Source organism: Nocardioides sp. AN3 (assembly GCF_054653495.1).
The window spans coordinates 1-57,671 of sequence record NZ_BAAIGC010000013.1 but is presented as its reverse complement, the minus strand read 5'-3'; the positions used below and the strand labels follow the sequence as shown (position 1 = coordinate 57,671).

Annotated in this window: 53 protein-coding genes (1 of these 53 running past the window's edge); 47 read left to right on the top strand and 6 right to left on the bottom strand. The window is 70.6% G+C overall.

The genetic code is table 11. The features are described from left to right. From yajC to ACYQ1K_RS15535, 6 genes are all read left to right on the top strand, one after another. A protein-coding gene (gene yajC / locus ACYQ1K_RS15560) for a preprotein translocase subunit YajC (RefSeq protein ID WP_459984025.1) crosses the window boundary here: on the top strand, positions 1-58 show its 3' end. 251 nt of this gene lie to the left of the window's left edge; only the last 58 of its 309 coding nucleotides appear in the window; its start codon lies beyond the left edge, outside the window; its stop codon occupies positions 56-58. A gap of 4 nt (positions 59-62) precedes the next feature. Next, positions 63-1,748 (top strand): protein translocase subunit SecD, encoded by a 1,686-nt coding sequence (gene secD / locus ACYQ1K_RS15555; RefSeq protein WP_459984024.1) that lies wholly within the window; start codon positions 63-65, stop codon positions 1,746-1,748. Further along, positions 1,748-3,016, top strand: a complete 1,269-nt coding sequence (gene secF, locus ACYQ1K_RS15550) for a protein translocase subunit SecF (protein ID WP_459984023.1) — start codon at positions 1,748-1,750, stop codon at positions 3,014-3,016. The genes secD and secF overlap by 1 nt, the downstream gene beginning before the upstream one ends. Continuing rightward, on the top strand, positions 3,013-3,555 hold the full coding sequence (locus tag ACYQ1K_RS15545; RefSeq protein WP_459984022.1) for an adenine phosphoribosyltransferase: 543 nt from the start codon (positions 3,013-3,015) through the stop codon (positions 3,553-3,555). Before secF ends, ACYQ1K_RS15545 begins: the two co-directional genes overlap by 4 nt. A gap of 49 nt (positions 3,556-3,604) precedes the next feature. Further along, positions 3,605-5,938 carry a RelA/SpoT family protein gene (locus tag ACYQ1K_RS15540; protein ID WP_459984021.1) on the top strand — a complete coding sequence of 778 codons (2,334 nt, stop codon included), beginning with the start codon at positions 3,605-3,607 and terminating at the stop codon, positions 5,936-5,938. A gap of 179 nt (positions 5,939-6,117) precedes the next feature. Then, positions 6,118-6,414 (top strand): GIY-YIG nuclease family protein, encoded by a 297-nt coding sequence (locus ACYQ1K_RS15535; RefSeq protein ID WP_459984020.1) that lies wholly within the window; start codon positions 6,118-6,120, stop codon positions 6,412-6,414. A gap of 135 nt (positions 6,415-6,549) precedes the next feature. Here the strand turns inward: ACYQ1K_RS15535 and ACYQ1K_RS15530 are convergent, their stop codons facing one another. Then, complete coding sequence (locus ACYQ1K_RS15530) at positions 6,550-7,776, bottom strand: DUF349 domain-containing protein (protein ID WP_459984019.1); 1,227 nt, start codon at positions 7,774-7,776, stop codon at positions 6,550-6,552. A 151-nt stretch (positions 7,777-7,927) separates the two neighbouring features. Between ACYQ1K_RS15530 and ACYQ1K_RS15525 the strand changes: the two genes are divergently transcribed. The 20 genes from ACYQ1K_RS15525 to ACYQ1K_RS15430 all read left to right on the top strand — a co-directional run bounded on the left by ACYQ1K_RS15525 (position 7,928) and on the right by ACYQ1K_RS15430 (position 29,997). Continuing rightward, positions 7,928-8,608 (top strand): MBL fold metallo-hydrolase, encoded by a 681-nt coding sequence (locus ACYQ1K_RS15525; protein ID WP_459984018.1) that lies wholly within the window; start codon positions 7,928-7,930, stop codon positions 8,606-8,608. Then, on the top strand, positions 8,605-9,909 hold the full coding sequence (gene hisS, locus ACYQ1K_RS15520; RefSeq protein ID WP_459984017.1) for a histidine--tRNA ligase: 1,305 nt from the start codon (positions 8,605-8,607) through the stop codon (positions 9,907-9,909). The genes ACYQ1K_RS15525 and hisS overlap by 4 nt, the downstream gene beginning before the upstream one ends. Continuing rightward, complete coding sequence (gene aspS / locus ACYQ1K_RS15515; protein WP_459984016.1) at positions 9,906-11,696, top strand: aspartate--tRNA ligase; 1,791 nt, start codon at positions 9,906-9,908, stop codon at positions 11,694-11,696. Before hisS ends, aspS begins: the two co-directional genes overlap by 4 nt. Positions 11,697-11,867: 171 nt before the next feature. Beyond that, the gene (locus ACYQ1K_RS15510) at positions 11,868-12,881 is read left to right on the top strand and encodes an ABC transporter permease (protein ID WP_459984015.1); all 1,014 of its coding nucleotides are present in this window, start codon (positions 11,868-11,870) and stop codon (positions 12,879-12,881) included. A gap of 73 nt (positions 12,882-12,954) precedes the next feature. Continuing rightward, positions 12,955-14,691: an ABC transporter substrate-binding protein gene (locus ACYQ1K_RS15505; protein ID WP_459984014.1), complete on the top strand. Its 1,737-nt coding sequence runs from the start codon at positions 12,955-12,957 to the stop codon at positions 14,689-14,691. A 194-nt stretch (positions 14,692-14,885) separates the two neighbouring features. Continuing rightward, positions 14,886-15,935, top strand: a complete 1,050-nt coding sequence (locus tag ACYQ1K_RS15500) for an ABC transporter permease (protein WP_459984013.1) — start codon at positions 14,886-14,888, stop codon at positions 15,933-15,935. A gap of 12 nt (positions 15,936-15,947) precedes the next feature. Next, entirely contained in the window at positions 15,948-17,063 is a 1,116-nt protein-coding gene (locus ACYQ1K_RS15495; protein WP_459984012.1) for an ABC transporter ATP-binding protein, read from the top strand. Between the two features lie 77 nt (positions 17,064-17,140). Further along, positions 17,141-18,253: an ABC transporter ATP-binding protein gene (locus ACYQ1K_RS15490; RefSeq protein ID WP_459984109.1), complete on the top strand. Its 1,113-nt coding sequence runs from the start codon at positions 17,141-17,143 to the stop codon at positions 18,251-18,253. A 131-nt stretch (positions 18,254-18,384) separates the two neighbouring features. Beyond that, positions 18,385-19,770, top strand: coding sequence for a replication-associated recombination protein A (locus ACYQ1K_RS15485; protein WP_459984011.1), 1,386 nt, complete (start codon positions 18,385-18,387; stop codon positions 19,768-19,770). Positions 19,771-19,781: 11 nt separating this feature from the next. Further along, positions 19,782-20,279: a hypothetical protein gene (locus ACYQ1K_RS15480; protein WP_459984010.1), complete on the top strand. Its 498-nt coding sequence runs from the start codon at positions 19,782-19,784 to the stop codon at positions 20,277-20,279. Further along, entirely contained in the window at positions 20,276-20,659 is a 384-nt protein-coding gene (locus tag ACYQ1K_RS15475) for a DUF6167 family protein (protein ID WP_459984009.1), read from the top strand. Before ACYQ1K_RS15480 ends, ACYQ1K_RS15475 begins: the two co-directional genes overlap by 4 nt. A gap of 35 nt (positions 20,660-20,694) precedes the next feature. Next, positions 20,695-23,379, top strand: a complete 2,685-nt coding sequence (alaS, locus tag ACYQ1K_RS15470; RefSeq protein ID WP_459984108.1) for an alanine--tRNA ligase — start codon at positions 20,695-20,697, stop codon at positions 23,377-23,379. Between the two features lie 13 nt (positions 23,380-23,392). Next, positions 23,393-23,866: a Holliday junction resolvase RuvX gene (gene ruvX / locus ACYQ1K_RS15465; protein ID WP_459984008.1), complete on the top strand. Its 474-nt coding sequence runs from the start codon at positions 23,393-23,395 to the stop codon at positions 23,864-23,866. Continuing rightward, positions 23,863-25,089, top strand: coding sequence for an endolytic transglycosylase MltG (gene mltG, locus ACYQ1K_RS15460; protein ID WP_459984007.1), 1,227 nt, complete (start codon positions 23,863-23,865; stop codon positions 25,087-25,089). Before ruvX ends, mltG begins: the two co-directional genes overlap by 4 nt. Before the next feature lie 5 nt (positions 25,090-25,094). Next, positions 25,095-25,934 carry a shikimate dehydrogenase gene (locus ACYQ1K_RS15455; protein WP_459984006.1) on the top strand — a complete coding sequence of 280 codons (840 nt, stop codon included), beginning with the start codon at positions 25,095-25,097 and terminating at the stop codon, positions 25,932-25,934. Between the two features lie 9 nt (positions 25,935-25,943). Next, a complete protein-coding gene (locus tag ACYQ1K_RS15450) occupies positions 25,944-26,672 on the top strand; it encodes an A24 family peptidase (RefSeq protein WP_459984005.1) in 729 nt (242 codons plus the stop codon). A gap of 76 nt (positions 26,673-26,748) precedes the next feature. Further along, entirely contained in the window at positions 26,749-27,927 is a 1,179-nt protein-coding gene (gene aroC, locus ACYQ1K_RS15445; RefSeq protein ID WP_459984004.1) for a chorismate synthase, read from the top strand. A gap of 32 nt (positions 27,928-27,959) precedes the next feature. Then, on the top strand, positions 27,960-28,463 hold the full coding sequence (locus tag ACYQ1K_RS15440; protein WP_459984003.1) for a shikimate kinase: 504 nt from the start codon (positions 27,960-27,962) through the stop codon (positions 28,461-28,463). Next, on the top strand, positions 28,460-29,557 hold the full coding sequence (aroB, locus tag ACYQ1K_RS15435; protein ID WP_459984002.1) for a 3-dehydroquinate synthase: 1,098 nt from the start codon (positions 28,460-28,462) through the stop codon (positions 29,555-29,557). The genes ACYQ1K_RS15440 and aroB overlap by 4 nt, the downstream gene beginning before the upstream one ends. Continuing rightward, positions 29,554-29,997, top strand: coding sequence for a type II 3-dehydroquinate dehydratase (locus ACYQ1K_RS15430; RefSeq protein WP_459984001.1), 444 nt, complete (start codon positions 29,554-29,556; stop codon positions 29,995-29,997). The genes aroB and ACYQ1K_RS15430 overlap by 4 nt, the downstream gene beginning before the upstream one ends. Positions 29,998-30,034: 37 nt before the next feature. Here ACYQ1K_RS15430 and ACYQ1K_RS15425 read toward each other — a convergent pair whose 3' ends face one another. The 5 genes from ACYQ1K_RS15425 to yczE form a co-directional block, all read right to left on the bottom strand. Then, on the bottom strand, positions 30,035-31,825 hold the full coding sequence (locus ACYQ1K_RS15425) for a hypothetical protein (protein WP_459984000.1): 1,791 nt from the start codon (positions 31,823-31,825) through the stop codon (positions 30,035-30,037). A gap of 153 nt (positions 31,826-31,978) precedes the next feature. Continuing rightward, a complete protein-coding gene (locus tag ACYQ1K_RS15420) occupies positions 31,979-32,536 on the bottom strand; it encodes an RNA polymerase sigma factor (RefSeq protein ID WP_459983999.1) in 558 nt (185 codons plus the stop codon). Next, positions 32,533-33,162 (bottom strand): hypothetical protein, encoded by a 630-nt coding sequence (locus ACYQ1K_RS15415; RefSeq protein ID WP_459983998.1) that lies wholly within the window; start codon positions 33,160-33,162, stop codon positions 32,533-32,535. Before ACYQ1K_RS15415 ends, ACYQ1K_RS15420 begins: the two co-directional genes overlap by 4 nt. A gap of 33 nt (positions 33,163-33,195) precedes the next feature. Next, positions 33,196-33,729, bottom strand: a complete 534-nt coding sequence (locus tag ACYQ1K_RS15410; RefSeq protein ID WP_459983997.1) for a hypothetical protein — start codon at positions 33,727-33,729, stop codon at positions 33,196-33,198. A 69-nt stretch (positions 33,730-33,798) separates the two neighbouring features. Continuing rightward, entirely contained in the window at positions 33,799-34,452 is a 654-nt protein-coding gene (gene yczE / locus ACYQ1K_RS15405) for a membrane protein YczE (protein ID WP_459983996.1), read from the bottom strand. 61 nt (positions 34,453-34,513) lie between these two features. Between yczE and yczR the strand changes: the two genes are divergently transcribed. The 21 genes from yczR (at position 34,514) to ACYQ1K_RS15300 (ending at position 57,556) form a co-directional block, all read left to right on the top strand. Then, positions 34,514-35,992, top strand: coding sequence for a MocR-like transcription factor YczR (gene yczR, locus ACYQ1K_RS15400; protein WP_459983995.1), 1,479 nt, complete (start codon positions 34,514-34,516; stop codon positions 35,990-35,992). 95 nt (positions 35,993-36,087) lie between these two features. After that, positions 36,088-36,654 carry an elongation factor P gene (gene efp, locus ACYQ1K_RS15395; RefSeq protein WP_459983994.1) on the top strand — a complete coding sequence of 189 codons (567 nt, stop codon included), beginning with the start codon at positions 36,088-36,090 and terminating at the stop codon, positions 36,652-36,654. 1 nt (position 36,655) lies between these two features. Then, positions 36,656-37,084: a transcription antitermination factor NusB gene (gene nusB / locus ACYQ1K_RS15390; protein ID WP_459983993.1), complete on the top strand. Its 429-nt coding sequence runs from the start codon at positions 36,656-36,658 to the stop codon at positions 37,082-37,084. Positions 37,085-37,161: 77 nt separating this feature from the next. After that, entirely contained in the window at positions 37,162-37,332 is a 171-nt protein-coding gene (locus ACYQ1K_RS15385) for a CsbD family protein (RefSeq protein WP_459983992.1), read from the top strand. A 123-nt stretch (positions 37,333-37,455) separates the two neighbouring features. Continuing rightward, the gene (locus ACYQ1K_RS15380) at positions 37,456-38,469 is read left to right on the top strand and encodes an NADPH:quinone reductase (protein ID WP_459983991.1); all 1,014 of its coding nucleotides are present in this window, start codon (positions 37,456-37,458) and stop codon (positions 38,467-38,469) included. Between the two features lie 67 nt (positions 38,470-38,536). Then, entirely contained in the window at positions 38,537-39,115 is a 579-nt protein-coding gene (pyrR, locus tag ACYQ1K_RS15375) for a bifunctional pyr operon transcriptional regulator/uracil phosphoribosyltransferase PyrR (protein ID WP_459983990.1), read from the top strand. Continuing rightward, positions 39,112-40,056, top strand: a complete 945-nt coding sequence (locus ACYQ1K_RS15370; protein WP_459983989.1) for an aspartate carbamoyltransferase catalytic subunit — start codon at positions 39,112-39,114, stop codon at positions 40,054-40,056. Before pyrR ends, ACYQ1K_RS15370 begins: the two co-directional genes overlap by 4 nt. After that, on the top strand, positions 40,053-41,324 hold the full coding sequence (locus tag ACYQ1K_RS15365) for a dihydroorotase (RefSeq protein WP_459983988.1): 1,272 nt from the start codon (positions 40,053-40,055) through the stop codon (positions 41,322-41,324). Before ACYQ1K_RS15370 ends, ACYQ1K_RS15365 begins: the two co-directional genes overlap by 4 nt. Next, the gene (locus ACYQ1K_RS15360) at positions 41,321-41,572 is read left to right on the top strand and encodes a DUF1810 family protein (protein ID WP_459983987.1); all 252 of its coding nucleotides are present in this window, start codon (positions 41,321-41,323) and stop codon (positions 41,570-41,572) included. The genes ACYQ1K_RS15365 and ACYQ1K_RS15360 overlap by 4 nt, the downstream gene beginning before the upstream one ends. A gap of 117 nt (positions 41,573-41,689) precedes the next feature. Further along, entirely contained in the window at positions 41,690-42,874 is a 1,185-nt protein-coding gene (gene carA, locus ACYQ1K_RS15355) for a glutamine-hydrolyzing carbamoyl-phosphate synthase small subunit (RefSeq protein WP_459983986.1), read from the top strand. Positions 42,875-42,879: 5 nt separating this feature from the next. Continuing rightward, positions 42,880-46,191 carry a carbamoyl-phosphate synthase large subunit gene (gene carB / locus ACYQ1K_RS15350; protein ID WP_459983985.1) on the top strand — a complete coding sequence of 1,104 codons (3,312 nt, stop codon included), beginning with the start codon at positions 42,880-42,882 and terminating at the stop codon, positions 46,189-46,191. Next, the gene (locus ACYQ1K_RS15345; RefSeq protein WP_459983984.1) at positions 46,191-47,231 is read left to right on the top strand and encodes a quinone-dependent dihydroorotate dehydrogenase; all 1,041 of its coding nucleotides are present in this window, start codon (positions 46,191-46,193) and stop codon (positions 47,229-47,231) included. The genes carB and ACYQ1K_RS15345 overlap by 1 nt, the downstream gene beginning before the upstream one ends. Beyond that, positions 47,228-48,040 carry an orotidine-5'-phosphate decarboxylase gene (pyrF, locus tag ACYQ1K_RS15340; RefSeq protein ID WP_459983983.1) on the top strand — a complete coding sequence of 271 codons (813 nt, stop codon included), beginning with the start codon at positions 47,228-47,230 and terminating at the stop codon, positions 48,038-48,040. Before ACYQ1K_RS15345 ends, pyrF begins: the two co-directional genes overlap by 4 nt. A gap of 43 nt (positions 48,041-48,083) precedes the next feature. After that, complete coding sequence (locus ACYQ1K_RS15335; RefSeq protein ID WP_459983982.1) at positions 48,084-48,527, top strand: hypothetical protein; 444 nt, start codon at positions 48,084-48,086, stop codon at positions 48,525-48,527. A 146-nt stretch (positions 48,528-48,673) separates the two neighbouring features. Beyond that, the gene (mihF, locus tag ACYQ1K_RS15330) at positions 48,674-48,994 is read left to right on the top strand and encodes an integration host factor, actinobacterial type (protein ID WP_459983981.1); all 321 of its coding nucleotides are present in this window, start codon (positions 48,674-48,676) and stop codon (positions 48,992-48,994) included. Then, positions 48,987-49,601, top strand: a complete 615-nt coding sequence (gene gmk, locus ACYQ1K_RS15325) for a guanylate kinase (RefSeq protein ID WP_459983980.1) — start codon at positions 48,987-48,989, stop codon at positions 49,599-49,601. The genes mihF and gmk overlap by 8 nt, the downstream gene beginning before the upstream one ends. Before the next feature lie 11 nt (positions 49,602-49,612). Continuing rightward, on the top strand, positions 49,613-49,945 hold the full coding sequence (rpoZ, locus tag ACYQ1K_RS15320) for a DNA-directed RNA polymerase subunit omega (RefSeq protein WP_459983979.1): 333 nt from the start codon (positions 49,613-49,615) through the stop codon (positions 49,943-49,945). A 101-nt stretch (positions 49,946-50,046) separates the two neighbouring features. Beyond that, positions 50,047-51,246 carry a bifunctional phosphopantothenoylcysteine decarboxylase/phosphopantothenate--cysteine ligase CoaBC gene (gene coaBC / locus ACYQ1K_RS15315; RefSeq protein ID WP_459984107.1) on the top strand — a complete coding sequence of 400 codons (1,200 nt, stop codon included), beginning with the start codon at positions 50,047-50,049 and terminating at the stop codon, positions 51,244-51,246. 90 nt (positions 51,247-51,336) lie between these two features. Then, a complete protein-coding gene (metK, locus tag ACYQ1K_RS15310) occupies positions 51,337-52,539 on the top strand; it encodes a methionine adenosyltransferase (RefSeq protein WP_459983978.1) in 1,203 nt (400 codons plus the stop codon). A gap of 91 nt (positions 52,540-52,630) precedes the next feature. Further along, positions 52,631-55,423 carry a M4 family metallopeptidase gene (locus tag ACYQ1K_RS15305; RefSeq protein ID WP_459983977.1) on the top strand — a complete coding sequence of 931 codons (2,793 nt, stop codon included), beginning with the start codon at positions 52,631-52,633 and terminating at the stop codon, positions 55,421-55,423. A 90-nt stretch (positions 55,424-55,513) separates the two neighbouring features. After that, positions 55,514-57,556 (top strand): primosomal protein N', encoded by a 2,043-nt coding sequence (locus tag ACYQ1K_RS15300; protein WP_459983976.1) that lies wholly within the window; start codon positions 55,514-55,516, stop codon positions 57,554-57,556. The last annotated feature ends 115 nt before the right edge of the window (positions 57,557-57,671 follow it).

The window sequence follows — 57,671 nt, the reverse complement described above, 5'->3', positions numbered from 1 at the left end:
CACCAGACCAGAGCCGGAAGACGACGACACCGAGGTCGCCGGCTCAGAGGAGAACTAAGACCATGGCACGCAAGACGCCCAGGCCAGGGCGCACCCTCGCGGTGTTCTTCGTGGCGCTGGCGATCGCCTACGGCCTCGTCGCCCTGGGCGGCAGCTGGAAGCCCGAGCTCGGCCTGGACCTGCAGGGCGGCACCCGGATCACGCTGGTGGCCGCCGGTCATCCGAGCAAGCAGAACCTGGACGAGGCGCGCAGCATCATCGACCAGCGCGTCAACGGGTCCGGCGTCGCCGAGGCGAGCGTGACGACGCAGGGCAGCAACCTGATCGTCGTCGAGATCCCCGGCAAGAACAGCGAGGACCTCGTCAACACGGTCGCGCGGCAGGCGCAGATGCGCTTCCGGCTCGTCGCCTGTGACGCCGGCTCGGCATGTGGATCGGCGAGCCCGTCGTCCGGCACGCCCGGCCTGACGTCGCCCTCGGGGGCGACGTCCCCGAGTGCCGCGGCCCCGAGCTCCGCCGCCAAGCGCGCGCCCGTCGGCTTCGCGAAGGCCGACTCGACGCCGTCGGCGAGCGCGTCCCCGAGTGCGACGCCCACCTCGTCGGCGTCCGCCTCGGCGAGCAGCTCCGCCAAGCCGAAGTCCTCCTCGTCGACCTTCAACGACGCCGTCGCCTTCATGAACAACCCGCCGGCCGACTGGACGCAGAAGTTCAACGACTACCAGTGCCCGACCACGGCGGCTGACATCAAGGACGACCCGAACCAGCCGCTGGTCACCTGCAACGCCGACGGCACCGAGAAGTTCCTGCTCTCGCCGGCGATCATCGAGGGCACCGACCTGACCGGCGCGAGCTACGGAATCCCGCAGAACGCCGTCAACTACGTCGTCACCCTCGACTTCAACGGCCACGGCCGCGGGATCTTCGCCGACGCCACCCAGAAGATCGCCGGCACGGGGCAGCGGTTCGCCATCGTCCTGGACGGACAGGTCCTCTCGGCGCCGACCGCCGAGAGCCGGATCAGCGGCAGCGCCCAGATCACCGGCGACTTCACCCAGGCCGAGGCGAAGAGCCTGGCCACGAGCCTGAAGTACGGGTCGCTGCCGATCGCGTTCGAGAAGAGCGGCACGTCCGTCGAGGTCATCGGGCCGACCCTGGCCGGCAACCAGCTGAGCGCGGGGCTGACGGCCGGCGCAATCGGTCTGGCCCTGGTGATGATCTACTGCCTCTTCTACTACCGCGGCCTGGGCATCGTGGTGTTCTCCTCGCTGTCGTTCGCCGCCGCGTGGACCTACGCGATGGTGCTGCTGCTCAGCAACACCGCCGGCTTCGTGCTGACCCTGCCCGGCATCGCGGGTCTGATCATCGCGGTGGGCATCACCGCCGACTCGTTCGTCATCTTCTTCGAGCGCATCCGTGATGAGATGCGCGAGGGGAGGTCGATGCGGGTGGCCGTCGAGACCGGGTGGGTGCGCGCCAAGCACACGCGCATCGGGGCCAGCATCGTCTCGCTGATGTCCGCCCTGATCCTCTACATCTTCGCGACCGGCGTCGTGAAGGGCTTCGGCTTCGCGCTGGGCCTCTCCACGATCATCGACCTGGCGGTCCTGTTCTGGTTCACCAAGCCGCTGGTCTCCTGGTTCGCGCGCTTCCGATTCTTCAACGCCGGCGGCAAGCTGTCCGGGCTCAGCCCCGAGACGCTGGGCACCGATGAACAACGCGCCCCTGTCGTCGTGGGAGGTAAGGCCTGATGGGCAAGTTCTCCAGGCTCGGCAACGAGCTCTACACCGGCCGTCGCTCGATCGACTTCGTCGGCAAGCGGCCACTGTGGTACTCGATCTCCGGCGGCATCGTGCTCGCCGCGCTGCTGGTCATCATCTTCAACGGCTTCAACTTCGGCGTCGAGTTCACCGGCGGCACGGAGTACCGCATCAACGGGCTCAGCTCCTCACAGGCGACCCAGAGCACGGCCGACCAGCTCCGTCAGAACATCGTCGACGCCAACATCAAGGGCGCCGCGGAGCCGACGGTGTCGACCTCGGGCAGCGACGGCCTCACGATCCAGACCGAGGAGCTCGGCGCGACCGGCAACAAGCAGATGATGGACGTCATCGAGTCCACCGTCACGATCACCGATGCGGGCCAGCAGATCTCGCCGTCCTCGATCGGCGCCAGCTGGGGCAAGGAGGTCGCCCAGCGTGCGATCCTGGGCGTCTGCGTCTTCCTCGTGCTGGTGATGCTCTTCATCGGGCTCTACTTCCGCGAGTGGAAGATGTCCTTGGCCGCCCTCGCTGCACTGTTCCACGACATCGTGATCACGATGGGCGTCTACTCGCTTTCCGGCTTCTCGGTGACTCCGTCTGCGGTGACGGGTCTGCTGGCGATCCTCGGCTTCTCCCTGTACGACACCGTCGTGGTCTTCGACAAGATCCGGGAGAACACCCGGAACCTGCGCGAGTCGCGGACGACGTACGCCGAGGCGGCCAACCTGGCCGTCAACCAGACCCTCGTCCGGTCGATCAACACCGGCATCATCGCACTCATCCCGATCGGCGCGATCCTCTACGTCAGCGCCGTGCAGCTCGGCGCCAGTTCGCTGAAGGACCTCGCGCTCGCACAGTTCGTCGGCATGGCAGCCGGCGTCTTCTCCTCGGTCTGGGTTGCCCCACGCATCCTGGTGCACCTGAAGTCGAACGAGTCCGAGGTCAAGCTCGCCGAGAAGCGGGCGAGGGCGCGGGCACGTGCGCAGGCGGACCGCTACGCATCCGTCCCGTCGTTCACCGAGGACATGCCGGTCTCCGGGGAGCCGGGCGAGGCCCGTGGGGCCCCTGAGCTGGACGACGACATCGAGCTCGACGTCGAGCCCGTCCAGTCGGGTCGACGTCCCGACACCACCGCGACCCGCCTCGGCCAGGGTCGGATCGCGCCGCCCGCGCGCGGCCCGATCCGTCCGAGCGGCGCCTCCGGACGGCAGCAGCCGACGCGTCAGTCCCGCTCGCAGCGGGGCAAGAAGTCGTGACCGCGGCCCTGACCTCGGCGCTCGCAGAGCTGATCAGGGACGTTCCGGACTACCCGTCCGCGGGCATCCTGTTCAAGGACATCACGCCGCTCCTGGCCGACCACGACACCTTCACGGCCACCGTGCAGGCGCTCGCCGACGCCGGCCGCGACGAGACCGGCGCGACGACAGTCGACAAGGTGCTCGGCATGGAGGCGCGCGGGTTCATCCTGGCCGCCCCGGTGGCGCTCGCACTCGGCGCCGGCTTCGTGCCGGTCCGCAAGGCCGGCAAGCTGCCGCGGGCGACGTACGCGGTCTCCTATGCCCTCGAGTACGGCGAGGCGACGCTCGAGATCCACACCGACGCCGTCCGGCCCGGCGAGCGCGTCCTGCTCGTCGACGACGTGCTCGCCACCGGCGGCACCGTCGCGGCCACGCGTGAGCTGGTCGAGCGCAGTGGTGGCACGGTTGCGGGAGTCGCCGTCCTGATGGAGCTCTCGGCGTTGCCCGGGCGTGACGCGGTGGGCTCGCTGCCGCTGACGTCGCTCTTGGCGGTCTGAGGCGGCCGACTCGCCCCTCGGTCCGACCCTGCACCACTAGACTGTGCCAATGACCGAGAAGCCCACCGTGGCAGCGCCCCGCGAGAGCGCGAGCCAGGCGCGCGGTGGCGGTCAGCAGCCGACGCCGCCGCCACCGCCGTCGGGGCGCAGCATGCGTGCCCGGCTCGCCCGGATGGGTCAGCGCAACACGGTCGGCAACCCCGTGCTCGAGCCGTTGTTCCGTGCGGTGCGGACCAACCACCCCAAGGCCGACCTGGCGCTCCTCGAGCGCGCCTACGCCACCGCCGAGCGGATGCATGAGGGCCAGCTGCGCAAGAGCGGCGACCCCTACATCACCCATCCGCTGGCGGTCACCACCATCCTCGCCGAGCTGGGCATGACCGAGCCCACGCTCGTCGCAGCGCTGCTCCACGACACGGTCGAGGACACGGCGTACACGCTGGAGGCGCTGACCAAGGACTTCGGCGCGGAGGTCGCGCGGCTCGTCGACGGCGTCACCAAGCTCGACAAGGTGCAGTACGGCGACTCGGCGCAGTCCGAGACGATCCGCAAGATGATCGTGGCGATGTCAAAGGACATCCGCGTCCTGGTCATCAAGCTCGCCGACCGGCTGCACAACATGCGCACGCTGCGCTACGTGCCCGTGAAGTCGCAGGAGCGCAGCGCGCGCGAGACCCTCGACATCTATGCTCCGCTGGCCCACCGGCTCGGCATGAACACGATCAAGTGGGAGCTCGAGGACCTCGCCTTCGCGACCCTGCACCCGAAGATCTACGACGAGATCGTGCGCCTCGTGGCCGAGCGCGCGCCGTCGCGCGACCAGTTCCTCGCCCAGGTGATCAGCCAGGTCGAGAACGACCTGCGCGAGGCCAAGATCAAGGCGACGGTGACCGGTCGCCCCAAGCACTACTACTCGATCTACCAGAAGATGATCGTCGGCGGGAAGGACTTCACCGACATCTACGACCTGGTCGGCATCCGGATCCTGGTGGCGGAGGACCGCGACTGCTACTCCGTCCTCGGCGTCCTGCACTCGCGCTGGAACCCCGTGCTCGGCCGGTTCAAGGACTACATCTCGCTGCCGAAGTTCAACATGTACCAGTCGCTTCACACGACCGTCATCGGCCCCCAGGGCAAGCCGGTGGAGATGCAGATCCGCACGTTCGCGATGCACCGTCGCGCGGAGTACGGCGTCGCGGCGCACTGGAAGTACAAGGAGGACGGCCGCAACGGCGTCGACACCGACCAGCAGGGCGACCTCGACGACATGGGCTGGGTCCGCCAGCTCATGGACTGGCAGTCCGAGGTCGAGGACCCGGGGGAGTTCCTGGAGTCGCTGCGGTTCGAGATGAACCGCACCGAGGTCTACGTCTTCACTCCGCGCGGCGATGTCATCGCCTTGCCCTCCGGCGCCACCCCGGTCGACTTCGCGTACGCCGTCCACACCGAGGTCGGCCACCACACCATCGGCGCTCGCGTCAACGGCCGGCTCGTGCCCCTGGAGTCGACGCTCGACAACGGCGACGTCGTGGAGGTCTTCACCTCGAAGTCGCCGACGGCCGGTCCCTCGCAGGACTGGCTGGGCTTCGTCAAGAGCAACCGCGCCCGGTCCAAGATCCGCGCCTGGTTCACCAAGGAGCGGCGCGAGGAGGCGATCGAGAAGGGCCAGGAGCAGATCGCCAAGCTCATGCGCAAGGAGGGCCTGCCCCTCAAGCGGCTGATGTCGCACGAGTCGCTGACGCTGGCCGCCCGGCACTTCAACATCGCCGACGTCGACGCGCTCTACGCGGCCGTGGGGGAGGGGAACCTCTCCGCACAGGCGGTCGTGCGTCGCGTCATCGAGGAGCACGGCGGCCGCGACGGGGCGCAGGAGGACCTGGCAGAGGCCGTCACCATCACCACCCGGCGCAACCGGCCGACGACGTCGCGCAGCGCCGACGCCGGCGTACTCGTCAAGGGCCAGCCGGACGTCTGGACGAAGCTGGCCAAGTGCTGCACCCCCGTCCCGGGCGACGCGATCATCGGCTTCGTCACCAAGGGCGGCGGGGTGTCGGTGCACCGGGCTGACTGCACGAACGCCGCCTCGCTCAAGAGTCAGCCGGAGCGCCTCCTCGACGTCGAGTGGGACTCGGGTGCGAACTCGACCTACCTGGTCAACATCCAGGTCGAGGCGCTGGACCGCTCACGGCTGCTCTCCGACATCACCATGGCGATCTCCGACTCCCACGTGAACATCCTCTCCGCCCAGCTGAGCACGACCCGCGATCGGGTCGCCAAGAGCCGCTTCACCTTCGAGATGGCCGACGCCAAGCACCTCGACCAGGTGCTCAAGTCCGTCCGCTCAGTGCCCGGCGTCTTCGACGCCTACCGCGTCACGAGCTGACGCCGCCCGTTTGGCGAGCGTATCGAGACTGGTTCGTTGGTCGAGTAGGGAGCGCCAGCGAGCGTATCGAGACTGGTTCGTTGGTCGAGTAGCGAGCGCCAGCGAGCGTATCGAGACCCACGTCGGACTCCTGTGGACGACGCGCCCGCGTCGGTCGGGCATTCGGCGACACTCAAGGCATGCCGTTCGCCTACATCCTGCTCTGCGCTGACGGGTCGTACTACGTCGGCAGCACCCGCGACCTTGAGCGACGCCTCTGGGAACATCAGTCGGGCGTGGGCGCGCGATACACGCGCACGCGGCTGCCCGTGGAACTCGTGTGGCAGGCCGAGTACGAGCACATCGGTGATGCGTTCGCCTGGGAGAAGCGGATCCAGGGCTGGTCCCGCGTGAAGCGTGAAGCGCTGATCCGCGGCGACTTCGACGCGTTACCTCAGCTTGCCAAGAAGGACTTCAGGAAGAGGCGTTCAGGGTAGGGAGCGATGCGCGTGGGTCTCGATACGCTCGCTACTCGACCAGCGACATCCGGGTGGGTCTCGATACGCTCGCTGGCGCTCGCTACTCGACCAGCGGACACACCGCTCGCTACTCGACCAAGGGGCACGCGCCGGTCAGCTGAAGTCGGCGCTGGCCCGGCGGGCCATCTCCAGGAACTGCTTGCGCGACTCCAGGTTTTCCTCCAGGGAGGAGACCTTCTTGGCGTCGCCGACGGCGCGGGCCTTGTCGAGGTCGGCCTCGACCTGCGCGATGGCGGCCTCGAGCTTGGTGATCATGTCGTCGGCGCGCGCGGACTTCTCAGGGTCCGACTTGCGCCACTGCTCGTCCTCGACCGACTTGATCTCCTGCTCGACGCGGCGCATGCGGCCCTCGAGGTCACGGATCCGGTCGCGCGGCACCTTGCCGGCGGCGTCCCAGCGGTCGGCGAGGTCACGGAAGGCGGCCTTGGCGGCGGCGAGGTCCTGGACGGGCAGGAGCGCCTCGGCCTCGACGAGCAGCTGCTCCTTGACCTCGGCGTTCGCGGCGAACTCGGCGTCGACCGCGGCGTTGGCGGCGTCACGGGCACCGAAGAACGTGTCCTGCGCGGCACGGAACCGCTTCCAGAGCGCGTCGTCGACGTCCTTGGGCGCCGGGCCAGCCGCCTTCCAGCGCTGCATGAGGTCGCGGTAGCGACCGGCGGTCGGGCCCCACTCGGTCGACTCGCTCAGCGCCTCGGCCTCGACGACGAGCTTCTCCTTGACCGCCCGGGCGCCCTCGCGCTTCTCGTTGAGCTCGGCGAAGTGCGCCTTGCGGCGACGGGTGTACGACGTCCGCGCGGTCGAGAACCGCTTCCAGAGGGCCTCGTCGCCCGCCCGGTCGATGCGGGGCAGCACCTTCCACTGCTCGAGCAGGTCGCGCAGCCGGTTGGCGCCGTTGCGCCAGTCGTTGCCCTGCGCGAGTGCCTCGGCCTCGGCGACGATGCGCTCCTTCTCGCCGCGCGCCTCCTCGGCGCGGGCGGCGCGCTCGGCCTTCCGAGCCTCACGCTGGGTCGCGATCACCGGGGTCAGCGCGTCGAGGCGAGCGCTGAGGGAGGCCAGATCGCCCACGGCATGGGCCTCGGCCACCTTCGTGCGCACGAGCTTGACGGCCTCGGTGGCCTCTTCCGGGCTCGCCTTGGCGGTGTGGACCCGACGCTCGAGCTGTTCGACCTCGAAGGCGAGCTGGTCGAAGCGGTCGGTGAAGAGGGCCAGTGCCTCTTCCGCCGACCCGTCGGGATACTGGCCGACCCAGCGTTCGCCGTCCGCGGCCGTCACGTAGACGTTCCCCTCGGCGTCGACCCGGCCCCACTCGTTGCTCGTCACTGGTGATCCCTGTCCGATCATCGTCGTCACACTGCTCCGGGCGTGCTCGTGACGAGTGCCCGGCCAGGCGCCCATCGTAGTCAGAGATCGTGCTGAGCGGCCTCGCCCCACCGATGAGGCACACGATCCGCGCCCTCGATAGGGTTGTTCGGTGTTGATCGCAGGCTTCCCCGCCGGTCCGTGGGGCACCAACTGCTACGTCGTGGCGACCGGAGCCGGCAGCGAGTGCGTCGTGATCGACCCGGGCAAGGACGCCGCGCCCGGTGTCGCCGACGTGGTCCGCGAGCACCGGCTCAAGCCGGTCGCGGTCCTCGTGACGCACGGCCACATCGACCACATGTGGAGTGTCGCGCCGGTCGCCGGGACCTATGACGCCACGGCGTGGATCCACCCGGCGGACCGTCACCTCCTCTCCGACCCGATGGCGGGCATGAGCCGGGAGTCGACGCAGATGCTGCTCGGCGGCGACTACAGCTGGGCCGAGCCCGACGACGTCCGTGAGCTCGGCGACGGCCAGGCGCTCGAGCTGGCCGGCCTGAGCTTCGTCGTCGACCACACGCCGGGCCATACCCAGGGGTCGGTCATCTTCCGCACGCCCTACACCGGCGACGACGTCTCCGAGGTCATGTTCTCCGGCGACCTGCTCTTCGCAGGCTCGATCGGGCGGACCGACCTCCCGGGCGGTGACCACCCCACGATGCTGCGCAGCCTCACGACCAAGGTGCTGCCGCTGGCCGACGACATCGTCGTGCTCCCCGGGCACGGCGAGCAGACCTCGATCGGCCGCGAGCGCGCCACCAACCCCTTCCTCCTGGACCTGATCGCCACATGACGAACGACAAGATCGCCGCCCCGAAGGGTGTGCCCGAGTATCTCCCGCCCGTCTCCGCCTCCTGGCTCGCCATCAAGGACACCCTCGCCAAGCAGGCCGCGCTCGCCGGCTACGGCTACATCGAGCTCCCGGTGTTCGAGGAGACCAGCCTCTACGTGCGAGGCGTGGGGGAGTCCACCGACGTCGTCTCCAAGGAGATGTACACCTTCACCGACCGCGGCGGCCGCTCGCTCACGCTGCGCCCCGAGGGGACGGCCGGGGTCATCCGCTCGGTGATCGAGCACAGCCTCGACCGCGGCCAGCTGCCGGTGAAGCTCTGGTACGCCGGCCCCTTCTTCCGCGCCGAGCGCCCCCAGCACGGTCGCTACCGCCAGCTGCAGCAGTTCGGCGTCGAGGCGATCGGCTCCGACGACCCGGCACTCGACGCCGAGGTCATCCGCATCGCCGATGACGGCTACCGCGAGCTGGGCCTCACCGGCTACCGCCTGGAGATCACCAGCCTCGGCTGCGCCGACTGCCGGCCGGCGTACCGCGAGAAGCTCGTCGCCTTCCTCGACGGCCTCGACCTCGACGAGCCGACCCGCGAGCGCGCGAGGATCAACCCGCTGCGCGTCCTCGACGACAAGCGCCCGGAGGTGATCGAGCAGCTGGCCGACGCGCCGCTGATGATCGACCACCTCGACGAGGCGTGCGCGGAGCACTTCGCGGCCGTCCGGGCGCTGCTCGACGCCAACGGCACGGCGTACGTCGTCAACCCGCGGATGGTGCGCGGCCTCGACTACTACACGCGCACCACGTTCGAGTTCGTCCACGACGGCCTCGGCGCGCAGTCCGGCATCGGCGGCGGGGGCCGGTACGACGGCCTGATGGCCGAGCTCGGCGGTCAGGAGCTGTCCGGGATCGGCTTCGGCCTGGGCCTGGACCGCATCCTGCTGGCGTGCCAGGCCGAGGGGCTCACGCCTGGCCCCACGACCGCCCTCGACGTGTACGTCGTCCCGCTCGGGGCCGCTCGCCAGACGGCCGCGCTCCTCGTCGCCGAGCTGCGGCGCGCGGGTCTGCGCACCGACCAGGGCTTCGGCGAGCGCGGGCTGAAGGGCGCCATGAAGGCGGCCGACCGGTCCGGCGCACCGCTCGTCGTCGTGCTCGGTGAGCGCGACCTCGAGGCGGGCGTCGCGCAGGTGAAGTCCATGGACACCGGCGACCAGGTCCCGGTTCCCTTGGGTGAGCTCGCGACATACCTGAGCAACGTGGCGGTCTCGACAGGCTCGACCAACGAAACGAAGAAGGAGCAACACCAGTGATCCGCACACACGATGCCGGCGCTCTGCGCGCCGAGCAGGTCGGGCAGACCGTCACCCTGGCAGGGTGGGTGGCCCGCCGGCGCGATCACGGGGGCGTGACCTTCATCGACCTGCGCGACGCCAGCGGCGTGGTCCAGGTCGTCATCCGCGACGAGGAGTCGGCGCACTCGCTGCGCAACGAGTTCTGTCTGAGGGTCGTCGGCGAGGTCGTCGCCCGCTCCGAGGGCAACGTCAACCCGCACCTGGCCACCGGTGAGGTCGAGGTCGTCGTCAGCGAGCTGGAGGTGCTCAACCCGTCGGCGCCCCTGCCGTTCCCCATCGATGAGGCTGCCTCACACGGGGGTGAGGTCGGCGAGGAGGCCCGCCTCAAGTACCGCTACCTCGACCTGCGCCGCAGCGGCCCGGCTGAGGCGATCCGCTTGCGCAGCAAGGTCAACAAGGCCGCGCGCGACGCCCTCGACGCCCACGGCTTCGTCGAGGTGGAGACGCCAACGCTGACGCGCAGCACCCCCGAGGGCGCCCGCGACTTCCTGGTGCCGGCGCGTCTGCACCCCGGCAGCTGGTATGCCCTGCCGCAGAGCCCCCAGCTGTTCAAGCAGCTGCTCATGGTCGGCGGTCTCGAGCGCTACTACCAGATCGCGCGGTGCTACCGCGACGAGGACTTCCGCGCCGACCGGCAGCCCGAGTTCACCCAGCTCGACATCGAGATGAGCTTCGTGGACCAGGAGGACGTCATCGCGCTGATGGAGGACGTCCTGGCGGCCATGTGGGCGACGATCGGGCAGGAGATCCCGCGCCCGCTCCCGCGGATGACCTATGCCGACGCCATGCGGCGCTACGGCTCGGACAAGCCGGACCTGCGGATGGGCCTGCAGCTCGTCGAGCTCACCGACTACTTCAAGGACACGACGTTCCGCGTCTTCCAGGCCGAGTACGTCGGCGCGGTCGTCATGCCCGGGGGAGCGAGCCAGCCCCGCAAGCAGCTCGACGCCTGGCAGGACTGGGCCAAGCAGCGCGGCGCGCGCGGGCTGGCCTACGTGCTGGTGGGCGAGGACGGGACCCTCGGCGGCCCGGTGGCCAAGAACCTCTCCGAGGCGGAGCAGGCGGGCCTGGCCGAGCACGCCGGCGCGAAGCCGGGCGACTGCATCTTCTTCGCCGCCGGGGCCACCAAGTCGAGCCGGGCGCTCCTCGGGGCCGCGCGCCTCGAGATCGGTCGCCGCTGCGGCCTCATCGACGAGGACGCGTTCGCCTTCACCTGGGTCGTCGACGCCCCGATGTTCGAGCCCGCCGCCGAGGCGGTCGCGAGCGGTGACGTCGCCGTCGGCGCCGGCGCCTGGACGGCCGTGCACCACGCGTTCACGGGGCCCAAGCCTGAGTTCCTCGGCACCTTCGACACCGACCCCGGCAGCGCGCTGGCCTACGCCTACGACATCGTCTGCAACGGCAGCGAGCTCGGCGGTGGGTCGATCCGTATCCACCGCGAGGACGTGCAGAAGCGCGTCTTCAACGTGATGGGGATCAGCGACGAGGAGGCGCAGGAGAAGTTCGGCTTCCTGTTGGAGGCGTTCAAGTACGGCGCCCCGCCGCACGGCGGCATCGCGCTCGGGCTCGACCGCGTCGTCGCGATGCTCGCCCGGGTGGACTCCATCCGGGAGGTGATCGCCTTCCCGAAGTCCGGTGGCGGATACGACCCGCTCACCGCTGCCCCTGCGCCGATCACGCCCCAGCAGCGCAAGGAGGCCGGTGTGGACGCCGTTCCGGCGGAGGATCTCCCCGTCGACGCCTGATCCGCCGTACGTGTGGCGAACCCATCTTGACCAGATCGTTACGCGTCAGTGATCGAAGACACGCTGCTACGCGCCTAGAGTCACCAGCGGCGCCACACCACGGGCGCCCGACGGGTGCGGCCCGGAAGAAGGCTGCGCTACCTCCGTCGTGAAGAACGGACACGAGGTGACATGACCACCACGCCGGTGAGCAACCTGGAGAGCGAGCACCTGCCCGATCCGACCGGTCATGTCGACCTGTCGACGACGGCGACGATCGCGGGCAAGTCCCCGACCAGGCTGGCGTACGAGCGGTTCCGCAAGGACAAGCTGTCCATGGTGTCGTTCTTCATCGTGGCGCTCTACGTGCTGGCGGCCATCTCGGCGCCCATCCTCGTCAAGCTCGGCGTGCTGGACCCGACCAGCTTCCACCAGGACCTGCTCAACCCGTTCACGCTGCCGAAGGGCAAGTTCGGCGGCATGAGCTGGGACCACCCGTTCGGCGTCGAGCCCGGCACCGGTCGCGACGTGCTCTCCCGCGTGTGGCTCGGCACGACGCTGTCCCTCACGCTCTCGCTCATCGCCAGCGCCCTGGCGATGCTGATCGGCACCACGCTGGGCATCATCGCGGGCTTCACCGGTGGCTGGCTCGACGGCGCCATCGGCCGGTTCATCGACCTGACGCTGTCGTTCCCGCAGACCCTGATGCTGCTGGCCCTGTCGGCGCCGATGTATGCGTTCATCACGCAGAGCCTGCACGTGCCGTCCGGCGACTGGGGCTGGTCGACGTACGTCGTGGTCTTCCTCGCCCTCTTCGGCTGGCCGACGATCGCCCGCCTCATCCGCGGCCAGGTCCTCTCGGTCCGCGAGCGTGACTTCATCGACGCCGCCAAGCTCTTCGGGGCGTCGCGCCGCCGGATGTACTTCAAGGAGATCCTGCCCAACCTGTGGGCTCCGCTGCTGGTGAGCTTCACGCTGACGCTCCCGGCCTACATCTCCGCGGAGGCGGCGCTCAGCTACCTCGGCGTCAGCATCAAGCCGCCCACCCCGACACTCGGCAACGTGCTGCGGGACTCGTTGAACTACGCCCAGTTCGACTTCGTCTACTTCTTCGCTCCCGCCTTCGCCATCGCGCTCATCGTCGTCTCCTTCAACCTGTTCGGAGACGGCCTGCGCGACGCGCTCGACCCGAAGACCAACCGCTAGTCCCAGTCTTCGACGGCAGGGCGCCGTCGAATGTGCCGCCGCACCAGGCGCGTCACACATCCAAGGAGAAGCAATGGCCAACAATCGAAAGCGGCTGCTTGCGGCGGCTGCGGCGACTGCCATGGCGCTCGCCCTCGCCGCGTGCGGTGGCGGCAGCGACGGCGGGAGCAAGAACAGCTCGTCGTCGTCGAGTGGAAGCGGCAAGGCGGGCGGCACGCTCACCTACTACTTCGCGACGCCGCTCGGTCACACCGACCCGCAGCGAACCTATGTCGGTGTTGACATCATCAACTTCACCCGCACCATCTACCGGCAGCTGGTCACCTATCCCGTCTCCACCGACCCGAAGAAGGGTCTGACCCCGGTTCCCGACCTGGCCACCGACACCGGTCGGGCCTCCGACGGCTCGAAGACCTGGCAGTTCACGCTCAAGGACGGCGTGAAGTGGCAGGACGGCAAGCCGATCACGTGTGAGGACCTCAAGTACGGCGCGTCGCGGGTCTTCGCCAACGACGTGCTCACCGGTGGCCCGAGCTACCTGTTGGCCTACCTCGACATCCCCACCGCCCCTGACGGCTCCCCGACCTACAAGGGCCCGTACACCAAGGCCGGCCAGGCCGACTTCGACAAGGCGGTCACCTGCGACGGCAAGACGATCACCTACCACTTCAAGGAGCCGTGGCCGGACTTCCCGTACGCCATCGCCTCGCTCCACATGATGGACCCCTACCGGCAGGACCAGGACAAGGGCAACGCGTCCAACTTCTCCATCTTCTCCAACGGCCCGTACATGCTGCAGGGGACCTGGGACGAGAACAAGGGCGGGACACTGGTTCGCAACCCGAACTACGACCCGAGCACGGACTCCAAGGAGATCCGCCAGGCGCTCCCGGACAAGATCGTGATGGACATCGGCAAGACTCCGGAGACCATCGCCGACCTGCTGATCCAGGACAGCCCGGAGGCCCAGGCCGCGATCACCCGCAACCGCATCCAGCCGCAGTACATCGCGCAGGCCTCCGGCCTCGGTGACCGCTACGAGAACGTCAACACCCCGTACGTCGACTACCTGGTCCCGAACGTCAAGCGTCTCTCGCTCCCGGTCCGCCAGGCCCTGGCCGAGTCGACCGACATCAACGGCTGGATCACCGCCGGTGGTGGCGAGAAGTTCTACAAGCCGGCCGACTCGATCGTCTCCCCGACGGTCCCCGGCTACCAGGCGCTCGACCAGTTCAAGAACATGGGCGCGGGCGACCCGGCGAAGGCCAAGGCGACGCTGCAGGCGGCGGGCGTGAAGATGCCCTACCCGATCACCTTCACCTTCGACGGCTCCTCGCAGACCGGCCAGAAGCAGGCGGCCGCGCTGAAGGAGACCTGGGACAAGGCGGGCTTCAACGTCACGCTCAACCCGCTCGTCGACGCCTACTACCCGACCATCCAGGACCCGAACTCGAAGTCGGACATCACCTGGGCCGGTTGGGGTGCTGACTGGCCGTCGGCCATCACGGTCACGCCGCCGCTGTTCGACAGCCGGGTCAACCTGACGAAGAGCTCGAACAACTCCGACTACGGCAACTACAAGAGCGATGCGTTCAACAAGCTCGTCGACCAGGCGCGCTCGTCCGCGTCGCTTCAGGACCAGACGAAGTACCTGCAGCAGGCCGACGAGGTCCTGGGCAAGGACTACGCCTACATCCCGCTCGAGCAGTCGCTCTTCAACTGGGTGCACGGCTCGAAGATCACCGGCTTCGAGGTGACGCCTTCGTCGAACGGCTACCCGGACCTGGGTGCGATCGGCGTCAAGCAGTGAGGCCGACGGCACCAGCCGTCCTCACTCCATAGCAGTACCCGGCGGGGGCCGTCTCGGCCCCCGCCCGACCCGGCCGGGTGGACGTACTGGCGTCCACCCGGCCTTGGGTGAGAGCCTGATCGCGTGGCAGTGGCACGCGGCCAGGCACCTGCCCATCCAGAATCAGACGATCTCGACCTCGAGGTGATCCACCCATGCTGGCCTACGTCATCCGCCGAATCTTCATCGGCGTGATCATGCTCCTGGCGATGAGCCTGGTGACGTTCGTGCTCTTCTTCGCCTCGCCCGTCGACCCCGCGCAGTTCGCCTGTGGCAAGAACTGCTCCCCTTCGCAGCGTGAGCAGGCCCGCAAGGCCCTGGGCTACCCGCCCCGCAACGCCGGGGTGTGGGAGAGCAACGTCAAGGGCCCGTTCAAGCTCTGGACCGACTTCACCAAGGGCCTCGTGGCGGGCCGCGACTTCCCGGCCGACGAGAAGATGCGCGAGGCGGCTCCCTCGCAGGTCGTGCACTGCTCCGCCCCGTGTCTCGGCTATTCGCACTACAGCTCCAAGACCGTCAACTCGATGGTCGAGCAGGCGCTCCCCATCACGTTCTCGATCGCACTCGCGGCGGTCATCCTCTGGATCTTCTTCGGTGTCCTCATCGGCGTGCTCGCCGCGGTCACCCAGGGATCCTTCATAGACCGCGGCATCGTCGGGCTGTCGCTGTTCGCCTACGCGTTCCCGTCGTTCTTCATCGGCACGTTCCTGCTGCGCTACATCGCCATCAAGTTCGGCTGGGTCTCGGTGCCGTCGTACACGCCGATCGCCGACGGCGGGCCGGGCAAGTGGGCGGCGAACCTCATGCTGCCGGCGATCACGCTCGCGCTGCTCTACATGGCCAGCTACGTGCGTATGACCCGTGCGTTCGTGCTCGAGTCGCTGACCGAGGACTACGTGCGCACCGCCAAGGCCAAGGGCGTGTCCCAACGCGTCGTGCTCTTCAAGCACGCGCTGCGCGCCGCGCTCACGCCGCTGGTGACCATGGCCGGCCTCGACTTCGCCAGCGTGCTCGGCGGCGCGATCATCACCGAGACGATCTTCAACTTCAACGGCCTCGGGAAGCTCGCCGTCTCGGCCAACACGAACTACGACCTGCCGGTGCTGATCGGCATCGTCCTGGTGGCCGGCGCGTTCGTGATCCTCGCCAACATCATCGTCGACATCCTCTACGCCTTCATCGACCCGCGCGTCCGGATCGGTTAGGAGAGTCAGCACTTGAGCACTGTGAGCTCTGCCAAGAGCACCCCCTACCTGTCCGTGAGGGACCTGAAGGTCCACTTCCCGACGGCGGACGGCATCGTCAAGGCGACCGACGGGCTGTCCTTCGACCTCGAGAAGGGCAAGACGCTCGGCATCGTCGGCGAGTCGGGCTCCGGCAAGTCGGTCTCGAGCTCGACGATCCTCGGCCTGCACCGCGGCACGCGCGCCCAGATCAGCGGCCAGATCCTCCTCGACGGCGTCGACCTGCTGCAGATCTCCGACGAGGAGATGCGCCGCCGGCGCGGCCTGGACGTCTCGATGATCTTCCAGGACCCTCTCTCGGCGATGCACCCCTACTACACGGTGGGCAACCAGCTGATGGAGGCCTTCCGGGTCCACAACGACGCGTCGAAGAAGGCGGCCCGCACCCGGGCCATCGAGATGCTCGACCGCGTCGGCATCCCGCAGCCCGACCGCCGCGTGGACGACTATCCGCACCAGTTCTCGGGCGGCATGCGGCAGCGCGCCATGATCGCGATGGGCCTCATCAACAACCCTGGCCTGCTGATCGCCGACGAGCCGACGACGGCCCTCGACGTGACCGTCCAGGCCCAGATCCTCGACCTGCTGCAGGACCTGCAGCGCGAGTTCGACTCGGCGATCATCATCATCACCCACGACCTCGGCGTCGTGGCGGAGATGGCCGACGACGTCCTGGTCATGTACGCCGGGAAGGCGGTCGAGTACGGCTCGACGAAGGAGATCCTGGTCCGGCCGGAGATGCCCTACACCTGGGGTCTGCTCTCGAGTGTCCCCGACGTCACCGCGGACACCTCGGCGAAGCTGATCCCCATCCCGGGCAACCCGCCGAGCCTGCTGAACCCGCCGTCGGGCTGTGCCTTCCACCCGCGCTGCCCGCACGTGGACAAGGTGCCGGGCGACCTGTGCCGCACCGTCCAGCCCGATCTCGTGCCCGGCCGCCAGGGCCTCGGCCACCTCAAGCGGTGCCACCTCGCCGACCCGGACGCCGTCTACGCCACCGAGGTGCTGCCGGAGTTCGACCCGGGACTCGCCGAGGAGCTGGCCGACGAGCTGGCGCTGGGGCCTCATGACCAGAAGGACACGCAGTGACTGCCGAGCTGACCTCTCAGGGCGCCACCGAGGCGCCGGCCGACGCGAAGCCGATCCTTCGCGTCGAGGACCTGAAGATGTACTTCCCGGTGAAGAGCTCCGGTCTGCTGCGCAAGACGATCGGCCACGTCCAGGCGGTGGACGGCGTCTCGTTCCAGGTGAACGCCGGCGCGTCGCTCGGCCTCGTCGGTGAGTCCGGGTGCGGCAAGTCGACGACCGGCCGGCTGATCACCCGTCTCTACCAGCCCACGGGCGGCACGATCGACTTCGACGGCCGTGACATCGCGAAGCTGTCCGACAGGGACCTGCACCCGCTCCGGCGCGACATCCAGATGATCTTCCAGGACCCCTACACGTCGCTGAACCCGCGGCACACGGTCGGGTCGATCATCGGGGCGCCGCTGGCGATCCACAAGGTCGTGCCGAGAGACAAGATCCTGCCGCGCGTTCAGGAGCTGCTCGAGATCGTCGGCCTCAACCCCGAGCACTACAACCGCTACCCGCACGAGTTCTCCGGCGGACAGCGCCAGCGCATCGGCATCGCGCGCGCCCTGACGCTGCAGCCGAAGCTGCTCGTCGCCGACGAGCCGGTCTCGGCGCTCGACGTGTCGATCCAGGCGCAGGTCATCAACCTGCTGCAGGACCTGCAGCGCGAGTTCAACATCGCGTTCCTGTTCATCGCCCACGACCTCGCCGTCGTGCGGCACTTCTGTCCCGAGATCGCGGTGATGTATCTCGGCAAGATCGTCGAGATCGCCGACCGCGACACCCTCTACAGCCGGCCGCACCACCCCTACACGCAGGCGCTCCTCTCCGCCGTGCCCGACGTCAAGCAGGCCCAGGTCGGCGGACGCCGCGACCGGATCCGGCTCGAGGGCGACGTGCCGTCGCCGATCAACCCGCCATCGGGCTGCCGGTTCCGCACGCGCTGCCCGATCGCTGCCGACATCTGTGCCCGCGTCGAGCCGCCGCTGCTCCAGGTCGGCCCGACCCACAAGGTCGCCTGCCACTTCCCGGGTGAGGTGGGCAAGCACCCGGAGAAGCCGATCACGCCCCGCCTCCTCGGCGTCGACGACACCGGCACGCCGGACCCCGCTGCGGGTCCCGCCACCGAGCTGCCGACCGGGCCCGGCTATGGGGACACCTGGTTCGACCTCCAGAACAACACGATGGGAAAGGCGACGCCATAGCACGCACCTCCCTGCGTTGGCGGCGCTCGACGACCGCTCCGCTCCCAAGGTCGCCTTCGCGCCGCCGCCTTGCGATGCACGCGCTCTGGCGCCGCCTGGGTACGCGGGCACGCGTCGCCTAGGGTTTGAGCGTGAGTGAGGGCCTGTTCGAGCTCGGCGGGGCGCCGACCGGGGGATCGCTGAGCTCGGCCGACCACGCGTCCGCGCCGCTCGCGGTCCGGATGCGGCCGCGGTCGCTGGACGAGCTGGTGGGCCAGGCGCAGCTGCGGGCGCCGGGCAGCCCGCTGCGGCAGCTCATCGAGGGCGATCGGTCGCTCTCCCTACTGCTGTGGGGACCGCCGGGCACCGGCAAGACGACGATCGCCGCGATCGTGAGCCGACAGACCGACCGCCGCTTCGTCGAGATCTCGGCGGTCTCGGCCGGCGTCAAGGAAGTCCGCGCGGCCATCGACAGCGCCCGAGCCGAGCTGGTGTCGACCGGCAAGGAGACGGTGCTCTTCGTCGACGAGGTGCACCGTTTCAGCAAGGCCCAGCAGGACGCGCTGCTGCCCGGCGTGGAGAACCGGTGGGTCACGCTGGTCGCCGCGACGACCGAGAACCCGTACTTCTCCGTCATCTCGCCGCTCCTCTCCCGCAGCCTGCTGCTCAAGCTCGAGTCGCTGACCGAGGATGACATCCGGGGCGTGCTGGAGCGGGCCCTGGCCGACGAGCGTGGGCTGGCGGGCGCCTACGCGATCGCCGAGGACGCGCTCGAGCACCTGGTCCGCCTGGCCGGTGGCGACGCCCGCCGGTCCTTGACCTACCTCGAGGCGGCGGCCGGTGCCGCGTCGTCGCGGGGGAGCAGCCAGATCGACCTGGCGACCGCGGAGACGGCCGTCGACACTGCTGCGGTGCGCTACGACCGCGACGGCGACCAGCACTACGACGTCATCAGCGCCTTCATCAAGTCGGTGCGAGGCTCGGACGCCGACGCGGCGCTGCACTACCTGGCTCGGATGATGGAGGCGGGCGAGGACCCCCGCTTCATCGCGCGCCGACTGATGATCCTCGCCAGCGAGGACATCGGCCTGGCCGACCCCACCGCGTTGACGACCGCGGTCGCCGCCGCCCAGACGGTGCAGCTCATCGGCATGCCGGAGGCGCAGCTCACGCTCGCGCACGCGACCATCGCGCTCGCCGTCGCCCCGAAGTCGAATGCGGTCACCACCGCGATCGGCGCCGCGCTCGCCGACGTGCGTGCCGGAAGGATCGGGCAGGTGCCCGCTCACCTGCGCGACGCGCACTACGGGGGCGCCAAGTTGCTGGGTCACGGTGCGGCCTACGTCTACGCACACGACGAGCCCTTCGGCATCGCCGAGCAGCAGTATCTGCCCGACGTCCTCGCCGAGGCCGCCTACTACCAGCCGAAGGAGATCGGCGCCGAGAGCGCCATCAAGGAGCGTTGGGAGCGGGTCCGGGCGATCGTCCGGGGTGCCGCGGCAGGAACGCGCAGGAAGCAGACGAAGGGCCCGCGATAGGGTCAGTCCTCATGACGGTGTCGACGATCCTGCTGGCCTGCGTGGCCGCGATCGCCGCTGCCGTCGCCGTCGTGGCGCTCGTCGGTCTGCGGCGCACCCGCCGCGACGCGGCGCGTGAGGCGGCCCTTCTGCGCGAGCGGCTCGAGGCCGTGGAGTCGCGCTTGCCGGCGCCGACGCCGGCGGCTCCTGCGCGCCACGAGCCCGAGTACGTCATCACGCGGCTCGGCGAGGCCGAGCCGGTCGGGTCGGGGACCGCGCCCGTGCCCGTCCCCCTGACGGCCCCGGCCTTCGCGGATGCGGTGCTGCGCGAGACGGTCGTCCAGACGGCCTCGCTCGTCCAGGGCGTACGTCGTGCGCTGGCCCTCGAGACCCGCAACCGGATCCGCTTCGAGATGCGCCGCGAGCTCAAGCGCTCCCGCCGGGCGCGTCGCGACGAGGTGAAGGAGGCGCTGCGCCAGTACCGCGCGCGGCACCGCGCCGAGACGAGCGAGAGCGAGGGTGCGGCGTGAGGCGCGGCCTCTGGTTCCTCGCGGGCGCCGGCGTCGGGGTCTATGCGATGGTGCGCGGCCGCCGCGCCGCCGAGGCGCTGACCTCCGACGGGCTGCACGACCGATGGCAGGCCCTCGGCCTAGGGGCGCGGATGTTCCGCGACGAGGTGGCGACCGGCAAGGCCGAGGCCGAGGCCTCGCTGCGGCAGCGGTTGCGGACGAGGGGTCTCGATACGCCCTCGCTCGTTCCTCGGCAGGGCTCCTCGACCGACGAGGTGGAGGGTCTCGATACGCCCTCGCTCGTTCCTCGCGAGGGCTACTCGACCAACGAGGTGACGGCTCGCGAGGGCTCCTCGACCAACGAAGACAACGATCCCGAGAAGCAGGAAGGCCCTCAGTGAGCACAGTGTCCGACGGTGGCCGGCCCGACACCTGGCTGAGCACGGCGGAGATCCGGCGGCGGTTCACCCACCACTTTGCCGACAACCCGAGCCTGCCCCACACCGTCGTGCCGTCGGCGTCGCTGCTCCTCGACGACCCCAACCTGCTGTTCGTGAATGCGGGGATGGTGCCCTTCAAGCCCTACTTCCTCGGCCAGGAGGCGCCCCCGTTCCCGCGGGCGACCAGCGTGCAGAAGTGCATCCGCACTCCCGACATCGAGGACGTCGGCAAGACGACGCGGCACGGCACCTTCTTCGAGATGTGCGGCAACTTCTCGTTCGGCGACTACTTCAAGGACGGCGCGATCACACTCGCGTGGGAGCTGGTGACCAAGCCGCTCGCCGACGGTGGGTTCGGGTTCGACGAGGCGGTGCTCTACCCGTCGGTCCTCGACGGGGACGAGGAGGCCGTGGGGATCTGGAGGCGCGTGACCGGCCTGCCGGACGACCGCATCGTGCGGCTGCCCCCGAAGGAGAACTACTGGTCGATGGGCGTGCCCGGGCCGGGGGGCCCGTGCTCGGAGATCCTCATCGACCGCGGCCCGGCGTACGGCGCCGACCGCGACTGGGACGCGGGTGACCGCTACCTGGAGTTCTGGAACCTCGTCTTCATGCAGGACGAGCTCTCCGCGGTCCGGTCGAAGAGCGACTTCGACATCGCCGGTCAGCTGCCGAAGAAGAACATCGACACCGGCATGGGCCTGGAGCGGGTGGCCTACCTGCTCCAGGGCCGCCACAACATGTATGAGACCGACGTGATGTTCCCGGTCATCGAGAAGGCGATGGAGCTCACCGGGCGCCGCTACGGCGCCGACCACGGGGACGACGTCCGCTTCCGCGTGGTCGCCGACCACGTCCGCTCGTCGCTCATGCTCATCAACGACGGCGTCACGCCGGGCAACGAGGGTCGCGGCTACGTGCTGCGTCGGCTGATGAGGCGCGCGATCCGGTCCATGCGGCTGCTCGGCTGCGAGGACCGGGTCCTGCCCGAGCTGCTGCCGGTCTCTCGCGACAAGATGGGCGAGACCTACACCGACCTGCACCAGAACTGGGAGCGCATCTCCACGGTCGCCTTCGCGGAGGAGGACGCCTTCCGGCAGACGCTGAAGGCCGGCAGCCAGATCTTCGATCTCGCCGCGACCGAGGTGAAGAAGGCCGGCGGCACCGTGCTCGACGGTGCCCGGGCGTTCCAGCTGCACGACACCTATGGGTTCCCGATCGACCTCACCCTGGAGATGGCGGCCGAGCAGGGCCTCGCGGTCGACGAGGACGGGTTCCGCCGGCTCATGGGTGAGCAGCGCCAGCGCGCGAAGGACGACGCTCGGGCGAAGAAGAGCGCTCACCGTGACGCTGCCGCCTACCGCGAGATCGCGGACTCGATCGGGCGGGCGGTCGACTTCACCGGCTACGAGACGACCGCGGACGAAGGGGTCGTGCGCGGACTCGTCGGTGCCGACGGGGTCGTCGCGAGCGCGCGCGAAGGCGACGAGATCGAGCTGGTCCTGGACCGGACGCCGTTCTATGCCGAGGGCGGCGGCCAGCTGGCGGACACCGGGCTCATCGAGCTCGCCAACGGTGCCCGTCTCGAGGTGCTCGACGTCCAGCAGCCGATCAGCGGCCTGATCGCCCACCGGGCGCGCGTGGTCGCCGGCGAGGTCGTGCCGGGTGTGGGCGCTCACGCGGTGGTGGACCTGGGTCGCCGCCTCGCGATCAGCCGGGCGCACACCGCCACCCACATGGTGCACAAGGCCTTCCGGGAGGCGCTCGGCGAGACCGCCACCCAGGCCGGCTCGGAGAACGCGCCCGGCCGCTTCCGGTTCGACTTCTCCGCGACGGGCGCGGTGCCCGCGTCGGTGATGACGGACGTGGAGGCCACGGTCAACGCCGTCATCCTCGACGACCTCGCCGTGCACGCGGAGTACATGTCGCAGCACGAGGCCGTCGCCTCGGGAGCGATGGCCCTCTTCGGCGAGAAGTACGGCGACGTCGTCCGCGTCGTCTCGGTCGGCGACTGGGCCCGTGAGCTCTGCGGCGGCACGCACACGGCGTCCAGCGGCAAGCTCGGGGTCATCAAGCTGCTCGGCGAGTCGTCGATCGGCTCCGGCGTTCGTCGCGTCGAGGCTCTGGTCGGCACCGATGCCTACCAGTTCCTCGCCCGTGAGCACGTGCTCGTCGCCCAGCTCTCCGAGGCCCTCAAGGCTCGTCCGGAGGAGCTGCCCGAGCGCGTCAGCGACCTGGTGGAGCGGCTGCGCTCGGCGGAGAAGGAGATCGAGCGGGTCAAGATGGCGCAGCTGCTCGCGAGCGCGGGATCGATCGCCGACGCGGCGGTCGACGTCGACGGTGTCGCCGTCGTCGCCGCCCGTGCCGCTGGTGCGGCCGGGGGCGACGTCCGCACGCTGGCGACCGATGTGCGCGCGCGTCTCGGCCAGACGTCCGGGGAGAGCCGGCCCGCCGTCGTCGTCCTCATCGGCGACGGCGACGGCAAGGTCTCGGTCGTGACCGCCACCAACGAGGCGGCACGGGCCCGTGGGCTCTCGGCCAACGCGCTGCTGCGCGAGCTCGCACCTGTCGTCGGGGGGAAGGGCGGCGGCAAGGACGACCTGGCGCAGGGCGGCGGCAGCGACTCCTCGCGGATCGACGAGGCCCTCGGGCTCGTGCTGGGCCTGGTGGCGAAGGCCTGATGCGGCGGCGGCGATGAGGACGGGCGTCAGGCTGGGGATCGATCCCGGCGACGCCCGCATCGGCGTCGCCCGCAGCGACCCGACCGGCTTCCTGGCCACCCCGCTCGAGACGGTGCGCCGGGGGCGGGGCGACGTCGCGCGGATCGCCTCCATCGCGGCCGAGATCGCGGCCGAGTCGCTCCTCCTCGAGGTGGTCGTGGGACTGCCCCGATCCCTCAAGGGCGGGGAGAACCCGGCCACCGTCAAAGTCCGTGCGTTCGCCGGCACACTGGCGACTCGGCTCGCGCCCACCCCGGTGCGCCTGGTCGACGAGCGGCTCACGACGGTTTCGGCGGAGGCTATGCTCCGCGACCGGGGCCGCAAGGGCCAGGACCGGCGGTCGGTCGTCGACCAGGCCGCAGCGGTCCTGATCCTGCAGCACGCGTTGGACACCGAACGCGCCGCGGGACAGGCGCCTGGAGAGATCGTCGAGGTCACGACACCATGAGCGAGCACGACGAGCACGGGCACGTGCCGGGGCTCGGCGACACCGCCGAGCGGCCCGCGGTGTACGCCGACGAGCCGGCGGCCCGTCACGACGTTCCTCCGCGCGGCGGAGCCCGGCGCGCCGAGCGCCGGCGCAGCCGACTGCCGGGCTGCCTCGCGGGGCTCGTCGCCCTCGCCGTGATCGTCGCGCTGCTGTGGGTGGGCTTCTCCTTCGTCAAGGACAAGATCGACGGGCTCGGCGGCAGCAAGGGGGGCGACTACTCCGGCCAGACGGCCCACGACCAGGTCACCGTCGAGGTCAAGCCGGGCGACAGCGCCGCGGCGATCGGGCGCACCCTCAAGGCTGCAGGCGTGGTGAAGTCGGTGGACGCGTTCATCTCTGCCGCCAACGCGAACCCCCAGGCCTCCGGCATCCAGGTCGGCTACTACACGCTCAAGAAGCAGATGAGCGCGGACGACGCACTCGCGGTGCTCGTCGACCCCTCCAACATCGTCAAGACGACCGTCACCGTGCCCGAGGGCCTCCGCGTCGTCGACGTCGTCGACGTCCTGGCCAAGAGAACAGGCTTCAAGAAGAGCGAGTTCCAAGCGGCGCTCAAGGACCCGTCGATCGGCCTGCCGGCCTATGCCAAGGGCAACCCCGAGGGCTACCTGTTCCCCGCCACCTACGCCTTCGGGCCGAAGGACAAGCCGGTCGACATGATCACGAAGATGGTCGCGCGGTGGAAGCAGGCTGCGGCAGAGAACCACCTCGAGGACCAGGCGGCCGCCCTCGGCTACACGCCCGAGCAGATGATGACCATCGCCTCGCTGGTGCAGGCCGAGGGCCGCGGCTCGGACATGCCGAAGATCGCGAGAGTGATCTACAACCGACTCGAGGGCCCGGGCAGCAAGCAGGGCACCAACGGTCTGCTCCAGATCGACGCGACGGTCAACTACGCCCTGGGTCGCAAGGGCATCGCGACCGTGACGACCGACGAGACCCACACCGACTCGCCGTACAACACCTATGTCCACCCCGGCCTTCCGCCGGCACCGATCGAGGCCCCCGGCGACGCGGCGATCCAGGCGGCCACGCATCCGGCGAAGGGCGACTGGTACTACTACGTCACGGTCAACCTCAAGACGGGGGAGACGAAGTTCGCGAAGACCTATGACGAGTTCCTGACCTACCGCCAGGAGCTCAAGGACTACTGCGCGAACGAGTCGGCCGGCGCCTGCTGACGACGATGCGATGTGCCGTCCTGGGCGACCCCGTCGCCCACTCGCTCTCACCCGTCCTGCACGCCGCGGGCTACGCCGAGGTCGGGCTCGAGGACTGGTCCTACGACGCCGTACGGGTGCCGAGCGGATCACTCGCCGGGTTCGCCTCCGACCTGGACCTGACCTGGCGGGGCCTCTCGGTCACCGCGCCGCTCAAGCGCGAGGCGCTCGCCTACGCCGCCACGGTGACCGCCCGCGCCCGGCTCGCCGGTGGCGTGAACACGCTGGTGCGGTCCGAGGCCGGATGGGCCGGGGACAACACCGACCTCCCGGGCGCCATCTCGGCGATCCGTGAGCGCTACGCCGGACCGGTCCGATCGGCGCTCATCCTGGGCGGCGGCGCCACCGCCGCGAGCGTCGGGCTCGCGCTGGCCGAGCTCGGGGCGTCGTCGTTGACGCTGGCGGTGCGTGAGCCGGCACGCGCGGCCGAAGCCGCCGGCGCGCTTGCCGCGCATCCATGCGCCCCGACCGTCGAGGTGATCTCCCTCGACTCGTTGTCGCTCGCGTCGGTGTCGATCGGCGATGGCGCGCTCGCGTCGGCCGACGTGGTCGTCTCCACCATCCCGGTGGAGGCCCAGACGCCGGAGCTGGTGGCACGGTGCGGGGGTGCGCCCGTCGTCTTCGAGGTCACCTACAACACCTGGCCCACCCCGCTCGCGGCCGCCGCGACCGGCATCGTCGTCTCCGGTCTCGACCTGCTCGTGCACCAGGCGGTGCTCCAGTTCGAGCAGTTCACGGGTCGCCCGGCGCCGCTCGAGGCGATGCGTGTCGCCGGTCTGGCCGCGCTCGCGGCTCGGGCTCAGTAGGGTTCGCGCATGCATCTCGTCCCGGCGCTGACCTGTGCCGTCGTCGGCGCGGGGACCGGCTGGCTCGTCCCGCGTCTGATCGCCGCACTCCCGGAGCCGGAGCCCGACCCCGACGAGAAGCCGGGCGAGTTCCCCGACAAGGTGCTCTACACCGATCTGGCGCGCTCGTCGGGCCTGGCGTGGCGATGCGCACTGGCGTGTGCCCTGGCGGCAGGACTCCTGGGCGGCGCGTTCGGCTGGTCGTGGGCGCTGCCGTGGCTGGTCTTCCTCGTCCCGGTGGGCTGCGCGCTGACGATCATCGACTACGTGACCTGGTTCCTGCCGTCGCGCCTGCTCGTGCCGTCGTACGTCGTCGTGGCCGTGCTGATCCTCGTCGGCGCGGTGGCCGTGCGCGACTGGCACGTGGTGCTGCAGGCGGCGATCGGCTGGGCGGCGCTCGGTGTCTACTACGGGCTGCTCTGGTTCATCAGCCCCCGGATCATGGCCTTCGGCGACGTGCGGCTCGGCGCGCTCATCGGCCTCGCCCTCGGGCCCCTCGGCGTCGGCGAGCTCGTCATCTCCGTCCTCGCGGCGGGCGTGCTCGGGGCACTGTCGTTCGTGCCGATGAAGCTCCTCGGACGCACGATCAAGCGTGACCGGACCAAGGGCCCGCTGCGCGAGCACGTGCCCTTCGGTCCGTTCCTCCTGCTGGGGGCACTCGTGGCCGCCGTCCTCGGTCAGGTCCTGGTCCTGACCTGACGTCGCCCGGTCGCGGCGCGTCTCACACCCCCGGCCGCGCATGCGCCCGGCTCGACCGGATGGGAGACTTGCGCCCATGTTGCGTTGGCTCACCGCGGGCGAGTCCCACGGCCCTTCCCTGGTCGCGATCCTGGAGGGCCTGCCTGCTCATGTGCGGATCACCACCGAGGAGATCGGGGACTCCTTGGCACGGCGACGCCTCGGCTACGGCCGGGGCGCCCGGATGAAGTTCGAGCGCGACGAGGTGACGCTCGTCGGCGGCGTCCGGCACGGCGAGAGCCAGGGTGGCCCCGTCGCCATCGAGGTGGGCAACACCGAGTGGCCGAAGTGGGAGACGGTGATGTCCGCCGACCCCGTCGACGCGGACGTCCTCGCCGGTCAGGCCCGCAACGCCGCCCTGACCCGCCCCCGGCCCGGACACGCCGACCTCGTCGGCATGCAGAAGTACGACTTCGACGACGCCCGGCCGATCCTCGAGCGGGCCTCGGCCCGGGAGACCGCCGCACGTGTCGCGCTCGGCAGGGTGGCGAGCAACTTCCTGGAGCAGGCCGTGGGCGCTCGGATCGTCTCGCACGTCCTCGAGATCGGCGGCGTCCGGACTCCGGGCGCCGAGCTGCCCACCCCCGAGGACGTCGCGCGGCTCGACGCCGACCCGGTCCGCTGCCTCGACCCGGACGGCTCCAAGCAGATGGTCGAGCGCATCGACCAGGCGCACAAGGACGGCGACACCCTCGGCGGCGTCGTCGAGGTCGTCGTCCACGGCCTGCCGCCGGGTCTGGGGTCGCACGTGCACTGGGACCGCCGTCTGGACGCCAGGCTCGCCGGGGCGCTCATGGGCATCCAGGCCATCAAGGGCGTCGAGGTCGGCGACGGCTTCGAGCTCGCCGCGACCCCCGGCAGCCAGGCGCACGACGAGATCGTGACGGGAGCCGACGGCATCCGGCGTGCGTCGGGCCGCAGCGGCGGCACCGAGGGCGGCATGAGCACCGGTGAGGTCCTGCGCGTGCGCGCGGCGATGAAGCCGATCGCCACCGTGCCGCGGGCGCTGCGCACGATCGACGTCGCGACCGGCGAGGCGGCGGTCGCGCACCACCAGCGCTCCGACGTCTGTGCCGTGCCGGCCGCCGGCATCGTCGCCGAGGCGATGGTCGCGCTCGTCCTAGCCGACGCGGTGCTGGAGAAGTTCGGCGGCGACTCGGTGGCCGAGACGCGCCGCAACGTCGCGTCGTACCTCGACGGCCTGCGCTACCGATGATTGAGCCGACGACGGGGCCGACGACAGCTCCGATGTCGCGACCTGTCGTGCTCGTCGGTCCGATGGGTGCCGGCAAGACCACCGTCGGCCGCGTCCTGGCCCGTCGGTGGGGCGTCGCGGTGCGCGACACCGACGCCGATGTCGAGGCGGGCGCGGGCAAGCCCGTCTCCGAGATCTTCGTCGACGAGGGCGAGGAGCACTTCCGGTCGCTGGAGAAGGCCGCGGTGGCCGACGCGCTGGCGTCCCACGACGGCGTCCTCTCTCTCGGAGGTGGCGCCGTGCTCGACCCGGACACCCAGGCGCTCCTGCGCGGGCACGACGTCGTCTTCCTCCGCGTGGGGCTGAGCGACGCCGTCAAGCGGGTCGGGCTCGGGACGGCGCGTCCACTCCTGCTGGGCAACGTGCGCGGCCGGGTCAAGCAGCTCCTCGACGAGCGGACGCCGATCTACGAGTCGGTCGCGACCCTCGTCGTCGAGACCGACGGCCGGACCCCCGAGCAGGTCGCCGACGACATCGAGGAGGGGCTGGGCCGATGACGACGATCCACGTGGGGGGCGCGTCGCCCTATGACGTGCACATCGGTCGCGAGCTGGGCGACCTCCTCCCCGCCATCCTGGGCGAGAAGGTCGAGCGGGTGGCGTTCCTCTACGCCGGCACTCTCGGAGCCCTGGCTGAGCCGATGCTCGACCGGCTCGTGGAGCGCTACGAGGTCCTGGCCCTCGGCCTTCCCGACGGCGAGGCCGCCAAGACCGCCGCCGTCGCGCACGACTGCTGGGAGGCGCTGGGGGAGAAGGGGTTCACCCGCTCCGACGCGGTCGTGACCTTCGGAGGCGGCGCGACCACCGACCTGGGCGGCTTCGTCGCCGCAAGCTGGCTGCGTGGCGTGCGCGTCGTGCACGTGCCGACGACCCTGCTGGCCATGGTCGACGCGGCCGTCGGAGGCAAGACCGGCATCAACACCGGTGCCGGCAAGAACCTGGTCGGTGCCTTCCACGAGCCGGCCGGGGTCCTGTGCGATCTGGCGCTGCTGCGCACGCTTCCGCGCGAGGAGCTCATCGCAGGTCTCGGCGAGATCATCAAGTGCGGCTTCATCACCGATCCCCGCATCCTCGATCTCGTCGAGCAGACCGACCCCGAGGAGCTGACGGGCCTGGGGGCCGCGACCTCCCCGGTGCTGGAGGAGCTGGTCGAGCGCGCGATCCGGGTCAAGGCCGAGGTGGTCGTGGCCGACCTCAAGGAGACCGGCGGCGCCCACGGACATCCGGGCCGCGAGGTGCTCAACTATGGTCACACCCTCGCCCACGCGATCGAGAAGCACGAGGACTACGCCATCCGGCACGGCGAGGCGGTGGCCATCGGCTGCGTCTACGCCGCCGAGCTGGCGCGGCTCGCCGGCCGGCTCGACGAGGCCACAGCGGCCCGGCACCGCGCTGCGTTCGCCCGCGTCGGCCTCCCGACGACCTACGACAAGGCCGGCTTCGACGACCTGATCGGCGCCATGCGCGTCGACAAGAAGGCTCGGGGGTCCCAGCTGCGCTTCCTCGTGCTCGACGGGCCGGCCAAGCCCGGCATCCTGGCCGGTCCGAGCGAGGACCTGCTCCGCGAGGCGTTCCGGGCGGTGTCCACATGAGCATCGCGCCCAAGCCGGTCCTGGTCCTCAACGGTCCCAACCTGGGCCGCCTCGGCAAGCGGCAGCCCGAGATCTACGGGTCGACGACGTACGCCGAGCTCGCTGCTCTGTGCGAGCAATGGGGCCGTGACCTCGGCCTCGAGGTCGAGGTGCGTCAGACCAACCACGAAGGCGTGCTTCTCGACTGGCTCAACGCCGCCGCCGACGACGAGACACCGGTCGTCCTCAACGCCGGCGCGTGGACGCACTACTCCTACGCGCTCTACGACGCCTGCGCCCAGCTGACCGCGCCCCTGGTCGAAGTGCACATCAGCGCGCCGTCGAAGCGTCCCGAGGAGTTCCGGCACACCTCCGTCGTCACCCCGCACGCAGCGCGGGTCATCGAAGGACAGGGCCTGGCCGGCTACCGCTTGGCGCTGGAGACCGTCGCCGGACGCTGAGCGCCCGGCGACGCTCCGGCAGGACCCGGGGGCCAGGTCAGCGGACGCGCACCTGGAACGCTGTCTGGCCGGTCACGACCACCCCCGTCTGCGTCCGCGTCTGCACCGAGGGCGACTCCTCCGAGTCGAGCTGCAGGCTCAGGGCGAGCTCGTCGTTGCGCGGTGCCGTCGCCAGGGTCCGCAGGAGCTGCGCGAAGGACGTGGGCTCTGCCGTGCTCGGCGCGCCGTCGCCGTCGCCCGAGTCGCTGCCGCCGCCCGCGGAGCCGACCACCACGGCCCCGGTGCTTCCGGGCACGAGCGACGCCGGGACGCTGAGTCGCGTGCTGACCACCTTCGAGCCCAGCTCGTTGCGCCGCGACCGGAGGACGACCCGCATCAGGACACGACCGCCGTGCCGCACCCTGACGACGGACTCGGTCCCGACCGCGTGCCACGCACCCTTGACCCGCACCTGGACCTTCGCGATGTGGAACCTGCGCACCTGCTCGGAGAGCGAGGTGTCGATCCGGACCTGGTCGAGGGTCACGCCCGTGAAGTCGTTGCCGATGACGGCGTCGACATCGGCTGCCGGCTCGAAGGTGCTGGCGTAGCTGACGTCGTCGTCGTCCACGACGCGGTTCCCGCGCGTGAGCGTGAAAGGCGTTCCCGCCGTGGTGTGCCCGCTGATCGTGAAGCGGACCGTCGCCGTGCCCTTCCCGGTGTGGTCGAAGACGCGGTCGAGGTTCAGGAGGTCGCCCATCGCGGTCGCCGCCGAGACGAAGTCCGGGAGGCTCACGCGGGTGTCGCCGACGCGGCTCCTGCCGGTCGGGCCGGCGACGACGGTTCGCACGAGCGTGCTGGGCGGCGCCGCGCCCAGCTCGCCCTTGATCCCGACCATGCGGTCCTCATCGACGGTGCCGACCGGCCCGGTCGGGTTGGTCACCTTGAAGGGCGCCCCCGCGGTGTCCTCCTGCACGTAGACGGCGGACGCGCCGTGCATCGTCAGGGTCGTGTCACCGGCGAAGTTGAACGGATGACCGAAGCCGACGACCGTGCCGTTGCACACCATCGTCGTCGTGCCCGTGCCGACGGCGGAGAGGTCGCCGTAGGACATCGACGCCGCCAGGTTGCTGCCGGCGAAGATCTGCGGGTCACCGCCGCTCAGAGGCGCCGCAGCGGCCGGCGCGGACCGGTAGAGCCGGACGTCACCCAGGTTCAGGCGCGTCGATGCGCGCTTCATCCGTGCGCTGCTCAGGCCCGAGACGCCGACGGGCACCCTCAGCCGCTCCAGCCCCGAGGCCGCCTCGCTCGAGGTCGTCGCAGCGCTCGCCGTGACCCGGGCCAGCAGCGCGCCCCGGAGGGCCACCCGCTTGGCGGTGCGCAGCTGCGGGGTCGGGGACGTGGCCAACAGCGCCTTCATGTCCTCGGCCGGTGTCACACCCGCGACCGGAGAGCTGCCGGACGCCAGGCCGTAGGACACCGCGCCGATGAGCCGACCGTCGGTCGCGTAGACCGGGGAGCCGCTCATGCCCTCCCAGATCCCGCCGACGCGGTCGATCTCGGGCGACGTCAGCCGCACGACGATCAGGTCGAGTCCCGGCGCGATGCCGTCGACGATCGTGCCGAGCACGGTGCCGGTGAAGGTGTCGGGCGTGGTGCCCGACGAGACCGTGAGCCCGTCGACCGGCTGGTCCTTCACGAGGTCGGCGACGGGGTAGGTCTGCGGGCAGTCCGCGTCTGCCGGAGCGGGCACGGACTGCGCCGGGGCGAGGGTGAGGATGCCGGAGGCGGCTGCCAGCGACATCGTTCCGAGGAGGGCAGTCACCGGCCGCCGCAAGCGCTTGGACATCAGAGAACTCCTTCGTCTTGAGGCGTCTGACGACACCGGCTCGAGCGCGAGCCGCTGAGACGCTGGCGCGCGGGTCGGTTGTCGTGACCTACGGAGGGTCGGACGCCCTGCTGAGATACAAGCGCGCGGAGAAGGACCTCGTCCAGCGCTTCACTAGACCTCCCAGCCCTCCTTGCGCAGGCGGGCGAGCCCCCGGCTGCGTGCCATGCGAGCCGCTGGCCGCTTGATGCCGAGCACCTGCGCGGTGGTAGCCAGGTCGAGACCGACGACGTCCATGCACGCGATGACCTCGCCCTCGCGGCGGGGCAGGGCGGCGAGGGCACGTCGTACGGCGTCGTGGTGCTCGACGGTCGATGTCTCCGCGGGCACGGGCACCTCCGGGAGGTCGGCGGTCCCGTATGTCGCCCGGCGGGCCACCTTCCGCCGCGCGTTCAGCAGGTGATGGCGGGCGATGGTGAACAGCCAGCCTCCGAAGGCCTCGTCGTCGCCGCTGAAGTCAGCGATCCGCGACGCAGCGACGGCCCAGGCCTCCATCGCCAGGTCCTCGTGGTCGGCGCTGGGATCGCCACTGGGGAGCTGACGCAGCCAGAGCAGCAGGCGGCCTGCGTGCTGGTCGTAGAGCTCATGCCACGCCGCCGCGTCACCCGTGCGAGCGCGCTCGACCACGGATAGGTGCGTCGTCGCCTCCGAGGAGCTCCGAAGCGTGCTCAACCGGAGTGCTCCCCTGCCTGCCCGTCGACCGACGAGACGCCCTCGGAGGAGCCGTCGCCGTCTCTGGTGCCGGTGCGGTTGTCAGAGTCGTCGACCGAGGCAGACTCGGAGTCCTTCCCGGAGTCGTCGCCCGACGGGCCGGACGAACGAGAGGTCTCGTGAGACGCCTGTTCGCCCGTCTCGTCGTGCTCGGAGTGCTCGGACCGGCCGTGGTCCTCCTTCTCGTCAGACCTGGGCGACGCCGTCGGCGGCGTGAGGGCCTCGGCTTGACGCGGCGCGTCGCCGTCACGCTCCGCCGAGGCCGCTGGCGTGGGCGCCTTCTGCTCGCCTCCTACCGGCGCGGCGGACGCCGGTGCCGTGGTGGTGGGGGCGAGGTGCTCAGCGGGCACGATCGTGGGGCGTGGCTCATCGTGCTGCCGGACCTGGCCGGCCGCGAACGTGGCACCTCCCGTCGCCAGGACGATCGCCGCCCCGGCGACGGGCAGGTGCCACCGCCGACGCGCGACGGGGGACGCGCTCGGCTTCGACGCACGGGCCAGATCGGCCAGCCGCGCTGCGAGCGACGCGTCGGAGACGACGCTCGGTGGGTCAAGCCGAAGCCGGCCGCGGGCAGGCCCGTCGGTCACGACGGGCCCGCACCTGCCATGCGGCGGGGGCGATCAGTCATCACCCGCGCCATCATGCCCGCTCGCCTCGTGGTCGTCGCCGCCGCCATCGTGGTGGGCCCCCTCGCGGTCGTCGCCCTGGTGCTCCCCGCCCTGGTGGTCGCCGTCGTCATGCGCGCTGGACACGTGCGGCGTCGCGTTCTCGCCTTGGTCGTCCTCGCCCTGGTCGTCGGCTCCCGTGTCGTCGGATCGATCGTCCGGCGCCTCGGTGTCGGGCGCGTGGGTCTCCGGCGCCTCCGTGTCGGGGGCCTCGACCTCGGGCGCCTCCGTCTCGGGCGCCTCCGTCTCGGGCGCGTGGGTCTCGGGCGCGTCGGTCTCCGGCGCCTCCGGCGTCGGGTCGTCCGTCGTCTCGGGGGCCTGCGTCGCTGCCGGGTCCGAGGTCTCGGCGTCCGCCGCGGGCGTGAGCTCCGAGGTCGGAGTGTCGTGCTGACCGGGGCCGATCGCGTCGGCGGCGTAGGCTCCGCCGACCGCACACACGAGCACGGCAGCCGCACCGGCGGCGATCTTGACCTTGTTGAGGTGTCGCAAGGGTCCTCCTGGACCTGTCGGGGCCGCTCCCGAGAGGGAGCCTCACCAGCGACATGTCGCGAGGGGCCCTCAGGCGAACACGGGCTCCTCGGATTTTGCCAGGCTGACGGTCCACGGCGGCAGCATCCACTGGGTCAGCGGCCCGATCGTGAGGGCGTAGACGACCGTGCCGAGGCCGAGTGGGCCGCCGAGCAGCAGACCGAGCGCCACGACAGTGACCTCGAGGCCGGTGCGCACGAGCCCGATCGACCAGCCCGTGCGGCGGGCGAGCCCGGTCATGAGACCGTCACGTGGACCGCGACCGAACTGCGCCCCGATGTACATCGCCGTGGCCAGTCCACACAGCGCCACCCCACCGAGCATGAGGGCCACCCTCGCCAGGAGGGCCTCCGGGCGGTCGAGCAGAGCCAGCGTCGCATCCGTGCTCGGGCCGATGAGCAGGGCGTTGGCAACCGTGCCGATCCCGGGCTTCTCCCGCAGCGGGATCCAGAGCAGCAGCACGGCGAACGACGTGGCGACGAGCACCGTGCCTAGGCTCAGCCCGAGGTGGTCGGCGATGCCCAGGTGGAGCACGTCCCACGGCGCGACGCCGAGGCCGCCGCGGACCATGAGTGCCAGCGAGACGCCGTAGAGCAGCAGGCCCGCCAGGAGCTGAGTGAGGCGACGGCCCAGCCGTCCGGCGCGCAGCTGGGCGAGGGGACCGAGATCGGCGAGCGGTGTCACGTGACAAGCCTCCACCGGATTGGACTGTTCCGAAATAGCCAATCGTGCGACAGTGGACTGCATGACGCGGACGATCAACGCCGGCCGGCTGGCCCAGCTCGTCGACGGCTTCCACCGCTCGCCGGCGTACGCCGGGCTGGCCGAGAGCCTGACCCTGCTCATCGGCGACGGCCGGATCGCGCTCGCCACCCGGCTGCCGAGTGAACGCGACCTCAGCACGGCCATCGGCGTGTCCCGGACGACGGTGACCCGGGCCTACGCGGCCCTCGTGGAGAGCGGCTATGCCGAGGCACGCCAGGGCGCCGGCACCTTCACCCGCGTGCCCGGCGACCGGCGCCGCGCTCACGACCGGGCCCTCATGCCCGGCGGGCGGTCCGACGACGTGATCGACCTCAACTGCGCCGCCGGCTCGGCACCACCCGGCCTCGCTGCGGCCTATGCGGACGCCGTGGCCGAGCTTCCGGCCTACCTGGGCGGACACGGCTACTTCCCTGCCGGGCTGCCGAGGCTGCAGGAGGCGATCGCCCGGTCCTACGACGCACGGGGACTGCCGACGCGACCCGAGCAGGTCATGGTGACGCCGGGAGCCCTCTCGGCGGCGGCGATCGTGGCACAGGCGTTCACGCGGCCGGGGACCCGGGTGCTGGTCGAGACGCCGACCTATCCCAATGCCGTCGACGCGCTGCGCAACGCCGGCGCCCGGCTGGTGGCCCTCCCGGTGGCCCCGGACGGCTGGGAGCTGGACGGACTCGAGGCCACCCTGCGGAGCACGAGACCTGCGATGGCCTCGCTCATCCCGGACTTCCAGAACCCCACGGGACTCGTGATGAGCGCCGAGGAGCGCGAGCGCGTCGCCGCCGCGCTGCACGCGTCCGGGACCGTGCCCATCGTGGACGAGGCGCACCAGGCGCTCATGCTCGACGGCGTCGACATGCCCCCACCCTTCGCGACCTTCGCTCCGGAGACGATCACGCTGGGCAGCGCGTCGAAGAGCTTCTGGGGTGGCCTGCGCATCGGCTGGATCCGCGTGCCCGACGCTGCGCGGATGCGGGAGCTGACCCAGGCTCGCGTGCGCCTGGACCTGGGCGCGCCTGTCCTGGAGCAGCTGGCCTTCGCGCGCCTGCTCGACGACCCGGCGCCGGTCGTCGAGGCGCACCGTGCGCGTCTGCGCGAGCAGCGGGCGGCACTGCTGGGCGCGGTGCGCGAGCACCTGCCCGAGTGGACGTTCCGGCCGCCGCGGGGCGGCCTGTGCCTGTGGTGCCGCCTGCCGGAGCCGGTCGCCACCGACGTCGCCGTCGAGGCCGAGCGACGCGGCGCCGTCGTGGCCCCCGGTCCTGTGTTCGCGATGGAGGGGGGCCTCGACCACTTCCTGCGCATCCCGTGGAGTCGCCCGCCCGAGGAGCTCGACGCCGCGGTCCGGGTCCTGGCGGAGGCCTGGGACGTCGTCGGGGGCCGCGGCGCGGCCGGTGACGGGCGCCGCGCCCGGCGCGATGCCCGCCCCGGTGCCCGGCCGGTCGCGGCCCGCGTCATCGTGGCCTGAGTTTCGTCCGCTCCCAGCGCCGCCGATAGACTCGGCCGCTGGTGCCGCGGCACCCATGAAGACCTTGACAACTTGCAGATCAGAAGGCTGGACGCATGGCAACCACGAACGACCTCAAGAACGGCATGGTTCTCAACATCGACGGCCAGCTCTGGTCGGTGGTCGAGTTCCAGCACGTGAAGCCCGGCAAGGGCCCGGCGTTCGTGCGCACCAAGTTGAAGAACGTCGAGTCGGGCAAGAACGTCGACAAGACCTTCAACGCCGGCACCAAGGTCGAGACCGCCACGGTCGACCGTCGGACCTACCAGTACCTGTACAACGACGGCACCAACTACGTGTTCATGGACACCTCGACCTACGACCAGATCGAGGTCGGCCCCGAGCTCGTGGCGGACGCCAAGAACTACATGCTCGAGAACACCGACGTCATCGTCGCCACCAACGAGGGCCGCGTGCTTTTCGTGGAGCTGCCCGCCTCGGTCGAGCTCGAGGTGACCTACACCGAGCCGGGCGTCGTCGGCGACTCGGCCACGGGCCGGACCAAGCCCGCCACGCTCGAGACCGGCCACGAGATCCAGGTCCCGCTCTTCATCGAGCAGGGCGAGAAGATCAAGGTCGACACGCGTGAGGGCGGCTCCTACCTCAGCCGCGTGAAGGGCTGACGTGGCTGCTCCCTCGGGTCAGCCGACCGCTCGCACCAAGGCGCGCAAGCGGGCTCTCGACCTGCTCTTCGCGGCCGAGGCACGCGGGCTGAGTGCCGTGGACATGCTCGACGAGGCGGTCGCCGACGGCGAGGGCCCGGGCAATGCCTACACCGCGACGCTGGTCCGCGGCGTGGTCGGCGAGCAGGCGCGCATCGACGAGCTGCTCTCGACCTACTCCCAGGGTTGGACCCTGGACCGCATGCCGGCGGTGGACCGCAACGTGCTGCGGCTCGGCGTGTGGGAGCTCCTGCACTCCACCGACGTGCCCGAGCACGTGGCGATCAGCGAGGCGATGCAGCTCGTCCGCGACCTGTCCACCGACGAGTCGCCCCAATTCGTCAACGGGATCCTCGGCGCCATCCAACGCGACAAGGCCCAGCTCTCCTGACCGAGCCGTGAGGCATTCCTCTCCCGCAGTCGGTTACCGGGACCTCGTCGGACACCGACCAGAGAGGGGAGCCCCCCATGGGTGAGAAGGACAAGGCTCAGAACTACGCCGAGGAGAAGGTCGGCGAGGCCAAGGAAGCCGTCGGCAAGGCCACGGACAACAAGGACCTCGAGGCTGAGGGCAAGACCGACCAGACCAAGGGCAGCCTCAAGCAGGCCGGCGAGAAGGTCAAGGACGCGTTCGACTGAGCGTCCGACGCCTGCGGAGCCACACGAGGGGCACGGTGAGAGCCGTGCCCCTCGTGGCATTTCGCCGGGAGCATCTGCTCGGGACGATCTGCTCGGGTGCATCCGCTGGGTACCGTCGGCACCATGCGTGCCATCGTCTACTCCGAGACCGGTCCCGCCTCCGTCCTGCGCCTGGTGGAGCGCGACGTGCCGGAGCCGGGTCCGGGGGAGCTGCGGGTCCGGATCGTGCGGGCCGGCGTGAACCCGACCGACTGGAAGGCGCGGGCGGGCGGGACGTATGCCGCGCTTCCCTTCGAGGAGATCACGCCGGGACAGGACGGCGCGGGCGTCGTCGACGCGGTCGGTGAGGGCGTCCTCGGGTTCGCCGTGGAGGACCGGGTCTGGGTCCTGCTCGCGCAGCACGGCCGGCCCTACGGCACGGCCGCGGAGTACGTCGTGCTGCCGGCCGAGAACGCCGTTCACCTGCCCGTCGGGGCGTCGTACGACCTCGGCGCCTCGCTCGGCGTGCCGGCCGTCACCGCTCACCGGGCGCTGACCTCCGGCGACGTCGAGCGTCTCTCGCCCGGCGTACTGGCGGGCCACACGGTCCTGGTCGCCGGCGGGGCAGGCGCCGTCGGCAACGCCGCCATCCAGCTGGCGCGCTGGGCCGGCGCCACCGTGCTCACCACGGTGAGCAGTGAGGAGAAGGCCGCTCTGGCGGTCGCGGCCGGTGCGCACCACACAGTCAACTACCGCGTCGGCGATCCGGTCGCCGAGATCAAGGCCCTCGCGCCCGACGGCGTGGACCTCGTCGTCGAGGTCGCGCCCGCGGTGAACAACGCCCTCGACCGCGAGGTGCTGCGCGTGCACGGCACGGTCGCGATCTACGCCAACAACGGCGGCGACGAGATGACGACCTCGGTGCGCGCGACGTTCTCGAAGAACCTGCGCTACCAGTACGTGCTGCTCTACACCCTCGCCCCGAAGCTGGTGCGAGCCGCCGCCGAGGACATCGCGACCGCTGTCGAGGCAGGCGCGCTGCAGGTGGGGGAGGAGGTCGGCGTGCCGCTGCACCACTACCCGCTCGAGGAGGCGGCCGCCGCGCACGACGCCGTCGAACAGGGTGCGGTTGGCAAGGTGCTCCTCGACCTGGACTAGTCTGCTGCCCGTTCCGACATCCTTTAACGACCCGTCCTGTGAGGCGGAGAAGGAGGTCCGGCGAGGCATGTCCTCTCCTGACGCATCATCGGGCGACGGCCGCGTCGTGCTCGACGCCGACGACGTCTCCCGCGCACTGACCCGCATCTCCCACGAGCTTCTCGAGAAGAACCGTGGCGCCGAGGGCCTTCTGCTGCTGGGGCTGCACACGCGGGGCGTCCCGCTCGCACGCCGCATCGCCGAGCGCATCGAGGCGGTCGAGGGCACGCCCGTGGCGGTCGGCTCGCTCGACGTGACGATGTATCGCGACGACCTGCGCAGCCACCCCACGCGCGCCCCGCACAAGACCTCGTTGCCCGCCGGCGGCCTCGACGGCAAGACCGTGGTGCTCGTCGACGACGTGCTCTACAGCGGGCGCACGATCCGGGCGGCTCTCGACGCGCTCTCCGACCTCGGGCGACCGGCGGTCGTCCGGCTCGCCGTCCTCGTAGACCGCGGCCACCGCGAGCTTCCGATCCGCGCCGACCACGTCGGCAAGAACCTGCCCACGGCGCGCAGCGAGAAGGTGCGCGTCCATCTCGCCGAGACCGACGGCCTGGACGAGGTCCGCATCACGGACGGCTCACAGCCGGAGGCCACGCGATGAAGAAGCATCTGCTCTCGATCGACGACGTGACGGCCGACGACATCGGGGCGCTCTTCGAGACCGCGGCCGAGATGCACGACGTGCAGCGCCGCGAGGTGAAGAAGCTGCCGGCGCTGCGGGGCCGGACGGTCATCAACCTGTTCTTCGAGGACTCCACCCGCACCCGGTCGTCCTTCGAGATCGCCGGCAAGTGGCTGAGCGCCGACGTCATCAACCTCTCCGCGAAGGGGTCGTCGACGTCGAAGGGCGAGTCGCTGCGCGACACCGTCCTCACGGTCACCGCGATGGGTGTCGACGGCCTTGTCATGCGTCACTCCGCCAGCGGGGCCGCCCAGCAGGTCAGCGAGTGGGTCGACGTCCCGGTCATCAACGCCGGCGACGGGACCCACGAGCACCCGACGCAGGCGCTCCTAGATGCCTATACGCTCACCCGCAGGCTCGGGTCGCTCGAGGGACGCCACGTCGCGATCGTCGGTGACCTGACCCACTCGCGCGTCTTCCGGTCCAACGTCAAGGCGCTCACCAAGCTCGGTGCGCGCGTCACGGTCGTTGCGCCGCCGACGCTGATGCCGAGCGGGATCGCCCGGTGGTCGGCCCAGGCCGGCTTCGAGACGTCGTACGACCTCGACGACGTGCTCGGCAGTGGCGACTCCGGGCCGGATGCGGTGATGATGCTCCGCGTCCAGCGGGAGCGGATGAGCGGCGGCTACTTCCCGAGCGCGAGGGAGTACACAGTCGGCTACGGTCTCACCCGCGACCGGCTCGGACGGCTCGCGCCGGGCACCCCGATCCTGCACCCCGGCCCCATGAACCGCGGCCTGGAGATCTCCGCGGACGCCGCGGACGCCGTCGACTCGGCCGTGCTCGACCAGGTGTCGGCCGGCGTCGCGGTCCGTATGGCCGTGCTCTACCACCTGCTCGCCGGAGAGGACCAGAAGTGAGCCTGTTGATCAAGGGGGCCCGGCTGCTCGGAGGCGAGGCCGCCGACGTGTACGTCGAGGACGGCGTCATCCGCGAGGTCGGGTCCCTGTCCCCGTATGCGGAGGAGACCGTCGACGCCGACGGCCTCGTCCTCCTGCCCGGCCTGGTCGACCTGCACACCCACCTGCGTGAGCCGGGACGCGAGGACGCCGAGACGGTGTCCTCGGGCTCCCGCGCCGCTGCGGCCGGCGGCTACACGTCGGTCCTCGCCATGGCGAACACCACCCCGGTCACCGACACCGCCGAGGCCGCCGAGCGAGTTCTCGACCTGGGCCGCGCGGCCGGTCTCGTCGACGTGCAGCCGGTGGGCGCCGTGACGCGCGGCCTGGCAGGCGAGGAGCTGGCGGAGCTGGGGCTCATGGCCCGCTCGCGGGCGCGGGTCCGGGTCTTCTCCGACGACGGGCGTTGCGTCGCCGACGCGCGGGTGATGCGCCGCGCGCTGGAGTACGTCAAGGCGTTCGGTGGTGTCATCAGCCAGCACAGCCAGGACCCTGCCCTCGCCCCGCACGCTGCGTGCTGTCACGAGGGCCCGCTCTCGGGCGAGCTGGGCCTGCCCGGCTGGCCGTCGATCGCCGAGGAGGTGATCGTCGCCCGGGACGTGATGCTGGCGCGGCACACCGGCTCGCGCGTCCACGTGGCGCACGTGTCGACGGCAGGCTCCGTCGAGGTCGTGCGGTGGGCCAAGGCCCAGGGGATCTCGGTGACCGCCGAGGTGACTCCCCACCACCTGCTGCTCACGACGGACCTGCTGAGCGGCTACGACCCGACGTTCAAGGTCAACCCGCCCCTGCGGCCGGCTGAGGACGTCGAGGCGCTGCGGGCTGCGCTCGCCGACGGGACGATCGATGCCGTCGCGACCGACCATGCACCGCACGCCCGGCACGACAAGGAGCACGCCTTCGTCGACGCGGCCTTCGGCATGCTCGGACTCGAGACGGCGCTGTCGGTCGTCGCCACGGTCATGGTCGAGAGCGGCCAGCTGGACTGGGCCGGCGTCGCCCGCGTCATGTCCGCCAACCCGGCTGCGATCGCCGGTCTCGAGGGCCACGGCCGTCCGGTCGTCGCCGGCGAGCCGGCCAACCTGACGTTGGTCGACCCGACCGCGTCGTACGTCGTGGACCGCGACGCCTCGCTCTCGCTGAGCCGCAACAACCCCTGGCACGGCCGGACGGTGACGGGTCGCGTGGTCGGCACCTGGTTGCGGGGAGCCCGTACGTTCGGAGGATGACCGATCTGCAGCGGTTCCACGACGCGCAGGAGGGCTCCTACGAGCAGGCACTCGCCGAGCTGAGACGCGGCCGGAAGACCAGCCACTGGATGTGGTGGATCTTCCCGCAGGTGGCCGGGCTGGGATCCTCGCCGACGTCGCAGCTCTTCGCGATCGCCGACCCGGCCGAGCCGGTCTTCCAGCAGGTGCTGGACGCGTTCTTCGACGGCGAGCGCGATCCCCGGACCGAGGCGTTCCTGGGGGAGTGACGGCGGGTCCGGCTGCCGACCTCGATGAACGGTCGGCTGCGGCGCGCTGGTAGGGTCGCTCCTCGAGTCCGACATCCTTTAAGAGGCCGTCCAGAGAGGCGGAGAAGGAGGTACGGCGTGCCGCTGCATGCCACGAGTCCGCAGGTCAAGCGCAGCGCTCTTCTCGTTCTGGAGGACGGGCGCACCTTCCGCGGCGAGTCGTTCGGGGCCGAGGGCGAGACCTTCGGCGAGGCCGTCTTCTCCACCGGCATGACCGGCTACCAGGAGACCCTGACCGACCCGTCCTACCACCGCCAGGTCGTCGTGATGACCGCCCCGCACGTCGGCAACACCGGCGTCAACGACGAGGACCCCGAGTCGCGTCGGATCTGGGTGGCCGGGTACGTCGTCCGCGACCCCGCTCGGGTCCCGAGCAACTGGCGCTCGAAGCGCACCCTCGACGACGAGCTGCGGCAGCAGGGCGTCGTCGGCATCGCGGGCGTCGACACCCGCGCGCTGACCCGCCACCTGCGCGAGCGCGGCGCGATGCGGGTCGGCATCTCCACGGTCGAGACCGACCCGGAGGCACTGCTCGCCAAGGTCCGCGCGAGCGCCGAGATGATCGGGGCCGAGCTGGCCGACGAGGTCACCACGACCGAGCCCTACGTCGTGCCGGCCCAGCCCGGACCGTGGGGCGCCGAGAAGCGGCTCACCGTCGCCGCGCTCGACCTCGGCATCAAGGAGATGACGCCGCAGCGGATGGCCGAGCGCGGCATCGAGGTGCACGTGCTCCCCGCGACGGCGACGTTGGACGACGTCCTGGCCGTCGGTGGCGAGCACGGCGGACCGGACGGGCTGTTCTACTCCAACGGCCCCGGCGACCCGGCGGCGACGACCCATCAGATCGAGCTGCTGCAGGAGGCGTTGGGCCGGGAGATCCCCTACTTCGGCATCTGCTTCGGCAACCAGCTCTTCGGTCGCGCACTGGGCTTCGGCACCTACAAGCTCAAGTACGGCCACCGCGGCATCAACCAGCCGGTCATGGACCTCACGACCCGCAAGGTCGAGGTGACGGCCCACAACCACGGCTTCGCGGTCGACGCGCCGACCGACCGGCCGACGGACACGCCGTTCGGCGTCGCCTCGGTCTCCCATGTCAACCTCAACGACGACTGCGTCGAGGGCCTCGAGCTGCGCGACAAGGACGGCGACCTGTTGGGCTTCTCGGTGCAGTACCACCCCGAGGCGGCAGCCGGACCGCACGATGCGGCGTACCTGTTCGACCGCTTCGTCCAGCTCATGACCGACCGGAAGGGTGCGTGACGCACATGCCCAAGCACACCGACATCCAGAGCGTCCTCGTCATCGGCTCCGGCCCGATCGTCATCGGCCAGGCCTGCGAGTTCGACTACTCCGGCACCCAGGCGTGTCGCGTCCTCAAGGCCGAAGGCCTGCGGGTCATCCTCGTGAACTCCAACCCGGCGACGATCATGACCGACCCGGAGTTCGCCGACGCCACCTACGTCGAGCCCATCACGCCCGAGTTCGTCGAGAAGGTCATCGCCAAGGAGCGCCCCGACGCCATCCTGCCGACCCTGGGCGGTCAGACGGCGCTCAACACCGCCACCGCTCTGCATGAGAACGGCGTGCTGGAGAAGTACGGCGTCGAGATGATCGGCGCCTCCTTCGACGCGATCCACCGCGGTGAGAACCGCGAGAAGTTCAACGCCATCGTCGCCAAGGTGGGCGGCGAGGTCGCCCGCAGCTTCGTGTGCCACACGATGGCCGAGGTCGAGAAAGCCACCGAGGCGCTCGGCTACCCGGTCGTCGTCCGCCCCTCCTTCACCATGGGCGGCCTCGGCTCCGGCATCGCCTACGACGAGACCGACCTGCACCGCATCGCTGGCGCCGGTCTGGCCGCGTCGCCGACCACCGAGGTGTTGATCGAGGAGTCGATCATCGGCTGGAAGGAGTACGAGCTGGAGGTGATGCGCGACAAGGCCGACAACGTCGTCATCATCTGCTCGATCGAGAACCTCGACCCGATGGGAGTCCACACCGGCGACTCCATCACGGTCGCTCCGGCGATGACGCTGACCGACCGCGAATACCAGCACCTGCGCGACCTCGCCATCGGCATCATCCGCGAGGTCGGCGTCGACACCGGCGGCTGCAACATCCAGTACGCCGTCAATCCCGCCGACGGTCGTGTGATCGTGATCGAGATGAACCCGCGCGTGTCCCGCTCGAGCGCGCTGGCCTCGAAGGCGACGGGCTACCCGATCGCGAAGATCGCGGCGAAGGTCGCCGTGGGCTACACGCTGGACGAGATCGCCAACGACATCACCGCCGGAGAGAATGGACGGAGCACCGCGGCCTCCTTCGAGCCGACGCTCGACTACGTCGTCGTGAAGGTCCCGCGCTTCGCGTTCGAGAAGTTCCCGACCGCCGACCCCACGCTCACGACGCACATGAAGTCCGTCGGCGAGGCGATGGCGATCGGCCGCAACTTCACCGAGGCGCTCAACAAGGCGCTGCGCTCGCTGGAGAACAAGAGCGCACCGTTCACCTGGGTCGGGGACCCGGGAGAGAAGGCGGCGCTGCTCGACCAGACGAGGGTCCCGCACGACGGTCGCCTGCAGAAGGTCATGCAGGCGATCCGCGCGGGCGCGACGCCCGAGGAGGTCTTCGACGCCACCAAGATCGACCCGTGGTTCGTCGACCAGCTGTTCCTCATCCACGAGGTCGCGACCGCCGTCGGCGACGCTCCGGAGCTCGACGCCGACACCCTGCGACTCGCCAAGCGGCACGGGCTCTCGGACGCCCAAGTGGCCCAGATCCGAGGCCTGTCCGAGGCGGACGTCCGTCAGGCCCGCTACGAGCTGGGGGTGCGGCCGGTCTACAAGACCGTCGACACCTGCGCGGCCGAGTTCGCGGCCAAGACGCCGTACCACTACTCCTCCTATGACGAGGAGACCGAGGTCGCGCCGCGCGAGAGGCCGGCGGTCCTCATCCTCGGCTCGGGGCCGAACCGCATCGGTCAGGGCATCGAGTTCGACTACTCCTGCGTGCACGCCTCCCTGGAGCTGTCCAAGGCCGGCTACGACACGGTCATGGTCAACTGCAACCCCGAGACCGTCTCGACCGACTACGACACCTCCGACCGGCTCTACTTCGAGCCGCTCACCCTCGAAGACGTGCTCGAGATCTACGAGGCCGAGAAGGCCGCCGGCCCGATCGCCGGGGTCATCGCGACCCTCGGGGGTCAGACGCCGCTCGGCCTCGCGCAGGGCCTTCAGGACGCCGGCGTTCCGATCGTCGGCACCTCGCCGGAGGCGATCGAGCTGGCCGAGGAGCGTGGCGCCTTCGGACGCGTGCTCGCCGACGCCGGCCTGATCGCGCCGAAGCACGGCACGGCCGTCTCGTTCGAGGACGCTCGCACGATCGCACACGAGATCGGCTACCCGGTCCTCGTGCGGCCGTCGTACGTCCTCGGGGGCCGCGGCATGCAGATCGTCTACGACGACACCGCCCTGCAGTCCTACATCGAGGCCGCGACCGAGATCAGCCCCGACCGGCCGGTGCTGGTCGACCGCTTCGTCGACGACGCGGTCGAGATCGACGTCGACGCGCTGTACGACGGTACGGACCTCTTCCTCGGCGGCGTCATGGAGCACATCGAGGAGGCCGGCATCCACTCCGGCGACTCCTCCTGCGCCCTGCCGCCGATCACGCTCGGTGCCGCGGAGATCGATCGCATCCGCGCGGCGACCGAGGCCATCGCGAAGGGGGTGGGCGTCCGGGGCCTCATCAACATCCAGTTCGCCCTCGGTGCCGACGTCCTCTACGTCCTCGAGGCGAACCCCCGCGCCTCCCGCACGGTCCCGTTCGTCTCGAAGGCGACCGGCACCTCCCTGGCCAAGGCCGCCTCGCGGGTCATGATGGGCGACTCGATCGCCGACCTGCGCGCCTCCGGCGTGCTGCCGGCCACCGGTGACGGTGGCACGCTGCCGGCGGATGCGCCCATCGCGGTCAAGGAGGCGGTCCTGCCGTTCAACCGCTTCCGCACCGAGGAGGGGCAGTTCGTCGACACCGTGCTTGGGCCCGAGATGAAGTCGACGGGCGAGGTCATGGGGTTCGACGCCGACTTCGGGAAGGCGTTCGCCAAGGCCCAGGCCGGCTCGTTCGGTCCGCTGCCGACGGCGGGCAAGGTGTTCGTGTCGATCGCCAACCGCGACAAGCGGACGATGATCTTCCCGGCCCGAGTGCTCGCCGACTACGGCTTCGAGATCCTCGCCACGCAGGGCACCGCCGAGGTGCTCCGGCGCAACGGCATCCCGTCGACGGTCGTCCGCAAGCACTCCGACGGGACCGGACCGAACGGCGAACCGACCACCGTCCAGCTCATCCTCGACGGCGAGGTCGATCTGATCGTCAACACCCCGAACGGATCCGCCAGCGGCGCTCGCGCCGACGGCTACGAGATCCGGTCGGCCGCGGTGCTGTCCGGGACCCCGTGCATCACCACGGTGCAGGGCCTCGCCGCCGCGGTCCAGGGCATCGCGGCGCTGCGTCAGGGTGACATCGATGTCCGGTCGCTGCAGGAGTGGTCGGCCCTCGTGCCGGTCGAGACGGTCTGATGGGTCGCTCCTACCGGCTGCTCTTCGACCACGTCCTCACCCGCACCGACCCCGAGGAGGCGCACCACAGCGCCTTCCGCGCGATCAGGGCGGCGCAGCCCCTGCTCGGGCGGTTGGCGGGCGTCGGTGAGCCCGTCGAGGCGCTCGGGCTGAGGTTCGGCAACCGGCTCGGGCTGGCGGCCGGGTTCGACAAGAACGCGGTCGGCATCGACGCCCTCGCGGGCCTCGGCTTCGGGCACGTCGAGATCGGCACGGTCACCGGGGAGGCCCAGCCCGGGAACCCGAGGCCACGCCTGTTCCGCCTGCGCTCGGACCACGCCGTGATCAACCGGATGGGGTTCAACAACGACGGCGCGGAGGTCGTCGCGCACCGCCTGAAGGCGCGGCTGGACCGGCGTCGCTCGGGCGCCCTCGGCCCCGTCCTCGGCGTCAACATCGGCAAGACGAAGGTCGTCCCCGAGGACGACCAGGCGGCCGTGGAGGCCGACTACGGCAAGTCGACGCGTCTGCTGGCGCCGTACGCCGACTATCTCGTCGTCAACGTCAGCTCACCGAACACGCCCGGACTGCGCTCCCTGCAGGCGGTCGAGAAGCTCGGGCCGCTGCTCCAGCACGTCCGGACCACCGCCGACGGCGTGACCGACCGCCGTGTGCCCCTGCTAGTGAAGATCGCTCCGGACCTGGCCGACGAGGACGTGCTCGCGGTCGCCGAGCTGGCGCTCGAGCTCGGGCTCGACGGCATCATCGCCACCAACACGACGATCTCGCGCGACGGGCTGCGCAGCCACCCGAGCGAGATCGGGCAGGTCGGGGCCGGAGGTCTCTCGGGCCGACCGCTGCGCGGCCGGGCGACGGACGTCATGCGCCTGCTGCGCGGACGCGTCGGCGACCGGCTGACCCTCATCGGCGTCGGCGGCATCACCACGGTCGACGACGCGCGCGAGCGGATCGCGGCAGGTGCGGACCTGGTGCAGGGCTACACGGCGTTCATCTACGAGGGGCCGCTGTGGCCGCGACGGATCGCGAAGGGGATCGCATGACGAGCTTCGGGGGGCGGCTTGCTGCGGCAGTCGGTGAGCGCGGGCCGCTGTGCGCCGGCATCGATCCGCACGCCTCACTGCTGGCCGAGTGGGGGCTCGAGGACACGGTCGAGGGCCTGGAGACCTTCGCGTTCACGGCCGTGGAGGGGCTGGCGCCGCACGTCTCGGTGATCAAGCCGCAAAGTGCCTTCTACGAGCGGTTCGGCTCGGCGGGGGTGGCGGTGCTCGAGCGTGTCATCGCGGAGTCGCGAGCCCTCGGCGCGCTGGTCCTGCTCGACGTCAAGCGAGGCGACATCGGCTCGACCTCTCAGGCGTACGCCGATGCCTATCTCGACCCCGCCTCGCCCCTGGCTGCGGATGCGATCACGGTGTCGCCATACCTCGGCTTCGGGTCGCTCGACCCCTTCGTCGACACGGCGCGCCGCTTCGACGCCGGCCTCTTCGTGCTGGGTCTCACCTCGAACAAGGAGGGTCCGGAGGTGCAGTCGGCCACCGTGGACACCGGGGAGACCGTGGCCGGTCGGATGTTCGATCATCTGCGTCGGCTCAACGACGGCGCGGCGCCGCTCGGCTCCTTCGGCGCGGTGGTGGGTGCCACGATCGGCTCCGCTGTCGAGGACCTCGGGTTCAACGGGCCGATCCTCGCGCCCGGGTTCGGGGAGCAGGGAGGCACGGCGGCCGACATCCGCCGCCTCTTCGGCTCGCTGACAGTCCTGCCGTCCTCGTCGCGCGGCCTGTTACGCGCCGGGCCCTCTGTCGACGCCCTACGTGACGCGGCTCTGCGGACCAACGACGAGCTGCGGGGCTGAGCGGGCGCCTGGCCCCGTCCACGTCTCTGCTTGGATGGCCGGCGTGCGACTCCTGCTCGGCGGCCTGGCGACGGCCCTCGTCCTCGCCGGCCTGACCGCTTGCAGCGCCGACAAGACCGCCAGCTACTGCGATGCGGTGAAGAGCCACCGCGACGCGCTGAGCAAGACACTCGACGCCGGCGGCCGGCAGGCGCTGTTGCAGGCCCTGCCGACGTTCGAGGCGCTGCGGGACAAGGCGCCGAGCGACATCTATGACGACTGGACGGTCGTGACCACTGCTCTGGCTCACCTCCAGGCCGCGCTGAAGGCGGCGGGCGTCGACCCGGCGACGTACGACGCCGCGGAGCCCCCGGCCGGGCTGGCCAAGGGCGCGCAGGACAGGATCGTCGCGGCCGCCACCGAGGTGGGCGCGGCACGCACCCGGGCTGCCCTCGCCGCCGTCGACCAGCAGGCCCGCGACGTCTGCCACGCTCCGCTCACCCTCTAGGGGATCCCTGCGTTGCCGCCTCCGGAGGCGGCGGCTATGTTGACCCGGAGTCGGCCGCAGCACGACGCGCCTCGAGGCTGAGGATCGGCTCCGAGCTCGATGCTGAGCTCGACCCTGTCCGCTCCGACCTCCGAAGGACCACGCACGTGGCTCTGCCCCCGCTCACGCCCGAACAGCGCCAGGCCGCCCTCGACAAGGCGGCCGCCTCCCGACGGGAGCGGGCCGAGGTGAAGAACCGGATCAAGAACTCGGGCGGCTCGGTGCTCGAGGTGATCGAGCAGGGTCAGACCAACGAGGTCATCGGCAAGATGAAGGTGCTCGACCTGCTTCAGGCCGTGCCCGGCGTGGGCAAGGTCCGCGCGCGCCAGATGATGGAGCGTCTCAACATCGCGGAGAGCCGTCGGGTCCGCGGGCTCGGCTTCAAGCAGATCGAGGCGCTGACTGAGGAGTTCGCCCGGCGTGGCTGACGCGCCCCCGGCGACTCGACCGTCTCGCCTGGTCGTGCTGGCCGGCCCCACGGCCGTGGGCAAGGGGACCGTCGCTGCCGCGGTGCGGGAGTCGCACCCGGAGGTGTGGTACTCCGTCTCCGCCACCACACGCCGACCACGTCCGGGCGAGGTGCACGGCGTGCACTACTGGTTCGTCTCCGACCAGGAGTTCGACCGCATGATCGCCGCCGGCGAGCTGCTGGAGTGGGCGACGGTGCACCAGGTCGCTCGCTACGGCACGCCGCGCGCCCCCGTCGAGGAGGCGCTCGCAGCCGGCCGACCGGCCCTCCTCGAGATCGACCTCCAGGGCGCGCGCCAGGTGCGGCAGACGATGCCCGGCGCCCTGTTCGTCTTCCTGTCGCCGCCCTCCTGGGAGGAGCTCGTGCGCAGGCTCGTAGGGCGCGGCACCGAGAGCGAGGAGGAGCGCGAGCGGCGGCTGGCCACGGCGCGGGTCGAGCTGGAGGCCGAGCGTGAGTTCGACGTCACCATCGTCAATCGCGAAGTTCACGCTGCAGCGGAGGAGTTGGTAACCTTGATGACGCTCGGCGCACCAGGTGTGCATGAGCCCATCGAACCCCGACAGTGAGGCAAGAACGCGTGGCTGCCCCCGAGATCGACGCCCAGGGCGTGACCAACCCCTCGATCGACGACCTGCTGAGCAAGACCGACAGCAAGTATCGACTGGTGCTCTACGGAGCCAAGCGCGCCCGTCAGATCAACGCCTACTACTCCCAGCTGGGAGAGGGACTTCTGGAGTACGTCGGGCCGCTCGTCGAGACGCACGTGCAGGAGAAGCCGCTCTCCATCGCGCTGCGCGAGATCAACGAGGACCTGCTCACCTGCGAGGAGGTCGACCCCGCGGAGCTCGCCGCCGAGGAGGCCGCCCAGCGAGCTGCGACCGCGACGGACCCGTTCGCGGTCGGCGAGTGACGACTGACAGCACCGACAGTGCCGCTCCCCACGCCGGGGAGCGGCACTCCGTCGTTTCAAGCCAGGTCGCCTCCGGCTCGACCTCGGCTCGACCTCGGGTCGTGCTCGGGGTCGCCGGCGGCATCGCGGCCTACAAGTCCGCTGAGCTGCTGCGCAGGTTCACCGAGTCCGGGCACGACGTGACCGTCGTGCCGACCGCGTCGGCGCTGGAGTTCGTGGGTGCTCCGACGTGGGCCGCGCTCTCCGGGAAGGAGATCGCGACCGGGGTCTTCGAGAGCATCACCGAGGTGCCACACGTGCGGCTCGGTCAGCAGGCCGACCTCGTCGTCGTCGCACCGGCGACGGCCAACACGCTCGCGCGCGCGGCCCACGGACTGGCCGACGACCTGCTCACCAACGTGCTGCTCACGGCGCAGTGTCCGGTCGTGTTCGCGCCGGCGATGCACACCGAGATGTGGGAGCACCCGGCGACACGCGACAACGTCGCGACTCTGCGCCAGCGAGGCGCGTTCGTCATCGAGCCGGCTGAGGGCCGGCTGACGGGGAAGGACACCGGCAAGGGCCGGCTGCCCGACCCTGAGGAGATCTTCGCCGTGTGCACCGAGATCCTCGCCCGAGGCGCCGTGACGCCCGACCTGGTCGGACGGCGGGTCGTGGTCAGCGCCGGCGGCACGCGGGAGTATCTCGACCCCGTCCGGTTCCTCGGCAACCGCTCCAGCGGGCTCCAGGGCTACGCGCTCGCGCGCGCGGCCGCCGCCCGCGGTGCCGAGGTGGTTCTCATCGCGGCCAACGTGAGCCTTCCGGACCCCGCGGGGGTCAAGGTGGTCCGCGTCGAGACGACCGCTCAGCTGCGCGACGAGGTCGTGTCGGCCGCGCCCGGGGCCGACGCCGTGGTCATGGCGGCTGCGCCCGCCGACTTCCGGCCCACCGCGGTCAGCGACGCCAAGATCAAGAAGGCGGCCGACGGCTCGGCGCCGACGATCGAGCTCACTCAGAACGCCGACATCCTGCACGAGATCAGCCACCACCGCTCACGGCCCGAGAGCGTCATCGTCGGGTTCGCGGCGGAGACCGGCGACCACACGGGCAGCGTCTTGGAGCTGGCGCGGGCGAAGCTCGCCCGCAAGGGCTGCGACCTCCTGGTCGTCAACGACGTCAGTGGGGGAGCGGTGTTCGGCAGCCCCGACAACGAGGCCGTCATCCTCGCCGCGGACGGTGCGTCCGTCGAGGTGCCGTCGGGCTCCAAAGGCGCTCTGGCCCACGTCATCTGGGACCAGGTCGTTGCCCGAATGTCGACCTGATCGTGTGACAATGAGACGCCGGTCCGTACGGTGGACGGCGTCGTTACCGTTAGACCACAAGAACGCCAGCAGAAACGGGAGAGATCCATCGTGACCGGACGTCTGTTCACCTCTGAGTCGGTGACCGAAGGGCACCCCGACAAGATCGCCGACCAGATCAGCGACACCGTGCTCGACTACCTCCTCGAGCACGACCCGAAGAGCCGCGTCGCGGTCGAGACCCTGCTGACCACCGGCCTCGTCGTCGTGGCCGGCGAGGTCACCACCGACGCCTACGCGCCGGTGGCGCAGCTGGTGCGCCAGAAGGTGCTCGAGATCGGCTACGACTCCTCCGACAAGGGCTTCGACGGCAACTCCTGCGGTGTGCAGGTCGCCATCGGCGCTCAGTCGGCCGACATCGCCCAGGGCGTCGACGACGCCTTCGAGGAGCGCGTCGACCACTCCGGCGACGAGCTCGACAGGCAGGGCGCCGGCGACCAGGGCCTCATGTTCGGCTACGCCTGCGACGACACCCCGGAGCTCTTCCCGCTGCCGATCAAGATCGCCCAGACGCTCGCGGAGCGGCTGACCGAGGTCCGCAAGAACGGCACGCTGCCCTACCTGCGTCCCGACGGCAAGACCCAGGTCACCATCGAGTACGACGAGGAGAACCGCCCCGTACGCATCGACGCGGTCGTGCTCTCGACGCAGCACGCCGAGGACGTCGACCTCGAGGCGACCCTGGCTCCCGACATCAAGAAGCACGTCATCGAGCCGGTGCTGGAGTCCTTCAAGGACAGCGTGCCCTCGGACGGCCTCAAGCTCTACATCAACCCGACCGGTCGCTTCGTCATCGGGGGCCCGATGGGTGACGCCGGTCTGACCGGCCGCAAGATCATCGTCGACACCTACGGCGGCATGGCCCGCCACGGCGGGGGCGCCTTCTCCGGCAAGGACCCGTCGAAGGTCGACCGCTCGGCGGCGTACGCGATGCGCTGGGTGGCCAAGAACATCGTCGCCGCGGGCCTCGCCCGCCGCGCCGAGGTCCAGGTCGCCTACGCGATCGGCAAGGCCGCCCCCGTGGGCGTCTACGTCGAGACGTTCGGCACCGAGACCGCTCCGGTGGAGAAGATCCGCAAGGCCGTGCTCGAGGTCTTCGACCTGCGCCCGGCCGCGATCATCCGCGACCTCGACCTGCTGCGCCCGATCTACGCCAAGACGGCGGCGTACGGCCACTTCGGTCGCGAGCTTCCCGAGTTCACCTGGGAGAGGACCGATCGCGCCGAAGCGCTGCGGACTGCTGTCGGTCTGTGAAATCCTGAGAGGGCCGGGTGGGTGACCACCCGGCCTTCTGCTGTCTTCAGGCCCTGGGCAGCGTTGCGACGCTCCTAGGAGGACGCTCAGGATGGCTCGGCGCAAGTCGATGATGGTGGTGGCGGCGCTCGTCGCCTCGAGCGGGCTGATCGCCCCGGTCGCGGCGCAGGCCAGCGCCGGCCGCGCAGGCTCCGGAGTGAGCGCGCTGCGTGACGATGCCTCGTCCACGCTGACGACGATGCGCGGCGATGGGGGACTGCGGTTCGCCGGCGTGGGGGCCGGCGCGAGGATCGACAACCCGGACGTCGGCCGCGGCACCGGTGTCGAGGCCGCAGCACGGGCCCATCTCAAGCGCTACGGCGGCGCCTTCGGTGCGGACCGCCCCGGCACCACGCTTCATCTCGCACAGACGTCGCACACCGTCAGCGGCCAGGACGTCGTCCGGTTCCAGCAGCGTGTGGACGATGTGCCGGTCCTCGGCGGCCAGGTCGTCCTCTCTCTGCGCTCTGACCGTGAGTTGGCCTCGGTCGGCTCGACGCTCAGCCCGGCCGAGAGCGTCGCCGTTCCTCACGTGACTCAGGCCCAGGCCACCGCTGCGGCCCGGGCGCTCGTCGGGCGCTCGGAGCGGTCCGCGGATCTGCAGGTCTCGTCCGAGGGTCGGTGGGTCTTCGACCCGTCGGTCTTCGGTCAGCCCGCGCCTGACGGCGTGCGGACGGGATGGCGCCTCGAGGTCACAGATGGAGCCGCCGTACGTCGCCTCGTCCTCATCGACGACCAGTCCGGCGCGCCGATCCTCAACCTCGACGAGAACGAGGGGGTGGACCGGGTCGTGTGCGACAACGCCAACGTCCCGCAGGGCGTCGATGTTCCTTGTGCGTCGGGCTTCGCGCGGACGGAGGGGTCCGGCCCCTCCACTGGCGACGTGGAGAGCGCGTTCCAGCTCTCCGGCGCGGTGGCGGACTTCTACTCACAGGTGGCGGGTCTCGACCTGACGGACCTGCTCGGCGTTTCGACTGCAGACGGCAAGAAGCTCGCTTCCACGGTGAACTGGTGCTACACCGGGGACACCTGTCCGATGGACAACGCGTTCTGGGACGGCACCCAGATGTACTACGGCGCCGGGTACGCCGGCGCCGACGACGTGGTCGGCCACGAGATGACCCACGGTGTCATCGACCACTTCTCTCAGCTCTTCTACTTCGGGCAGTCCGGCGCCATCAACGAGTCGCTGGCCGACATCATGGGCGAGATCGTCGACCACCGGAATGTGTCGCCAGGCGACGCTCCGGACGACTGGTCGCTGGGGGAGGACCTCCCGGGCGGTGCGCTGCGAAGCATGTCGGACCCCACCGCGTTCAACCAGCCCGACCGGATGACCAGCTCCTTCTACACCAACGATGTCGCCGATGGCTACGGCGACAACGGTGGGGTTCACACCGACAGTGGCGTCGGCAACAAGACGGCGTACCTCATCTCGCAGGGCGGCTCGTTCAACGGCCAGACGATCACGGGCATCGACGCCGGCGACCCGGAGCTCACGAAGACCGCCACGCTCTACGCCGACGTCCTTGAGAAGCTGAACTCCGGCAGCGACTACGCCGACCTGGCCGCGCGGCTGGACCAGAGCTGTCAGGACCTGGTGACTGCCGGAACCGCCGGATTCACGAGCGACGACTGCGCGGGCGTGCACGCGGCCACCCTGGCCACGGAGCTGCGCACGACGCCGACGTTCGCCTCTCAGCCAGACGATGCTTCGGCGAACAGCTGTCCGGTCGGAACCCAGCAGGTCGTGATGTTCGACAGCGAGAGTGGGAACCGCGGCGCCAAGTTCACTCTTGGCAACAACTGGTCTGACACCGAGTCGCCCTACTACGGCAGCAACGCGACGTCAGACGTGTTGTCATGGTCCAACACGCGCAACTGGAGCGCGGCGGCGACCGCTCCAGCGTCTTCGTCGCTGACGTTTGCAAGCGCGGTGAACCTGCCCGCAGGCCAGCCGTCGTACCTGTGGTTTCAGGGGTGGTACCTGCTCGACTATGACAATTCCGGGTTCTATGACGCCGGCACCGTCGAAGTCAACGGGACGGACGCCGCGACGCTGGCGCCGGTGAACGGACAGCCCGCTTGGATCAACGGCCCCACGAATCGGATCTCCAACCTGTACGGCAATCCTGCCGGCGGGCGGCTGGGCTTCGGTGGCGACAGTCACGGCTGGATCGCCAGTCAGCTGGACCTGTCGAGCTTCGCCGGCCACTCCGTCAGGCCGAGGTTCACCCTGAACAACGACAACTCCTACTCGTTTCCGGGCTGGTTCCTCGACGACATCAGGGTCTACACCTGCTCGACCAGCATGGTCTCCACCACGGCGCCGGTCATCAACGGCCCGGTTCGAGTCGGCTCTCGGCTGACCGCGACCTCCGGAGGCTGGCTGCCGGCCCCTGACGGGCTCAGCTATCAGTGGTTGAAGGACGGAGGCCCGATCTCCGGTGCGGTCACCACGAGCTACACGCCATCCGTTGCGGACGTCGGTCATCGGCTCTCGGTGCGGGTGACCGCCAGTGGATCCGGTCTGTCGTCAGCAGCGAGGACCAGCTCTGCGGCCACGGTCGCACCCGGTGCGATCGTCGCTCCACGGCCTCGGGTGACCGGCACGGCGAAGGTCCGCAAGCTCCTGACGGCAGTCCCGGGGACCTGGAGGCCCTCCGGAGTCACGCTGTCGTACCAGTGGCTGCGGTCCGGCAAGGTGATCAGGGGCGCCACCAAGGCGACGTACAAGCTGACGAAGGCCGACCGCGGCAAGGCGATCGCGGTGCGGGTGACCGGGCACAAGGTCGGCTACAGCACCACGTCGGTGACGTCGGCGCGCACACCCAAGGTGAAGTAACGATCCCGGCGAAGAGCGCCGACTCGGCCCTGTGGAGTGCGGGGAGGTGCCGAGTCGGCGCTGTCCGGAGGCGCTGGTAGAACTGCGCCCATGACCCCCGACGAGCCACCGGCACTCGAGCTGCCGGGTCTCGTCCGCGACAAGGTGGCCGAGGGTCGGGCCAAGGCGAGGGCGACGCGGGAGCGCAAGCAGGCCGAGGCGCAGATCGCCGACCAGTCGCCCGTCGCGCAGCTGTTGCTGGATCTGCAGCCGGCGCACCTGGATCGCACCTTCGACTACGCCGTGCCCGTGAGCATGGCCGAGACGGCGGTGCCGGGGGTCCGGGTGAAGGTGCGGTTCGCCGGGCAGGACGTCGACGGCTTCGTGCTTGCTCGCACCCAGGCGTCGGAGCACGAGGGTCGGCTCACGCCGCTCAGGCGGGTGGTCAGCCCGGAGCCTGTGCTCAGTCCGGCCATCGCGGAGCTCGCGGCTGGCCTGGCGAGCCGCTACGCAGGCACCCGGTCGGACGTGCTCCGCCTGGCGATCCCGTCGCGGCACGCAGCGGCCGAGAAGGAGGCGTCGCGCGCCCCGGGTGCCGCGACGGCGTTTGACCCGTCGGCGGCCATCGCGGCATGGGCGGGCCACGAGCCGGGCGAGGCCTTCCTGCGGCACCTCGCGTCGGGAGGGTCGCCCCGCGGGGCGTGGCACGCCGCCGCCGGCACCGACTGGCCACTGTTGCTGGCACACGCGGTGGCGGCGGTGCGCGCGAGCGATCGTGGCGCCGTGGTGTGCGTCCCCGATGGCAAGGACGTCGCGCGCCTCTCGGCAGCGCTCGACGCGGTGCTCGGGGAGGGACAGCACGTCACGCTGACGGCCGACAGCGGACCGGCCGCGCGCTACCGGGCCTTTCTGGCCGTCCGACGCGGCACGGTCCGTGTGGCGGTCGGCACCCGCGCAGCCGCGTTCGCGCCGGTGCAGGACCTGGGACTCGTCGCGGTCTGGGACGACGGCGACGACCTGCTTGCCGAGCCGCGGGCGCCGTACCCGCATGTTCGCGAGACCCTCCTTCTCCGTGCCGAGCAGGAAGGCGCCGGAGCACTCGTCGGGGGCTTCGCTCGCACTGTCGAGGCCGACCAGCTGCTGCGCTCCGGATGGGCCCAGGAGATCGCCCCGATGCGCGCCTTGGCGCGTGAGCGTGTGCGCGTCAGCATCACGGGGGCGAGCGACATCGAGCTCGACAGGGACCCGCTCGCGCGGGTCTCCCGGGTGCCGCGGGAGGTCTACGAGACCGTGCGGGCCGCCCTCGACGAAGGTCCTGTGCTTGTGCAGACACCCCGGCGGGGCTATGCGGCCGCGCTCGCCTGTGAGCGGTGTCGGACGCCCGCGCGCTGCGCCGTCTGCAGTGGTCCGCTGCGGCTCACCGGCGCCACGACACCTCCGGCTTGCGGTTGGTGCGCCGCCGAGGCGTCGCACTGGGCGTGTCCGTTGTGCGAGCACCGCGGTCTGCGAGCGCCGGTGCTGGGCCACGCCCGCACGGCCGAGGAGCTCGGACGAGCCTTTCCGGGGATCCGGGTCGTCACCTCCGGCGGTGAACGCGTGCTCTCGTCGGCCCCCGCCGGACGAGTCATCGTCGTGGCGACGCCCGGGGCCGAGCCTGTCGCCGCGCCGGGCTACGCCGCCGTCGTGCTTCTCGACACGTGGCTGCTGCTGGGTCGGCCCGACCTGCGCACCGACGAGGAGGCGCTGCGTCGCTGGAGCAACGCGGTCGCTCTGGTCGCCCCCGGTGGCCGTGCGGTCGCCGTCGGGGATCCAGCCCATCCCGCACTGCAGGCGCTTGTCCGGTGGGACCAGCGAGGGTTCGCCCGGCGCGAGGCCGCCCAGCGCGCAGAGGCACATCTGCCGCCCGCCGCGCGGCTCGCCACGCTCAGCGGCGACCCTGGAGCCCTCGACGATGCGCTGACCCTTCTCACGGCCCCTGCCGGCGCCGAAGTCCTCGGGCCGGTGCCGACAGGCGAGGAGCAGTGGCGGGTCGTCGTCCGTGTCCCGCGCGCCGAAGGGGCCGCCCTCTCCAGCGCACTCCTCGAGCTCCAGCGTGTGCGTGCCGCCCGCAAGCTCGACCCTGTGCGGGTGCAGGTCGATCCGGTCAGCCTGTGAGACACGTTGCTAGCGACATGGTCCGTGCATCCGCGGGGCACGCGAGCCTCATTCGTCGAGCGGATCCCAGCCCGACTGCCCATCGTCGGAGAGTGGTCCGTCGGTCTTGATGAGG

Bases quoted from the DNA above. Each gene is read 5' to 3' on its own strand.
- secD (WP_459984024.1), top strand. From the start codon at position 63: ATGGCACGCAAGACGCCCAGGCCAGGGCGCACCCTCGCGGTGTTCTTC.
- secF (WP_459984023.1), top strand. From the start codon at position 1,748: ATGGGCAAGTTCTCCAGGCTCGGCAACGAGCTCTACACCGGCCGTCGC.
- ACYQ1K_RS15540 (WP_459984021.1), top strand. From the start codon at position 3,605: ATGACCGAGAAGCCCACCGTGGCAGCGCCCCGCGAGAGCGCGAGCCAG.
- ACYQ1K_RS15535 (WP_459984020.1), top strand. From the start codon at position 6,118: ATGCCGTTCGCCTACATCCTGCTCTGCGCTGACGGGTCGTACTACGTC.
- hisS (WP_459984017.1), top strand. From the start codon at position 8,605: ATGACGAACGACAAGATCGCCGCCCCGAAGGGTGTGCCCGAGTATCTC.
- ACYQ1K_RS15510 (WP_459984015.1), top strand. From the start codon at position 11,868: ATGACCACCACGCCGGTGAGCAACCTGGAGAGCGAGCACCTGCCCGAT.
- ACYQ1K_RS15505 (WP_459984014.1), top strand. From the start codon at position 12,955: ATGGCCAACAATCGAAAGCGGCTGCTTGCGGCGGCTGCGGCGACTGCC.
- ACYQ1K_RS15500 (WP_459984013.1), top strand. From the start codon at position 14,886: ATGCTGGCCTACGTCATCCGCCGAATCTTCATCGGCGTGATCATGCTC.
- ACYQ1K_RS15490 (WP_459984109.1), top strand. From the start codon at position 17,141: ATGTACTTCCCGGTGAAGAGCTCCGGTCTGCTGCGCAAGACGATCGGC.
- ACYQ1K_RS15480 (WP_459984010.1), top strand. From the start codon at position 19,782: ATGACGGTGTCGACGATCCTGCTGGCCTGCGTGGCCGCGATCGCCGCT.
- ruvX (WP_459984008.1), top strand. From the start codon at position 23,393: ATGAGGACGGGCGTCAGGCTGGGGATCGATCCCGGCGACGCCCGCATC.
- mltG (WP_459984007.1), top strand. From the start codon at position 23,863: ATGAGCGAGCACGACGAGCACGGGCACGTGCCGGGGCTCGGCGACACC.
- ACYQ1K_RS15455 (WP_459984006.1), top strand. From the start codon at position 25,095: ATGCGATGTGCCGTCCTGGGCGACCCCGTCGCCCACTCGCTCTCACCC.
- ACYQ1K_RS15450 (WP_459984005.1), top strand. From the start codon at position 25,944: ATGCATCTCGTCCCGGCGCTGACCTGTGCCGTCGTCGGCGCGGGGACC.
- aroC (WP_459984004.1), top strand. From the start codon at position 26,749: ATGTTGCGTTGGCTCACCGCGGGCGAGTCCCACGGCCCTTCCCTGGTC.
- ACYQ1K_RS15440 (WP_459984003.1), top strand. From the start codon at position 27,960: ATGTCGCGACCTGTCGTGCTCGTCGGTCCGATGGGTGCCGGCAAGACC.
- aroB (WP_459984002.1), top strand. From the start codon at position 28,460: ATGACGACGATCCACGTGGGGGGCGCGTCGCCCTATGACGTGCACATC.
- ACYQ1K_RS15430 (WP_459984001.1), top strand. From the start codon at position 29,554: ATGAGCATCGCGCCCAAGCCGGTCCTGGTCCTCAACGGTCCCAACCTG.
- ACYQ1K_RS15425 (WP_459984000.1), bottom strand. From the start codon at position 31,825: ATGTCCAAGCGCTTGCGGCGGCCGGTGACTGCCCTCCTCGGAACGATG.
- yczR (WP_459983995.1), top strand. From the start codon at position 34,514: ATGACGCGGACGATCAACGCCGGCCGGCTGGCCCAGCTCGTCGACGGC.
- efp (WP_459983994.1), top strand. From the start codon at position 36,088: ATGGCAACCACGAACGACCTCAAGAACGGCATGGTTCTCAACATCGAC.
- ACYQ1K_RS15385 (WP_459983992.1), top strand. From the start codon at position 37,162: ATGGGTGAGAAGGACAAGGCTCAGAACTACGCCGAGGAGAAGGTCGGC.
- ACYQ1K_RS15380 (WP_459983991.1), top strand. From the start codon at position 37,456: ATGCGTGCCATCGTCTACTCCGAGACCGGTCCCGCCTCCGTCCTGCGC.
- pyrR (WP_459983990.1), top strand. From the start codon at position 38,537: ATGTCCTCTCCTGACGCATCATCGGGCGACGGCCGCGTCGTGCTCGAC.
- ACYQ1K_RS15370 (WP_459983989.1), top strand. From the start codon at position 39,112: ATGAAGAAGCATCTGCTCTCGATCGACGACGTGACGGCCGACGACATC.
- ACYQ1K_RS15360 (WP_459983987.1), top strand. From the start codon at position 41,321: ATGACCGATCTGCAGCGGTTCCACGACGCGCAGGAGGGCTCCTACGAG.
- carB (WP_459983985.1), top strand. From the start codon at position 42,880: ATGCCCAAGCACACCGACATCCAGAGCGTCCTCGTCATCGGCTCCGGC.
- ACYQ1K_RS15345 (WP_459983984.1), top strand. From the start codon at position 46,191: ATGGGTCGCTCCTACCGGCTGCTCTTCGACCACGTCCTCACCCGCACC.
- pyrF (WP_459983983.1), top strand. From the start codon at position 47,228: ATGACGAGCTTCGGGGGGCGGCTTGCTGCGGCAGTCGGTGAGCGCGGG.
- ACYQ1K_RS15305 (WP_459983977.1), top strand. From the start codon at position 52,631: ATGGCTCGGCGCAAGTCGATGATGGTGGTGGCGGCGCTCGTCGCCTCG.
- ACYQ1K_RS15300 (WP_459983976.1), top strand. From the start codon at position 55,514: ATGACCCCCGACGAGCCACCGGCACTCGAGCTGCCGGGTCTCGTCCGC.